The organism is Priestia sp. 3CA3 (genome assembly GCF_056836725.1).
This window is the reverse complement of sequence record NZ_JBXENJ010000001.1, coordinates 403,074-460,744: the sequence shown is the minus strand read 5'-3', so window position 1 is coordinate 460,744 and position 57,671 is coordinate 403,074. Positions and strand designations below refer to the sequence as shown.

At 39.4% G+C, this 57,671-nt stretch carries 57 protein-coding genes, 2 pseudogenes and 1 riboswitch (2 of these 60 cut by a window edge); of the genes and pseudogenes, 8 read left to right on the top strand and 51 right to left on the bottom strand.

All coding sequences use genetic code 11. The features are described from left to right. The 11 genes from meaB to AC1VNJ_RS02310 form a co-directional block, all read right to left on the bottom strand. A protein-coding gene (meaB, locus tag AC1VNJ_RS02360) for a methylmalonyl Co-A mutase-associated GTPase MeaB (RefSeq protein ID WP_033579718.1) crosses the window boundary here: on the bottom strand, positions 1–750 show its 5' portion. It extends 246 nt beyond the left edge of the window; the window shows 750 of its 996 coding nt (coding positions 1–750); it begins with the start codon at positions 748–750; its stop codon lies beyond the left edge, outside the window. Positions 751–766: 16 nt separating this feature from the next. After that, positions 767–2,917 carry a methylmalonyl-CoA mutase gene (gene scpA, locus AC1VNJ_RS02355; protein WP_028411577.1) on the bottom strand — a complete coding sequence of 717 codons (2,151 nt, stop codon included), beginning with the start codon at positions 2,915–2,917 and terminating at the stop codon, positions 767–769. After that, positions 2,910–4,946: a methylmalonyl-CoA mutase family protein gene (locus tag AC1VNJ_RS02350; RefSeq protein ID WP_033579717.1), complete on the bottom strand. Its 2,037-nt coding sequence runs from the start codon at positions 4,944–4,946 to the stop codon at positions 2,910–2,912. Before AC1VNJ_RS02350 ends, scpA begins: the two co-directional genes overlap by 8 nt. A 157-nt stretch (positions 4,947–5,103) precedes the next feature. Then, positions 5,104–6,363 carry a dihydrolipoamide acetyltransferase family protein gene (locus AC1VNJ_RS02345; protein WP_482640285.1) on the bottom strand — a complete coding sequence of 420 codons (1,260 nt, stop codon included), beginning with the start codon at positions 6,361–6,363 and terminating at the stop codon, positions 5,104–5,106. A 15-nt stretch (positions 6,364–6,378) separates the two neighbouring features. Beyond that, on the bottom strand, positions 6,379–7,362 hold the full coding sequence (locus AC1VNJ_RS02340; protein ID WP_013084975.1) for an alpha-ketoacid dehydrogenase subunit beta: 984 nt from the start codon (positions 7,360–7,362) through the stop codon (positions 6,379–6,381). Positions 7,363–7,374: 12 nt separating this feature from the next. Further along, complete coding sequence (locus AC1VNJ_RS02335; protein ID WP_013084976.1) at positions 7,375–8,367, bottom strand: thiamine pyrophosphate-dependent dehydrogenase E1 component subunit alpha; 993 nt, start codon at positions 8,365–8,367, stop codon at positions 7,375–7,377. A gap of 20 nt (positions 8,368–8,387) precedes the next feature. Then, positions 8,388–9,809 carry a dihydrolipoyl dehydrogenase gene (gene lpdA / locus AC1VNJ_RS02330; protein ID WP_028411580.1) on the bottom strand — a complete coding sequence of 474 codons (1,422 nt, stop codon included), beginning with the start codon at positions 9,807–9,809 and terminating at the stop codon, positions 8,388–8,390. 28 nt (positions 9,810–9,837) lie between these two features. Next, positions 9,838–10,917 carry a butyrate kinase gene (gene buk / locus AC1VNJ_RS02325; RefSeq protein ID WP_372492011.1) on the bottom strand — a complete coding sequence of 360 codons (1,080 nt, stop codon included), beginning with the start codon at positions 10,915–10,917 and terminating at the stop codon, positions 9,838–9,840. 96 nt (positions 10,918–11,013) lie between these two features. Further along, positions 11,014–12,117 carry a branched-chain amino acid dehydrogenase gene (gene bcd, locus AC1VNJ_RS02320; protein WP_013059125.1) on the bottom strand — a complete coding sequence of 368 codons (1,104 nt, stop codon included), beginning with the start codon at positions 12,115–12,117 and terminating at the stop codon, positions 11,014–11,016. 12 nt (positions 12,118–12,129) lie between these two features. Further along, positions 12,130–13,041: a phosphate butyryltransferase gene (gene yqiS / locus AC1VNJ_RS02315; protein ID WP_028411582.1), complete on the bottom strand. Its 912-nt coding sequence runs from the start codon at positions 13,039–13,041 to the stop codon at positions 12,130–12,132. A 238-nt stretch (positions 13,042–13,279) separates the two neighbouring features. Continuing rightward, on the bottom strand, positions 13,280–15,349 hold the full coding sequence (locus tag AC1VNJ_RS02310; protein WP_034271001.1) for a sigma-54 interaction domain-containing protein: 2,070 nt from the start codon (positions 15,347–15,349) through the stop codon (positions 13,280–13,282). 175 nt (positions 15,350–15,524) lie between these two features. Between AC1VNJ_RS02310 and AC1VNJ_RS02305 the strand changes: the two genes are divergently transcribed. Further along, the gene (locus AC1VNJ_RS02305; protein WP_028411584.1) at positions 15,525–15,776 is read left to right on the top strand and encodes a DUF2627 domain-containing protein; all 252 of its coding nucleotides are present in this window, start codon (positions 15,525–15,527) and stop codon (positions 15,774–15,776) included. 12 nt (positions 15,777–15,788) lie between these two features. On the opposite strand, the gene AC1VNJ_RS02300 is transcribed toward AC1VNJ_RS02305, so the two are convergent. After that, positions 15,789–16,517, bottom strand: coding sequence for a glycerophosphodiester phosphodiesterase (locus AC1VNJ_RS02300; protein ID WP_014458256.1), 729 nt, complete (start codon positions 16,515–16,517; stop codon positions 15,789–15,791). Between the two features lie 124 nt (positions 16,518–16,641). Here AC1VNJ_RS02300 and AC1VNJ_RS02295 point away from each other — a divergent pair, with 124 nt between their 5' ends. Continuing rightward, positions 16,642–16,794, top strand: a complete 153-nt coding sequence (locus tag AC1VNJ_RS02295; RefSeq protein ID WP_064504589.1) for a YycC family protein — start codon at positions 16,642–16,644, stop codon at positions 16,792–16,794. Between the two features lie 314 nt (positions 16,795–17,108). Continuing rightward, on the top strand, positions 17,109–18,440 hold the full coding sequence (locus AC1VNJ_RS02290) for a peptide MFS transporter (protein ID WP_033579713.1): 1,332 nt from the start codon (positions 17,109–17,111) through the stop codon (positions 18,438–18,440). A gap of 36 nt (positions 18,441–18,476) precedes the next feature. Here the strand turns inward: AC1VNJ_RS02290 and AC1VNJ_RS02285 are convergent, their stop codons facing one another. From AC1VNJ_RS02285 to AC1VNJ_RS02145, 29 genes are all read right to left on the bottom strand, one after another. Further along, positions 18,477–18,800, bottom strand: a complete 324-nt coding sequence (locus AC1VNJ_RS02285; RefSeq protein ID WP_482640284.1) for an Imm8 family immunity protein — start codon at positions 18,798–18,800, stop codon at positions 18,477–18,479. A gap of 44 nt (positions 18,801–18,844) precedes the next feature. Further along, a complete protein-coding gene (locus AC1VNJ_RS02280) occupies positions 18,845–19,219 on the bottom strand; it encodes a hypothetical protein (RefSeq protein WP_230933575.1) in 375 nt (124 codons plus the stop codon). A 24-nt stretch (positions 19,220–19,243) separates the two neighbouring features. Continuing rightward, the gene (locus tag AC1VNJ_RS02275; RefSeq protein WP_482640283.1) at positions 19,244–19,777 is read right to left on the bottom strand and encodes a DUF2247 family protein; all 534 of its coding nucleotides are present in this window, start codon (positions 19,775–19,777) and stop codon (positions 19,244–19,246) included. 359 nt (positions 19,778–20,136) lie between these two features. Next, positions 20,137–20,925 carry a sporulation transcription factor Spo0A gene (spo0A, locus tag AC1VNJ_RS02270; RefSeq protein WP_013084985.1) on the bottom strand — a complete coding sequence of 263 codons (789 nt, stop codon included), beginning with the start codon at positions 20,923–20,925 and terminating at the stop codon, positions 20,137–20,139. A gap of 227 nt (positions 20,926–21,152) precedes the next feature. After that, complete coding sequence (spoIVB, locus tag AC1VNJ_RS02265; RefSeq protein WP_028411587.1) at positions 21,153–22,433, bottom strand: SpoIVB peptidase; 1,281 nt, start codon at positions 22,431–22,433, stop codon at positions 21,153–21,155. Positions 22,434–22,615: 182 nt separating this feature from the next. Beyond that, positions 22,616–24,343, bottom strand: a complete 1,728-nt coding sequence (gene recN / locus AC1VNJ_RS02260) for a DNA repair protein RecN (RefSeq protein WP_028411588.1) — start codon at positions 24,341–24,343, stop codon at positions 22,616–22,618. 16 nt (positions 24,344–24,359) lie between these two features. Then, the gene (gene ahrC, locus AC1VNJ_RS02255; RefSeq protein WP_013059136.1) at positions 24,360–24,809 is read right to left on the bottom strand and encodes a transcriptional regulator AhrC/ArgR; all 450 of its coding nucleotides are present in this window, start codon (positions 24,807–24,809) and stop codon (positions 24,360–24,362) included. A 161-nt stretch (positions 24,810–24,970) separates the two neighbouring features. After that, the gene (locus tag AC1VNJ_RS02250) at positions 24,971–25,798 is read right to left on the bottom strand and encodes a TlyA family RNA methyltransferase (RefSeq protein WP_482640282.1); all 828 of its coding nucleotides are present in this window, start codon (positions 25,796–25,798) and stop codon (positions 24,971–24,973) included. After that, on the bottom strand, positions 25,795–27,696 hold the full coding sequence (dxs, locus tag AC1VNJ_RS02245) for a 1-deoxy-D-xylulose-5-phosphate synthase (protein WP_482640281.1): 1,902 nt from the start codon (positions 27,694–27,696) through the stop codon (positions 25,795–25,797). Before dxs ends, AC1VNJ_RS02250 begins: the two co-directional genes overlap by 4 nt. A 320-nt stretch (positions 27,697–28,016) precedes the next feature. After that, positions 28,017–28,913 (bottom strand): polyprenyl synthetase family protein, encoded by an 897-nt coding sequence (locus tag AC1VNJ_RS02240; RefSeq protein WP_033579711.1) that lies wholly within the window; start codon positions 28,911–28,913, stop codon positions 28,017–28,019. Continuing rightward, positions 28,913–29,146 (bottom strand): exodeoxyribonuclease VII small subunit, encoded by a 234-nt coding sequence (locus AC1VNJ_RS02235; protein WP_013059140.1) that lies wholly within the window; start codon positions 29,144–29,146, stop codon positions 28,913–28,915. The genes AC1VNJ_RS02240 and AC1VNJ_RS02235 overlap by 1 nt, the downstream gene beginning before the upstream one ends. Positions 29,147–29,149: 3 nt before the next feature. Further along, positions 29,150–30,490 carry an exodeoxyribonuclease VII large subunit gene (gene xseA / locus AC1VNJ_RS02230; protein WP_034271010.1) on the bottom strand — a complete coding sequence of 447 codons (1,341 nt, stop codon included), beginning with the start codon at positions 30,488–30,490 and terminating at the stop codon, positions 29,150–29,152. A gap of 84 nt (positions 30,491–30,574) precedes the next feature. Beyond that, positions 30,575–30,967 carry a transcription antitermination factor NusB gene (gene nusB, locus AC1VNJ_RS02225; protein WP_013059142.1) on the bottom strand — a complete coding sequence of 131 codons (393 nt, stop codon included), beginning with the start codon at positions 30,965–30,967 and terminating at the stop codon, positions 30,575–30,577. A gap of 221 nt (positions 30,968–31,188) precedes the next feature. After that, on the bottom strand, positions 31,189–31,590 hold the full coding sequence (locus tag AC1VNJ_RS02220) for an Asp23/Gls24 family envelope stress response protein (protein WP_013059143.1): 402 nt from the start codon (positions 31,588–31,590) through the stop codon (positions 31,189–31,191). Between the two features lie 29 nt (positions 31,591–31,619). Next, positions 31,620–32,972, bottom strand: coding sequence for an acetyl-CoA carboxylase biotin carboxylase subunit (gene accC, locus AC1VNJ_RS02215; RefSeq protein ID WP_028411593.1), 1,353 nt, complete (start codon positions 32,970–32,972; stop codon positions 31,620–31,622). Positions 32,973–32,984: 12 nt separating this feature from the next. Next, complete coding sequence (gene accB, locus AC1VNJ_RS02210) at positions 32,985–33,491, bottom strand: acetyl-CoA carboxylase biotin carboxyl carrier protein (protein WP_013059145.1); 507 nt, start codon at positions 33,489–33,491, stop codon at positions 32,985–32,987. A gap of 352 nt (positions 33,492–33,843) precedes the next feature. Continuing rightward, positions 33,844–34,494 (bottom strand): SpoIIIAH-like family protein, encoded by a 651-nt coding sequence (locus AC1VNJ_RS02205; RefSeq protein WP_482640280.1) that lies wholly within the window; start codon positions 34,492–34,494, stop codon positions 33,844–33,846. Between the two features lie 7 nt (positions 34,495–34,501). After that, positions 34,502–35,164 carry a stage III sporulation protein AG gene (gene spoIIIAG / locus AC1VNJ_RS02200; RefSeq protein ID WP_028411595.1) on the bottom strand — a complete coding sequence of 221 codons (663 nt, stop codon included), beginning with the start codon at positions 35,162–35,164 and terminating at the stop codon, positions 34,502–34,504. Further along, entirely contained in the window at positions 35,161–35,790 is a 630-nt protein-coding gene (gene spoIIIAF, locus AC1VNJ_RS02195) for a stage III sporulation protein AF (protein ID WP_224980536.1), read from the bottom strand. Before spoIIIAF ends, spoIIIAG begins: the two co-directional genes overlap by 4 nt. Further along, positions 35,787–36,971, bottom strand: coding sequence for a stage III sporulation protein AE (spoIIIAE, locus tag AC1VNJ_RS02190; RefSeq protein WP_013059149.1), 1,185 nt, complete (start codon positions 36,969–36,971; stop codon positions 35,787–35,789). Before spoIIIAE ends, spoIIIAF begins: the two co-directional genes overlap by 4 nt. Before the next feature lie 24 nt (positions 36,972–36,995). Then, positions 36,996–37,379: a stage III sporulation protein AD gene (gene spoIIIAD, locus AC1VNJ_RS02185; RefSeq protein ID WP_013059150.1), complete on the bottom strand. Its 384-nt coding sequence runs from the start codon at positions 37,377–37,379 to the stop codon at positions 36,996–36,998. Positions 37,380–37,399: 20 nt separating this feature from the next. Further along, complete coding sequence (spoIIIAC, locus tag AC1VNJ_RS02180; RefSeq protein ID WP_013059151.1) at positions 37,400–37,606, bottom strand: stage III sporulation protein AC; 207 nt, start codon at positions 37,604–37,606, stop codon at positions 37,400–37,402. Positions 37,607–37,625: 19 nt separating this feature from the next. Next, entirely contained in the window at positions 37,626–38,138 is a 513-nt protein-coding gene (spoIIIAB, locus tag AC1VNJ_RS02175; protein ID WP_028411597.1) for a stage III sporulation protein SpoIIIAB, read from the bottom strand. 6 nt (positions 38,139–38,144) lie between these two features. Then, positions 38,145–39,092 (bottom strand): stage III sporulation protein AA, encoded by a 948-nt coding sequence (gene spoIIIAA, locus AC1VNJ_RS02170; RefSeq protein ID WP_482640279.1) that lies wholly within the window; start codon positions 39,090–39,092, stop codon positions 38,145–38,147. Positions 39,093–39,157: 65 nt separating this feature from the next. Next, positions 39,158–39,439 carry a YqhV family protein gene (locus AC1VNJ_RS02165; RefSeq protein WP_028411599.1) on the bottom strand — a complete coding sequence of 94 codons (282 nt, stop codon included), beginning with the start codon at positions 39,437–39,439 and terminating at the stop codon, positions 39,158–39,160. Positions 39,440–39,577: 138 nt separating this feature from the next. After that, positions 39,578–40,135, bottom strand: a complete 558-nt coding sequence (gene efp / locus AC1VNJ_RS02160) for an elongation factor P (protein ID WP_013059155.1) — start codon at positions 40,133–40,135, stop codon at positions 39,578–39,580. Positions 40,136–40,154: 19 nt separating this feature from the next. Continuing rightward, entirely contained in the window at positions 40,155–41,213 is a 1,059-nt protein-coding gene (locus AC1VNJ_RS02155; RefSeq protein WP_063248523.1) for a M24 family metallopeptidase, read from the bottom strand. A 1-nt stretch (position 41,214) separates the two neighbouring features. Then, the gene (gene aroQ, locus AC1VNJ_RS02150; protein ID WP_013059157.1) at positions 41,215–41,652 is read right to left on the bottom strand and encodes a type II 3-dehydroquinate dehydratase; all 438 of its coding nucleotides are present in this window, start codon (positions 41,650–41,652) and stop codon (positions 41,215–41,217) included. Positions 41,653–41,773: 121 nt separating this feature from the next. Beyond that, positions 41,774–42,310 carry a YqhR family membrane protein gene (locus AC1VNJ_RS02145; RefSeq protein ID WP_028411601.1) on the bottom strand — a complete coding sequence of 179 codons (537 nt, stop codon included), beginning with the start codon at positions 42,308–42,310 and terminating at the stop codon, positions 41,774–41,776. 313 nt (positions 42,311–42,623) lie between these two features. Here AC1VNJ_RS02145 and AC1VNJ_RS02140 point away from each other — a divergent pair, with 313 nt between their 5' ends. Then, positions 42,624–43,580, top strand: coding sequence for a DUF1385 domain-containing protein (locus AC1VNJ_RS02140; protein WP_014458240.1), 957 nt, complete (start codon positions 42,624–42,626; stop codon positions 43,578–43,580). Positions 43,581–43,628: 48 nt separating this feature from the next. Then, on the top strand, positions 43,629–44,027 hold the full coding sequence (locus AC1VNJ_RS02135; protein ID WP_013059160.1) for an SA1362 family protein: 399 nt from the start codon (positions 43,629–43,631) through the stop codon (positions 44,025–44,027). A gap of 30 nt (positions 44,028–44,057) precedes the next feature. Here the strand turns inward: AC1VNJ_RS02135 and AC1VNJ_RS02130 are convergent, their stop codons facing one another. The 5 genes and pseudogenes from AC1VNJ_RS02130 to AC1VNJ_RS02110 all read right to left on the bottom strand — a co-directional run bounded on the left by AC1VNJ_RS02130 (position 44,058) and on the right by AC1VNJ_RS02110 (position 49,844). After that, positions 44,058–44,939, bottom strand: coding sequence for a patatin-like phospholipase family protein (locus tag AC1VNJ_RS02130; RefSeq protein ID WP_028411603.1), 882 nt, complete (start codon positions 44,937–44,939; stop codon positions 44,058–44,060). 102 nt (positions 44,940–45,041) lie between these two features. Further along, positions 45,042–45,473: a transcriptional regulator MntR gene (gene mntR / locus AC1VNJ_RS02125; protein ID WP_013085004.1), complete on the bottom strand. Its 432-nt coding sequence runs from the start codon at positions 45,471–45,473 to the stop codon at positions 45,042–45,044. Positions 45,474–45,758: 285 nt separating this feature from the next. Then, positions 45,759–47,537: pseudogene (locus tag AC1VNJ_RS02120) on the bottom strand (vitamin B12-dependent ribonucleotide reductase); the annotation flags it as partial. A gap of 372 nt (positions 47,538–47,909) precedes the next feature. Then, positions 47,910–48,698: pseudogene (locus tag AC1VNJ_RS02115) on the bottom strand (ribonucleotide reductase N-terminal alpha domain-containing protein); the annotation flags it as partial. 312 nt (positions 48,699–49,010) lie between these two features. After that, positions 49,011–49,844, bottom strand: coding sequence for a lipoate--protein ligase family protein (locus AC1VNJ_RS02110; protein WP_013085005.1), 834 nt, complete (start codon positions 49,842–49,844; stop codon positions 49,011–49,013). Positions 49,845–50,074: 230 nt separating this feature from the next. Here AC1VNJ_RS02110 and AC1VNJ_RS02105 point away from each other — a divergent pair, with 230 nt between their 5' ends. Next, entirely contained in the window at positions 50,075–50,458 is a 384-nt protein-coding gene (locus tag AC1VNJ_RS02105; RefSeq protein ID WP_049166196.1) for a rhodanese-like domain-containing protein, read from the top strand. A 44-nt stretch (positions 50,459–50,502) separates the two neighbouring features. On the opposite strand, the gene gcvPB is transcribed toward AC1VNJ_RS02105, so the two are convergent. The 3 genes from gcvPB to gcvT are packed head-to-tail and all read right to left on the bottom strand — an operon-like array spanning position 50,503 to position 54,441. Then, a complete protein-coding gene (gene gcvPB / locus AC1VNJ_RS02100) occupies positions 50,503–51,981 on the bottom strand; it encodes an aminomethyl-transferring glycine dehydrogenase subunit GcvPB (RefSeq protein ID WP_028411605.1) in 1,479 nt (492 codons plus the stop codon). Beyond that, the gene (gcvPA, locus tag AC1VNJ_RS02095; RefSeq protein ID WP_033579704.1) at positions 51,974–53,320 is read right to left on the bottom strand and encodes an aminomethyl-transferring glycine dehydrogenase subunit GcvPA; all 1,347 of its coding nucleotides are present in this window, start codon (positions 53,318–53,320) and stop codon (positions 51,974–51,976) included. Before gcvPA ends, gcvPB begins: the two co-directional genes overlap by 8 nt. A gap of 20 nt (positions 53,321–53,340) precedes the next feature. After that, a complete protein-coding gene (gene gcvT, locus AC1VNJ_RS02090) occupies positions 53,341–54,441 on the bottom strand; it encodes a glycine cleavage system aminomethyltransferase GcvT (protein WP_049166198.1) in 1,101 nt (366 codons plus the stop codon). A gap of 212 nt (positions 54,442–54,653) precedes the next feature. After that, a riboswitch (glycine riboswitch) is annotated at positions 54,654–54,746 on the bottom strand. Positions 54,747–54,926: 180 nt separating this feature from the next. Here gcvT and AC1VNJ_RS02085 point away from each other — a divergent pair. Both AC1VNJ_RS02085 and AC1VNJ_RS02080 read left to right on the top strand, forming a co-directional pair. Then, positions 54,927–56,600, top strand: coding sequence for a DEAD/DEAH box helicase (locus tag AC1VNJ_RS02085; protein WP_033579702.1), 1,674 nt, complete (start codon positions 54,927–54,929; stop codon positions 56,598–56,600). Further along, complete coding sequence (locus AC1VNJ_RS02080; protein WP_033579701.1) at positions 56,587–57,411, top strand: YqhG family protein; 825 nt, start codon at positions 56,587–56,589, stop codon at positions 57,409–57,411. Before AC1VNJ_RS02085 ends, AC1VNJ_RS02080 begins: the two co-directional genes overlap by 14 nt. A gap of 23 nt (positions 57,412–57,434) precedes the next feature. Here the strand turns inward: AC1VNJ_RS02080 and AC1VNJ_RS02075 are convergent, their stop codons facing one another. Both AC1VNJ_RS02075 and comGG read right to left on the bottom strand, forming a co-directional pair. After that, positions 57,435–57,620, bottom strand: a complete 186-nt coding sequence (locus AC1VNJ_RS02075) for a YqzE family protein (protein WP_013059170.1) — start codon at positions 57,618–57,620, stop codon at positions 57,435–57,437. A gap of 43 nt (positions 57,621–57,663) precedes the next feature. Beyond that, positions 57,664–57,671 carry the end of a competence type IV pilus minor pilin ComGG gene (comGG, locus tag AC1VNJ_RS02070; RefSeq protein WP_482640278.1) on the bottom strand. It continues 367 nt past the right edge of the window, so the window shows 8 of its 375 coding nt (coding positions 368–375); its start codon lies beyond the right edge, outside the window; it ends in the stop codon at positions 57,664–57,666.

The following is a 57,671-nucleotide window of genomic DNA, read 5'->3' as shown; positions in this document are numbered from 1 at the left end:
CTGCCATAAATGTTGAAACGACGCTTCTTCATAAGCAGAAGTTGTGATGACCTGTGGTTTCCACCCTCCGGAATGACCGTGAAGAAAACCGATGACACTTTTGTATTCTTTTGCAGTCACTTCTGCTTTTAGCCGGTTATCCCCGTCTGCTTTATTTACACAAATTAAATTAACCCATTCAAGCAGCCCTTTTTTAATTCCTTGCAAATCATCTCCTGCTCCGGTTAAAGCAAGCAAAACAAAGAAGTCTACCATCTCTTTTACAATCATTTCACCTTGGCCAACACCCATCGTTTCGACAAATATGATGTTATACCCAGCCGCTTCACAAAGAAAAATGGCTTCTCTCGTTTTAAGATGAACACCTCCAAGCGTTCCTTGAGAAGGTGAAGGACGGACAAAAGCGTTCTCTTGTTTGGCAAGCAGCTCCATTCTGGTTTTATCTCCTAAAATACTTCCTCCAGACAAGGTACTGCTTGGATCGACTGCTAAAACTGCAACGGAATGGCCATTTTTGCATAGATACGATCCAAATTTGTCAATCAGCGTACTTTTTCCTGCTCCTGGTACGCCAGTAAAACCAATGCGCACTGAATGCCCCGTATGGGGATAGATTTCTTTAATCAGCTGTTGTGCTATTGCTTTATGCTTCGGCGCTTTACTTTCAATTAAAGTAATGGCTTGAGCTAACGCTGTTCTTTTCCCTTCAAGCAGCCCTTGTTTATAATCTTGTACCGTTTTTAATTTCACCAATTGTCTTCACCAACTATTCTTCTAACCGTTTCTTTATTTCATGTAAGACGGAAACGGCCGCTTTTGGGATTACTGTTCCAGGTCCAAAGATTGCAGAAGCGCCGTGCTCTAAAAGAAATGAGTAGTCTTGTTTAGGAATAACGCCTCCGACAATAACAACGATATCGTCGCGCTCTAATTTCTTTAACTCATCAACAAGCTGCGGCAGTAACGTTTTATGCCCGGCTGCCAAAGAGCTTATCCCAATCACATGTACGTCGTTTTCTACAGCTTGCCTTGCTGTCTCTTCAGGCGTTTGAAATAAAGGGCCAATATCCACATCAAATCCAAGGTCAGCAAAGGCTGTTGAAATCACTTTTGATCCTCTGTCATGACCGTCTTGCCCCATTTTCGCCACTAAAATCCTTGGGCGTCTTCCTTCTTCCTCTAAAAATTCAGCCGTGAGCTTTCGAACTTCTTCGATTTGATCTCGATGCGCAAACTCCGCACTGTATACCCCGCTGACTGACTTAGAAGTAGCCTGATGTCTTCCAGCCACTTTCTCAATCGCTTCTGAAATTTCACCTAGTGTAGCTCTAGCTCTTGCAGCTTCAACCGCAAAAGCAAGGAGATTCCCTTCGCCTGTTTTGGCACAAGTGGTCAGTCGATTAAGCGCTTCAAGTACCGCTTGTTCGTTACGTTCACTGCGTATTTTCTTTAGCTTTTCCAGCTGCTTCATTCGAACTGCTGTGTTATCAATATCAAGAATATCAAGCGGTTCTTCTTGCTCCGGCTGAAACTGATTCACACCTACAATAATTTCTACCTGCGAGTCTATTCTTGCTTGTCTGCGCGCAGCAGCTTCTTCTATCTTCATTTTAGGTACGCCTGCTTCTATTGCTTTTGTCATTCCGCCGAGCTGTTCTATTTCTTCAAGGTGCTTCCACGCTTTTATCATTAATTCATTCGTTAATGATTCCACATAATAAGAGCCTCCCCAAGGGTCAATGACGGAACAAATCTCCGTTTCATTTTGCAAATAAAGCTGCGTATTTCGAGCAATTCTAGCTGAAAAATCAGTCGGAAGAGCAATCGCTTCATCCAGTGCGTTTGTATGAAGCGATTGCGTATGTCCTGACACTGCAGCCAGAGCTTCGACGCATGTTCTAATAACATTATTAAATGGATCCTGCTCGGTTAAGCTCCATCCGGACGTTTGAGAATGCGTTCTAAGAGCGAGTGATTTAGGGTTGTCCGGCTCAAACTGTTTCATGAGTTTTGCCCACAGCAGCCTCCCCGCTCTCATTTTCGCTACTTCCATAAAGTAGTTCATTCCAATTGCCCAGAAAAAGGATAGTCTCGGTGCAAACGCGTCAATTGAAATTCCTGCTTTCAAGCCGGTTCGTACATATTCAAGTCCATCTGCAAGCGTATAAGCAAGCTCTAAGTCTGCTGGAGCGCCTGCTTCTTGCATATGATAGCCTGATATACTAATACTGTTAAATTTCGGCATATGCTCCGCTGTATATTTAAAAATATCCGCAATGATTCGCATGGACATTTCAGGAGGATAAATATACGTATTGCGCACCATATATTCTTTTAAAATATCGTTTTGAATCGTTCCAGCCAGCTTTTCTTTTTTTACTCCTTGTTCTTCAGCTGTTACGATGTAGAAAGCTAAAATAGGAAGAACCGCCCCGTTCATCGTCATCGACACGGACATTTGATCAAGCGGAATCCCTTCAAACAGCTGCTTCATATCAATCATTGAATCAATTGCCACTCCTGCTTTCCCTACATCTCCAACAACTCTTGGATGATCAGAGTCATAGCCGCGGTGGGTAGCTAGGTCAAAAGCAACAGACAGCCCTTTCTGTCCAGCAGCTAGGTTTCGGCGGTAAAAGGCATTGCTTTCCTCCGCCGTTGAGTATCCTGCATACTGTCTAATCGTCCAAGGCCGATTCACATACATCGTTGCATACGGTCCTCTCACAAACGGTGGAATACCAGGTGCAAAGTGAATAAAGTCGAGGTCATCTCTGTCTTTTTTTGTATATAATGATTTTAATTCAATTTGTTCATTTGTTTGAAAAGCAGTGAATGAACTTTGAGTCACGTCATCTTCCCTTTGCTGCTTTGAAAATGATAATGGAATATTAGAAAAAGAAGGCTTTTTATACATGAACTTCTACCTCCAAAGCACATAATAACTTCTTAACGCATTGAATAACATTTGTCTTAGGATGTATGACGCTCATTACACCTTTTTGCTGCCACTGCGTTTTGCGTGATACGTGTTCTTCCCCTACTACGTACACATAAACGGAATCTTCCTCAAAATAAGTCATCGCTTTTGTTAAGAGCTTTTCCACGAGTTCATCACTTCCACAGATTACATATGCTTCGTGCTTTTGTTCATTCATCCAATCTGCTATCTCGACGTAGGAATCTATGTTTTTAATTGTTTCACACGCAAAGCCTGCGCTTTCAAATAAAGACCGGGCAATCTCAGCTTTTTTATGGCTGCTAGGATCGGCGAGCTCCATAATGCCAATGCTCATTCCCTTTGTATAAACCCGTATTTTTTCAAACTTCTCTGCTGCTCTCCACTTAGTGAGCGGCACAACACTGTCTGGCTGTGACTGCTTCGCCATTTGTTTTAGCATCCACCCTGCTGTTACCCCTTTAGATGCTAGCTTTGTATAGTCCTCTAGCGAAAGATTTGATAAAAATTCCGAAGTGTTCTGGTCACTGTATTTATTCATTTTTCTTTCTTCTTTTTTAGACAGAGTGCTTTTTATCTCTTCAGATGCAGCGTGTTGCTTAGGAGCATAGTGTGTGACTCCGATCAAGCGCTCAATTCGGCACTCTATATCTCCTTGTCTTTTTACTCTCATTTGTTCAACTTCATCTTGAATTCGCCCTTGTTTTAAAGCTTCTTCCATTCCGCCGTGGTCTTCAATGTTGCCAAATAACTCCCAAGCTTTTGTCATTAATTCATGTGTGTAAGCTTCAACGTACCAAGAGCCTCCAGCAGGATCCATTACTTTTGATATATGTGTTTCGTGCTGCAAAATTAAGTGAGTATTACGGGAAAGGCGATGAGCGAACTGAGAAGATGAGGATGTAACGGAATCATATGGTTCAATATGCAGACTATCCGCTCCTCCTACAATAGAAGCAAACGCTTGAACCGTGCTCCTTAATGCATTTGTATACATATCTTCTTTAGACTGTGTAAGACGTGACGTTTCCGTATGAATAAACGGCACTGAAACGGCCGTGTCATCAAAAGCACGAACCACATTTGCCCAAAGCATGCGAAAAGCACGAAGTTTTGATATTTCCATAAATAAATGTGAGCTAACTGAAAAAGAAAAGGTCATGTGAGGTAAAACTTGATGTAAGGACAGACCGCGTTTCATGCATTCATCAATATACTGCACTCCTGTAGCAAGCATATAAGCTAGTTCTTGAACAGCGTTTGCACCGCTGTTATGGTAAGGAATGCTTGATACAATGATCGTTTTGAGCTCTGGAACATTACTGTGAGCCAAACGCGTTGCGTAAGCTAAATGATCGTATAAATCTCGAGTAGAAAGTGGAACTCTCCCGTATTCAGCAAGAGTGCCGAGCGGATCCATTCCAACCGTACCTGTTAGCTGTCTCATATCAAAGTTATGATCAACACAGTATGCTTTTAGAAACGAAAGAAGTGGAACGGATGTACATCCCGTATTTAAAAATAAAGGCACAGCTTCAAGAGCTACATGCTGAAACAAATGAGCAACATCCTCTAAAGTAGAAATTGTAGCGCCTGAGGCTACTTCAGCTTCAGTTGCTTCATCAACGTCTTTTCCTTGCCTCATTGCTTCACTGCACGTAAAAGCGGCCGTATTTTGTCCATTTCTCAAACTGTGTAAAAGAAGTTTATTGCTTTCTTTAATAGAAGGTAAGTCGATTTTTTGGGTGATTTCCCATTCCCCTAGTATGTATGATTCTTTACCGGCTCCTCTTAAACAATCTATTCCCGCCGGACTCTGCTGCAAGTAGTCTAAATGTGCCGTATCACTTTCAAAATAAAGCGGTTTCAAAAAGATGTTTTCTAACGTTTCTTTTGAGCGGAGCGCGGTGTTTTTGCTAACTTCCTGTGCCCAATCTTCTTTAGGTGTACGTGTAAATTCATGAAATGATAATGTATTTGTTTTCATTTCCATGCCCCTTTACAGTTAATAGCTGCCTGCTAGACCTAGATGATTACACTTTGAAGTTTGATGATTCTTCTTTTATTTTAATACATCTTTTACAAATTGTTCAATCATTGCTTCAAAATAAAAAAGCAAATGGAGAAAGCTCCATTTGCTTTTTTTAATAGACGGACGTATTCTCTTTAGACGTAGATTCTAAAATCTCTTTAACTCTTGCCAAGAACCTGCCGCACACCAAGCCGTCCAACACGCGGTGATCAAGTGATAAACATAAGTTAACCATATCTCGAACAGCAATCATGTTATCAATAATAACCGGACGTTTTACAATAGATTCTACTTGTAAAATAGCCGCTTGCGGGTAATTAATAATCCCCATTGATTGCACGGAACCAAATGAGCCTGTGTTGTTAACAGTAAACGTTCCGCCCTGCATGTCTTCAGACTTCAATGAACCCGTACGAACTTTTTGCGCAAGCTCTGTAATTTCACGCGCAATGCCTTTGATTGTCTTTTCATCGGCTTGTTTAATAACCGGCACAAATAAAGCATCGTCTGTTGCAACAGCAATAGATACATTAATATCTTTTTTCTGAACAATACGGTCTCCTGCCCACATTGAATTCATTTGAGGGAATTCTTTTAAAGCCTGAGCCACTGCTTTTACGAAGAACGCAAAATAAGTTAAGTTAAAACCTTCTTTTTGTTTGAACTCCGTCTTTAATGCATCACGATAAGAAACTAAGTTCGTTACATCAACTTCAACCATTGTCCATGCATGCGGAATTTCGTGTTTACTGCGAAGCATATTTGCTGCAATAGCTTTACGCACGCCTGAAACAGGGATTTCTTGATCTCCGGCTGCAGACACAACCGGCGCGGGTTGCTTCGTTTTTGGAGCAGCTGCCGCTACGGGTGCTTCTCGCTGAACTGTTGATGCAGGTGTTTCTTTCACTTCAGCAGCTCCGCCTTTTTCGATAACAGCTAAAATATCTTTTCTCGTAATGCGGCCGCCCGCTCCTGTTCCTGTCACGGTATCTAAATTAATATTATGTTCTTGTGACAGACGCATAACAGCTGGAGAGTATCGGCTTTTATTGGATTGACTGTCCGCTGTTTTTGGCGCTGATTCTTCTACAGTCTTATCAGACGTTTTCTGTTCTTTTTGAGGTACAGTTCCTTCTACTTCAATTAAACAAATCACTTCTCCCACGGGTAAAGTATCATCTTCACCTGCAATTAACTCTTTAATTGTTCCACTAAAAGAAGAAGGCACTTCAGCATTTACTTTATCCGTCATGACTTCAGCTAACGGGTCGTACTTATTTACGTGATCTCCAACAGAAACGAGCCATTTGCTAATTGTACCTTCTGTTACACTTTCACCGAGCTGCGGCATCGTAATTTTTTCAATAGCCAATTGATACAACTCCTTTTAAAATTGAGCTAATTCTCTCATTGCTTTTTCTACTTTATCTGGATTCACCATAAAATATTTTTCCATTGTTGGTGCATACGGCATAGCTGGAACATCGGGGCCAGCAAGGCGCTGAATTGGCGCATCTAAATCAAATAAGCAGTGTTCAGCAATAATAGCTGCTACTTCGCTCATAATGCTGCCTTCTTTGTTGTCTTCCGTTAAAAGCAGGACCTTACCTGTTTTAGATGCTGCTTCTATAATAGCTTCTTTATCAAGTGGATAGACCGTTCTTAAATCTAAGATGTGTGCTGAAATACCGTCTGCTTCTAGCTTTTCAGCAGCTTGAAGAGCAAAGTGTACACAAAGACCATATGTAATAACCGTGATGTCGTCTCCTTCTCTCTTTACATCTGCTTTGCCAATCGGAAGTACATAATCATCTTCAGGGACTTCTCCTTTAATCAAACGGTACGCACGCTTATGCTCAAAGAAAAGAACTGGATCATCATCACGAATAGCTGCTTTTAATAATCCTTTTACGTCATAAGGCGTAGAAGGCATCACAATCTTTAACCCTGGCGTATTGGCAAACAGTGCTTCAACAGATTGAGAATGATAAAGAGCACCGTGAACTCCACCGCCGTACGGAGCTCGAATTGTAATTGGACAACTCCAATCATTATTAGAACGATAGCGAATTTTCGCTGCTTCTGACACGATTTGATTGACTGCAGGCATAATAAAATCAGCAAATTGCATTTCCGCAATCGGACGCATGCCGTACATTGCCGCTCCGATTCCTACGCCTGCAATAGCAGATTCTGCAAGAGGTGTGTCAATAACCCTTTCTTCCCCGAACTGTTCGTACAGTCCGTTGGTTGCTTTAAATACGCCGCCTTTTTTTCCTACGTCTTCTCCTAATACAAACACGCGGGAATCTCTTTCCATTTCTTCACGAATGGCCATTGTTACTGCATCAATATATGAAATAACCGGCATATGTTCTCCTCCTTACTCACCGTACACGTATTTTAAAGCCGATTCCGCTTCTGCATAAGGAGCGTTTTCAGCATAATCTGTTGCATCATTAACGATGTTCATAATATCATCAAGCATTTGTTTTTCTCGTTCATCGGTTAACACGTTAACCTCTTTTAAATAAGTCGCAAAGTACGCAAGCGGATCACTCTTTTTAGCTTCAGACAATTCTTCTGCGCCGCGATATGCACGATCATCATCATCACTTGAATGGGCAGTCAAACGCTCTGAAACAGTTTCAATAAGAGTAGGCCCTTCTCCTCTGGATGCACGATCTCTTGCTTCTTTTACCACTCGATATACTTCAAGGACATCGTTTCCATCAATTGTGTAGCCTGGCATACCATATCCAATCGCACGATCAGATACTTTTGCGCACCCTAGCTGCTTTTCAACCGGAACAGAAATCGCATACTTGTTATTTTCACACATAAAGATAACAGGAAGCTTATGAACACCTGCAAAGTTCGCGCCTTCGTGGAAGTCTCCTTGGTTAGAAGATCCTTCTCCAAACGTAACAAACGTGACTAAGTCTTTTTTCTCCAATCGTCCTGCTAAAGCGATTCCTACTGCATGAGGCACCTGTGTTGTAACTGGAGAAGATCCTGTTACAATTCGCTTTTCCTTATGGCCAAAGTGACCTGGCATTTGACGACCTCCTGAGTTTGGATCTTCTGCTTTAGCAAACCCAGAAAGCATTAAATCGCGCGCAGTCATTCCAAATGCCAGCACAACACCCAGATCGCGGTAATAAGGTAATATGTAATCATTCTCTCTGTTTAAGGCAAAAGCTGCGCCAACTTGAGCGGCTTCTTGACCTTGACATGAAATAACAAAAGGCACCTTCCCTGCACGGTTTAATAGCCACATACGCTCATCAATTTTTCGTGCAAGCAGCATAGTGCGGTACATTTCAAGTACTTGTTCATCAGTTAATCCTAATGATTCATGACGGTTTTTTGTCATGTTTAAACCTCCTTTAATCATCAAAAATGAATCGCTTTTCCATCTACAGCTAATGAAGCTTCTCCCATCGCTTCTGAAAGGCTAGGATGAGGATGAATGGTATGAGCAATTTCCCATGGTGTAGCATCCAATACCTTTGCAAGACCCGCTTCAGAAATCATATCCGTCACGTGAGGTCCAATCATATGCACACCAAGAACATCATTTGTGTCGGCATCGGCAATAATTTTAACAAATCCCTCTGCCTCTCCATATACAAGAGCTTTTCCAACGGCCTTAAACGGAAACTTTCCAACCTTCAGCTGAAATCCTTGCTGTTTTGCTTCTTGTTCTGTTAATCCTACACTTGCTGCCTCCGGGCTGCTGTATACGCATTTAGAAATTGTTGTGTAATCAATCTTCAAAGGCTTGTCACCGTGTAAATGCTCAACAGCTACGATTCCTTCGTGAGAAGCTACATGTGCAAGCTGCAGTCCGCCAATCACATCTCCAATTGCGTAGATATGAGATTCTTTCGTTTGATAAAAATCATTTGTGGCAATCACACCGTTTTCTACTACAATATCGGTATTCTCGAGACCAATTCCTTCGACATTCGCTTGACGCCCTACAGATACAAGCAGCTTTTCTGCTTCATATTCTTGCATATCGTCTCCTACTTGAGCAGAAATTTTCACCTGACCACCAACAGACAGTGTATCAGCCATTACTTTAGCAGAAGTAATAATGGTAACTCCTTTTGCTTTTAAAAGCTTCGTCATTTCACGGGAGATATCTTGATCTTCTGTTGGTAAAATTCGATCGCTGTATTCAACAACCGTTACATCAACATCAAAATCTGTGAGCATTGACGCCCATTCAATTCCAATGACGCCGCCTCCCACAATAATAATAGAAGCAGGAAGTGTTTCCATCTTTAATGCTTCATCTGAAGTGATTACTTTCTCTCCATCGATTGTTAAACCAGGTAATGTTCTAGGGCGAGACCCTGTTGCGACAATTACATTCTTTGGAATAAGCATTTCGTTTTCTTCACCGCTTTTTAATTCAACGGAGATGGTTCCTGGCATAGGAGAAAAAATAGAAGGTCCTAAAATACGTCCAATTCCTTCATATACGTCAATTTTACCTTTTTTCATTAGCTGTTTGACACCATTATGTAACTGTGAAACAATTTCTGACTTTCGTTCTTGTACACGAGCATAGTTCAATAGTACATTGGACGTTTCTACGCCAAATTCACTGCTTTTCTTAGCCGTTTGATAGACTTCTGCACTTCTTAGTAAAGCTTTGCTTGGGATACACCCTGCGTGCAGGCATGTGCCGCCTAACTTATTTTTTTCCACAACCGCTACCGATAGACCTAACTGAGAGGCACGAATAGCTGCTACGTACCCTCCGGTTCCACCGCCGAGAATGACCAAATCATATTCTTTTGCCACACTGCTTCACACCTTTCTGCAAACGCTATTAAGCGCCTTTATATTCCTTTACTTCTTCTTCACCTGTAAGCACTCGGAGAGCCCCTTCAGCTAGCGCTTGAAGCTCATTTTCTCCAGGATAAACAATGACATCTGCAATCCACTTTACATGATTAATAATCAGCTCAACAAACGCTTTTGAATAAGCAATGCCTCCCGTTAGAATAATGGCATCTACTTTTCCATGCAATACCGTACTGGCAGCTCCAATTTCCTTCGAAATTTGATAAGCCATTGCTTCGTAGATAAGCTTAGCTTTTTCGTTTCCATTTTTCACTAGCGCTTCGACTTTCTGCACGTCAGATGTGCCCAAATAACCGACAAGTCCGCCTTTTCCTACAAGCATTTTCATAATCTCCTCGCGGTAATACTGACCTGAAAAGCAAAGACGAACTAATTCACCAACCGGTACACCGCCAGCGCGCTCTGGACTAAAAGGACCGTCGCCGTGCAGGCCATTGTTCACATCAATTACTTTTCCGCACTTGTGAACTCCAACCGTAATGCCCCCGCCCATATGGGTAACAATAACGTTCATTTGTTCGTATGTGCTATTCATTTCTTTGGCCACTTTTCGAGCCACCGATTTTTGATTCAGCGCGTGAAAGATGCTTTTCCTTTCCATAAAAGGAGTTCCTGAGATACGAGCGATGTCACTTAGCTCATCTACCACCACTGGATCAACAATGTATGCTGGAATATTTAATCCAGATGCAATCTCAAACGCTAAAATCCCGCCTAAATTTGAAGCATGATGGCCGGCATAACCGTCTTTTAAATCTTTGAGCATGGCTTGATTTACTTCGTATGTGCCGCCTTCAATCGGGCGTAAAAGCCCTCCTCTTCCACATACTGCACTTAATTTAGATAAATTAATCCCTTCTTCATCAAGTGCCTCTAAAATCGAGTTTTTACGGAACTCATACTGTGCATATATCGTCTCAAACTGATTCATTTGTTGTGAATCGTAGCGGATTGTTCGATCAAAAATTGGTTTATCGTTGTGAAACACGCCAATTTTTGTGGACGTTGAACCCGGATTTATTATCAGCATTCGATATTCGTGCATATCCAACACATGTCCTCCTACCTTATCATTCTCATAAACGAAGGCTAGGTCGAAAGGATTTCATTTATTCCTTTTGCCTAGCCTTCAGCTCAAACATTAGCGCGTATGACGTCTACTTAAAATATGCTGTCCATTTTGTAAAAATTGACTGCGTGAACGACGCAGCTTTTCAATTCTTTCTTCAGCTAAGCGATCTGCTGCTAGATAGGTTGGAATGCCATCTCGCTTTGAGATTTCAACTACCTTTTCAATATTATCATAAATACCTTCAACTTTTTTCAGCGCACGCTCACGGTTATATCCAACTAGCTCATCAGCTACGTTAATAACGCCTCCTGCATTAATAACATAGTCCGGTGCATATACAATGCCTAATTCATGAATTAAATCACCATGACGCGTTTCTTTCAATTGATTATTAGCTGCCCCTGCAATAACTTTTGCTTTTATTTGAGGGATCGTTTCATCGTTAATCGTTGCTCCGAGTGCACAAGGAGCATAGATATCACATTCTACACCATAAATATCATTTGGGTCTACTGCTTGCGCACCAAATTCTTCTACCGCACGCTGAACAGCTTCTTTATTAATATCCGTTACAATAAGTTTTGCCCCTTCTTCGTGAAGGTGGCGGCATAAATTATATGCTACGTTTCCTACACCTTGGACAGCTACTACTTTTCCTTCAAGCATATCTGTTCCAAATGCTTCTTTTGCTGCTGCTTTAATTCCTCGGTATACGCCGTAGGCTGTGACTGGTGATGGATTGCCTGATGAACCGAAGGCAGGAGATACACCCGTTACATAATCCGTTTCCTCATATACAATATCCATATCCTCTACCGTTGTGCCCACATCTTCTGCTGTAATATATCGACCATTTAACCCTTGAATAAAGCGGCCAAATGCACGGAACATCGCTTCATTTTTGTCTTTGCGAGGATCTCCGATAATAACCGTTTTTCCTCCTCCTAAATTCAAGCCTGCTGCTGCATTTTTATAAGTCATTCCGCGTGATAAACGAAGCGCATCTTCAATTGCAGCCTCTTCTGATTCATATGTCCACATTCTCGTACCGCCTAGAGCTGGTCCAATTGTTGTATCATGAATCGCAATAATGGCTTTTAAGCCTGAATCTTTATCTTGGCAAAATAATAACTGCTCATAATCGTATGTTTCCATATAGTCAAAAATTTTCATTGTTAGTGCCTCCTAAGAATTCTGTTGAGCGACGCTGATAGCAAGCGCCAGTGAGTATAATTTACTTTCTGATGAATCTGCTCTGGATGTTAAGACGACCGGAGCTTTTGCCCCCGCTAGAATAGCTCCAACTTTTGCTTTAGCAAAATAAATAAGGGATTTATATAAGACGTTCCCTGTTTCAATTGCTGGAACGAGTAATATATCTGCTTGACCGGCAACTTCACTTTGAATGCCTTTTTGCTTGGCTGCTTCTATGTTAATGGCATTGTCCAGTGCTAAAGGTCCATCAATAACGCAGCCTTTAATTTGTCCTCTGCGGTTCATCTGTGTAAGAAGTGCAGCCTCTACTGTGGCAGGCATCAAAGGGTTCACAACTTCAACCGCTGCAACAGGAGCTACCTTTGGCACCTCTATCCCAATCGAGTGAGCAACGTTCACCGCGTTTTGAATGATTTGAACTTTCTCTTCCAGAGATGGCGTAATATTCATAGCTGCATCTGTTACAAGAATAGGGCGGTCATAGTGAGGAACATCAAACACAGCTACGTGTGATAAAACATTTCCCGTACGCAAACCATGCTCTTTATTTAACACAGCTTTTAAAATAAGCGATGTGGATAAATTCCCTTTCATTACGATATGAGCTTGACCTTGCTGAACTGAACGCACAGCCAATTGAGCCGCTTCTAAAACGGACTCCGTATGTACGACCGTCACAGCCTTATGAGTGAGTAAGGATGGGCGGTACTGCCTGAATAATTCATTAATTGTTGTTTCGTTGCCAAACAAAATAAATTCAGAAACTTCCCTTGACACAGCTTCATACACTGCCTCAATTGTTTCTAAGTCTTCAGCTGCAGCAACAGCAACAGTCAAAGAAGACTGCTTAGCAACCCGAGATAAGATGGTAGCAAGAGTCATGGAATGTTCGACCTCTCCTTTTTCATTCTTTCTTTTGCCCCTTTTTAAAGAGCATACTGCGCGTTTATGCAGTCACTTAAAATATATGCAAGATTTGTGCCACACTCTGCATATATTACATAATATAGCTGCTTATATCCGTTTCTACGCACAAAAAAATTTTTTTATTGATTCTAACGACAAACAGAAAAAAAGAATACCTCTCTATTTATATGCAATAACTTGCACACCATGCATTTTATTGCATGCTGTTATTTGCAAGATTGTATTTTTCCAACTTATAATACAGAGAACGCAGGGAAATATTGAGCTGTTTTGCTGTTTTCGTTCGGTTATACTTGTTTGCAATCAGCACTTTTTGAATAAGTTCAGCTTCATAATTTTCCATCATGTGCGCTAAAGTCTTCCCTTCGAATACTACCTCTTCATTCGCCTGATTTTTTTCTTTTTTGCCCTTGCCTTCAAGTGAAGGGAGATGAACAGAATCAATCATTGTTTCCGTATAGTGCATATAAATAATAGCTCTTCCTAATATGTTTTCAAGCTCTCTGACGTTTCCTGGCCAGTCGTATGATCTCAATGATTGTAAGGCCCGATCTGTTACCCCTTCAACATGTCGGCCGTAATCTTGATTAATTTTTGTAATTAAGTGTGTAACAAGCGCTCCAATATCCTCTTTTCTCTTCCGAAGAGGAGGTATGTGAATCGGAATTTTGTTTAGCCGATAATACAAGTCCTGTCTAATGCTTCCATCAGCCATTCCTTTTTCTAAATTCACATTCGTAGCTGCAATCACGCGAACATTCACCGGAATGGGGGTCGTGCCTCCAACGCGAATAAGCTCTTTTTCTTGAAGCACTCGAAGCAGCTTAGCCTGCATATGAGCTGAAAGCTCCCCGATTTCATCCAAAAAGATGCTACCGTTATTGGCTTCTTCAAAAACACCTCGTTTTCCGCCTCGTTTTGCCCCCGAAAAAGCTCCTTCTTCATACCCAAAAAGTTCACTTTCAAGCAAAGACTCAGAAAGTGCAGCACAGTTGATCCGAACAAATTTATTAAACTTTCGGCTGCTCGCATTATGAATCGCATGTGCAAACAGCTCCTTACCCGTCCCAGATTCACCTCTAAGCAAAACAGTAGCTGGTGTTTTAGCAGCAAGTCTAGCCTGCTCAATTGCTAACTGAAATTCTTCAGACTGACCAATGATATCAGCAAATGAATATTTCGCTTCAAGCGTTCGGATAATTTGACGCGCTCTTTTGAGTTCATTTGTAAGCTCTTGAATTTCAGACATATCATGAATAACGCCAACGCTGCCTTTTAATTTTCCATCGACAATAACGGGGGCAACATTCACAACTACGTCTCTTTTACTCGGACCAAGCCTCATTCTTACACCTCGAACAGGACGTCTTGTTTGCAGCACCTTCATGTGCATACTGTCTCCTTCAGAGATATCGGCAGTCGCGGGCTGACCAATAATATCCGTCTTTTTTAAACCCGTAATTCTCGTATAAGCAGGATTAATTAAAATCCCTCTTCCTTCTTCATCGACAACCGAAATAGCTTCTTCAGAAGATTGAATAATAGCTTGAAGCATAGTTTGTACTTCTTTTAAGTTCGTAACTTCTTCTGCCAATCCGACAACGTCCGTAATATCTTTAAAAATCGAAAAGGCACCAAACAGCTCTCTATTCTCGTCGAGTATTGGTATTCTAGTCGTAATGACCTTCCGTCCGCTATCTAACACAAATTCACTATTTTGATCAATCGTTTTTGTATGAAGAACATCAACAAGTTTACTATTTGGAATAACTTCATGAAGATGCTTACCAATTACATCTCTGTGTGAAAAGTTCGTCAAACGCTCGGCACTTTGATTAAATAGCGTAATATATCCATTCCTATCAATCACGACCATCGCATCATGAGCCGCGTTAAAAATAAGATCATATTTATACGATTCTTGCTTTAACCGCTGAATTAACTCTTCTTTTTCCTCCATCAGATTGGCCATAATTTCAGCAACCAATCCCGGAACTACCAGTGCATCAGCAGGTTTGCTTCTCTGCAATTGTTGAAAAACACCTTGTTTACCTGTTGTTTCAACAATGACATCGAGCTGCTTTGTCATATAAGGCTCCCAATTCATTCCGGTTGAAATATCTTGTTCTTTCGCATGCAAAACAGCCGGCGCGTCAGCTCGTACGTCTACTACACCAATCACTTTCATAAATTCGGTTTCCAACAAGATTTTCAGAATAGCTAATCCGCCTTTTCCTCCTCCAACGATCAACACATTTTGCATATTTTTTCACCTTTTCTAATTAATATGTACATGTTCCGTGCAAAATATTGCATATACCTATCATATAAAAAAAGAAACGCTCTTGACAATTTATTTAGTTCTTTTATGATTCAAGTATAACGGTTTCATAATGTAAACGCATTCATTTTAAAAAAGAGAAGCGAAAGGAGAAGCTATGGTTCGAATTATTGCCCTGCTAATCTTACTTATTCCTGGTATACTCGCTGGATATGGCATTAAACTTATGAGAGATATGATTTTTGGCATCCTGCAATCCCCGTTCCCTTCTTTATTTTTGCAATTTTCAGTCGGCCTTCTGTTATTTGTAATCGGCCTTGGATTTGTTGCTGGCTTTATTCTGCACAGAGACCGCAAGCGAAACAAAGTTCAAAACAGATTTCAAAAAGATAAAAAAACATCGCATTAATGCGATGTTTTTTTACGAAAAGCGTCCCCCAAATTGCTTCACCATTTTTTCAGGATAATCAGTAATAATGGATTCACATCCATATTTCCGAAGCTGCTCAGCTACTTTTACATCATTTACTGTGTAAGGTCGCACTGGAATTTGACAATCTTTTGAAGCAGCTACATTTACTTCATTCACGGTACGCTGATTAGGGTGAAGAGCTTTTGCGCCAAGATGCTGCGCATATACCCAAGGCTCATACATCGGATAAGAATACAAAATAGCTGTTTCAATCGTAGAATCCAAAGAACCAATTCGGGCTAAGCTGTTATGATTAAAAGATGAAATCATCGTTCGATCCTTCATCTTGTATAAATAAATTAAATCCAAGACTTTCATTTCTAAGTATGGATAGTCAAATATATTGTTTTTCAACTCAATATTTACACTAATTCCTTCACTTGAAGCCCACTCCATTACTTCATTTAACATGGGAATTTTACATACCCCGTACTTTTTTTTGAACTTATAGCTCGCATCTAATTTTTGTAAATCTTGATACGTAAAATCTTTTACATACCCTTTTCCATTCGTCGTTCGATCTACTTTTTCATCATGAATTACAGCAAGTTCTCCATCCTTTGTCATATGCACATCAAGTTCAATTCCGTGTGCTCCGACTCTCGCTGCTTCTTTGAAGGAAATCATCGTATTTTCAGGAAACGTTCCAGCTGCGCCGCGATGACCTATTACAAACATACTTGCTCAACTCCTCTATTATCACTTATTATTAACTTTAGCATTACTTAATAGTGAAAGCACGAATTTACTGTTTATACTTCTTCACTTTCATTACTTTATATGCAAAAGGAGGTCGTTGTGTATGAGACCACTGCAAATTTCTCCGGATACAGCCGTAAAATTAGCAGAACAATTAAATATCCCCCTCGAGCAATTGATGCATATGCCTCAGCATATTTTGCTGCAGAAGCTTGCTGAATTAAATGCGGGCGAAGATAAAAAAGGATCTGAATAACAGATCCTTTTTTCTTTCGAATTTTCGTTTCCAAAAATAGTATTACTTTCTTACTTCATTTTCCATAACATATATTAGAATATTTAATAATATAAATGTATTTTTAAAAATGCTTTTAAATAAGTAATTTAATACTTTTTTGTGTATATTTAATTATTTTTTTGATTTTTCCATATAATTTCATTGACGAAATTATTGTTTTTCTACTAAAATAAAAATACATTATATTTATTCCAGTACTTATATTCTGATTTTTTGATCAATTCAAATAAAAGAATTAAATAGTATGAGAGAAATTTTAGGGGGACTTCATTATGCAAGCAGCTGTACAACACGAAAATCAGCAGCCAAATGAGTCTAGGAAAAAACACCCTCCTGGACTGTACTTATTATTCGCGACTGAGGCATGGGAAAGATTTAGTTATTATGGAATGAGAGCCATTCTTGTTCTTTATTTAACTGCTACCGCTGCTCAAGGTGGACTCGGGGTAGATAAAGCAACTGCACTGAGCTTATATGGAACATTCACTAGTGCTGTTTACATTACGCCGATGATTGGCGGATATTTAACAGACCGCTTCCTCGGAAGAAGGCTAGCCATCACAATTGGTGGTGTGATTATGGCACTCGGGAATTTTTCCATCTTCATTCATCAAAGCGTAGCCGCTTTGTATATCGGACTTGCTTTATTAATTATCGGAAACGGATTTTTCAAACCAAATATCTCCACATTGGTCGGAGATCTTTATGCAGAAAATGATCCTCGCCGTGACGGTGCTTTTACCATTTTTTATATGGGTATTAACTTTGGTGCATTTTTTGCCCCATTAGTTGTTGGATTAATGAGTTATAAATACGGATTTTTAACAGCAGCTATCGGAATGGTTGTTGGACAAATTTTATTTAACCTACTGGCTAATCGCTATTTAGGTGATATTGGGAAAGAGCCTACAGGAAAAGTTCATGCAGCAGCATCTCAAACATCAACTGCTCCGCTGACAGCACGAGAAAAGAAAAGAACGGTTGCTATCGTTATTCTAGCTTTCGTTGTTATTGCTTTCTGGACAGCTTTTGAACAGGCTGGAAGTTCTTTAACGCTATATGCTCAAGATCAAATTGATCGTCAAATCGGTAGTTTTACGGTTCCAACAGAGTGGTTCCAATCATTGAATCCACTGTTTATCATGATTTTAGCACCAATTATGTCACTTGTTTGGTACAAGCTAGGAAATTCAAAACGCGGTGATTTTAAAACACCAACAAAAATGGGTATGGGACTTGTAACAGTCGGATTAGGATTCTTAATTTTAATTCCAGCCGTTATGTATACTGGTAATGACCCAGCTTTAAAAGTAAATATCCTGTTCATGATTTTCACTTACTTCCTGCACACGCTGGCTGAGCTTATGATTTCGCCAGTAGGGTTGTCTATGGTAAGTAGACTGGCTCCATTAAAGCTTGCTTCTCTTTTAATGGGCGTATGGATGGCAAGCTCTGCTGTTGCTAATAAGCTAGCGGGTGTTCTTGCATCTTATACACAGTCGTTAGGTTATTTCGACATCTTCAGCTTAATCGGAGCTGTAACAATTGTACTTGGAATTATTGTTTTGTTCCTTTCAAAACCGATTGCTAAATTAATGGATTAAGAAAAAGCTGCCTGTAAAGGCAGCTTTTTTTATATTTTACTTATCCATATCCCATCTAAAATATGTAGATAATTTTTTTAATGCATCTTCAAAATCTTCCTCTCTGTTCATTTCTACAAGTCTTTTCACCCTTTGTTCTACTTTATTTTGGTCATAGTCTTTCATGATCAGATATCCACGACCAATTTCAATATCTTCAATTGTACTGTAAAGCCTTGGAGGACTTATAACTTCAAATGAAAACATATCTGAAGCGCCTTCAACACCTTTTAAGCCAACATCTAAGTGATAATAAATACAAAAATCTTCGAAGGTTTCTCCCCAATCTTCATGAATGATAGTAAGGGCTTTGACAATCATTATGTTATTCAACTCCTAAGTCGCACATAATACACGGCTGTTCGTTATAAAAACTCCACGCTAAGTCGATCTACTATAATTTCTGCATATTTACCCATGACCTCTGGATAATCATCTAAATAACCGTCTTCATCTATCACATGTAAACCCGCATCAATAAAACCGTCCCAAACAATTCCTCGAACCACATACGCATATGCTTCCCCAATTCTCTCTAGCTCTTTGAGTCTTTTTTCAATCAAGCAGACAAGTAAATCATTGATCATTGTAAAACTTATACGCACTGGATAACGCTGCCCTTCCTTAATTTCATACGAACAAATATCAATAAACGCTGTAAATACTATACCATTTATATCTAACGTAACTTCTCTTTCCAACTTTTTATTTAGGTTCGTTACTTTAGCAAAATAGTTCATTTAATCACCTCATGAGCTCAAAACTTAAGAGTTTTTAAAATACTCCTTTTCATTATCCAAAAAGTGTTTTAAATCAGATACTAATCTGTTACTATTTTCTTCTGCAGAGTGCTCTTCTGGACGATATTTATCATCACTTGAAGGAAGATAGTAGATAAAACTTTCCAGCTCACGAGGGTATTGAAAATCAGCATATACTTCAGCAACAGCTTCAAGGAATGCCGACCCATCATCTCTATAGGCTTTTTTCAATGACTCTAATATCCCATATCTCCATTTTCTTGTTTCGTATTCAAATTTGTCTCCTTCTTCTAAAAACTCTTCCATATTAAATTCTTCTAGTATTTCGATTAATACTCTTTTATAATTTATTTCTTCAGATCCCCATGCAAGCTCAAGAATGTTAGCATCTTCTACATCGGGAAACATCTCTACGTATTCAATTGCATAATGAGTTAGATGGCTATGATCTATTACCCCTAGTTCCAAACCTACATACAAAGTACCCCAACTATAAGCTATGTTTTGTTGTTTTAATACATCAATATTATATTTCATGTAATCACCTTCAGGAGCTTTATCAGTTAATTGATTTGGTTAATGTGTATGAAACGCTATAAATTTTTATCTTATTGCAAACCTTAGACCATCATACCATTTATATAAATTATTTTAACGTCCTACAGTGAATATGAAGGGAAACAAGAAGGAGGATCCACTCCCCTCAATATTTCCCCCTCTTAAAACAAAATAAAAGGACCAATGAATTCTTAAAATTCATCGGCCCTGCCGTAAAAAGTTTATTGGTTTTCAGTTTACTATCTAGTGTAAATTCCAAAAGTTTATCGGCATGTACTCTGTATTACAAAAGGTATCAGCTCACTCAAAACCCCGTAATTCCAGCAGTCCTATCCCTTTCAACTCGCTTTATGTTCAAGGCGTAGTTTATCCGCAACCATGGCGATAAATTCACTGTTTGTCGGCTTCGCTTTTGACATGCTGACAGTATATCCGAATAATGAAGAAATGGAATCAATATTTCCTCGGCTCCATGCTACTTCAATGGCATGGCGAATGGCGCGCTCAACGCGGCTTGCTGTTGTATTATATTTTTTTGCAATGTCAGGATACAGTACTTTTGTAATCGAACCAAGCAGCTCAATATCCTTATATACCATTGAAATGGCTTCTCTCAAATATAAATAGCCTTTGATATGAGCAGGCACGCCAATTTCGTGAATGATGCTCGTAATGCTTGCATCTAAATTTGCTGGTTTGCTGTCGCGATGTGAACGCATGGAAGAAGATGAACGTTGCATAAATGAAGATGTTTGTCCGCTAACTTGACGAATATGATTCACTAAGTTTTCCATATCAAACGGCTTTAGAATAAAATAAGCAGCTCCTAAATCGACCGCTTTTTTCGTTACGTCTTCTTGTCCAAATGCCGTTAGCATAATGACATTCGGATAATTTTCTTTTTTCATTTCTTTTAACTGACCTAAAACTGCTAATCCATCTAGATGCGGCATAATAATGTCTAATACAAGAACATCCGGATCTTTATCTTTTAAAATGGATAAACACTCTTGTCCATTGTAAGCTACTCCGATTACTTCCATGTCTTCTTGCTCTGAAATATAATCTTCAAGCAAACCAATTAGTTCCCGATTATCATCAACCAAGCATACTTTAATTTTTTTCAATGCAGCTTCCTCCTCAGTCCTTTATGTTATACGTCGTTTCCTACGTGTCTCTATTCTTTATTCTAAAGGACAAATTCGACAATGCAACATTATTTCCTTTATTTTTTTAGAAAAAAGTCTTTTAAATGGAATTTATTCGATTTTCTCTTATTTTCTTTGTTTTTCGACGTTTTTCTCGTACATTTACGACAATAATTTTTATCAAAAAAAGCGAACTAATGACAACATTAGCTCGCTTTTTTTCGATTATTTTTATAAATATCGATTCCTGCTTCGTTAAGCATCCATTCAATATGGACACCGTAACCGGAGGTAGGATCATTTACAAAAACATGGGTAACCGCTCCAACGACTTTACCGTTTTGAATAATCGGACTCCCGCTCATTCCTTGAACAATTCCACCTGTTTTCTTTAACAATTTAGGATCTGTAATTTTAATAACCATTCCTTTAGTAGCCGGAAACTTTTGAGGTATAGTACTCATAATTTCGATATCAAATTCTTCCACTTGATCATCATCTACTACCGTTAGAATTTTAGCAGGTCCTTCTTTTACTTGATGAGATAGAGCAATTGGCATTGCTTTATCCATTATTCCGTTTTCCATCGTTGAAGACAATTTTCCAAAAATACCGAAAGGACTATTTCGTGTAATATTTCCAATGATTTGTCTATCTTCAGAAAACCTCGCTAGCTTTTCGCCGGGAACGCCGTTCGAACCTTTCTCAATTGATGTAACGGTCGAACGGACAATTTGTCCATCTTCTACTACGATTGGCTTTTTTGTATCCATATCCGAAATAACATGGCCTAAAGCGCCGTATTTTTTAGATTTTGGATCATAAAAAGTCATTGTGCCAATTCCTGCAGCTGAATCACGGATGTATAAACCGATTCTGTACGCATAATCTTGCTTATCTTTTAACGGATACAGCTTCGTGTCAAACTGCTTTTTTTCTCTTAAAATATGCAGATTTAATGGTTCACCCGTTTTCCCTGCCTGCTGAATAAACGGTGTAATATCACTCATTTTTTCAATGGTTTTACCATTAATCTTCGTAATCATATCTCCAACTTGAATACCCGCAATTTCGCCAGGAGATTTTTTACCTTTTGCTGTATCTACCTGATGATAGCCTACAACAAGAACACCTTTTGAATTTAATTTCACACCGATTGATTGTCCACCAGGAATGACTTTAAAATCAGATAATACCTGCACGTCTACACGCTTTACAGGAATACCGGCCAAATGAAGCATCAACTCTTCTTTGCCTACCTGTTTGCCTGCTACGGTCAGCTTCGCCTTGTTACTTGTTACATCGTAAACAGGTGATGAAGCTTCTACGCTAAGCGGTAATGTCGTATTAATTTTTTCTTTTTGCTGTTCAAATAAGACGATTTGTTTTGGAATGTGTATATATTGTTGCACAACTGGAATAAATCCTACAAAAATGAACGAAACAAGGAGAATCGCACCAATTATATGTCTGTATCGATTTTGCATGTTTTCACTCTCCTCGCTTCCTCGCCTAAATGGCTACACATTTAATTTAGCCTTCTTAGAGCGCATTTATAACAGAAGTTCAGAGAAAAATGAAAAGAAGTGCAAGGAAACATTTTCAGTTCCTCCATTTTGTATAAAAAAACACCTTTAACACATACTGTTACGTGTTAAAAGGTGTTTTGTTAAATGGTCTGCTTCATCTTATCCGCTAAATCTAAAAGCTCTTTGGCATGCTCCTTCGTTAAGCTTGTAATTTCAGCTCCTGCAATCATTCGACCAATTTCTTTTACTTTTTCATCAAGAGTTAATGGAAGAACAGATGTCGTTGTACGATCACCTTTTATCTCTTTAGCAATAAAGAGATGAGTATCTGCCATAGCTGCTACCTGCGGCAAATGAGATATGCAAAGAACCTGCGAATCAACGGAAATGGCATGTATTTTTTCACCGATCGATTGAGCTACTCTTCCACTTACGCCTGTATCAACTTCATCAAAGATAATGGACGTCACGCCTTGATGCTTAGAGAAGATGCTCTTTAACGCCAGCATGATCCTTGACAGTTCTCCGCCTGATGCTACTTTCGCAAGAGGCTTTAACGGTTCACCAGGGTTGGTAGAAATATAAAACTCTACGTTGTCAATGCCGTCTTTGGTGAATTTTATTCTTTCGCCATTTACTTCAACGTCATTTTTACCTGCATTTACGACAGAGAATTTAATTTGAAATACGGTTTTAGCCATATAGAGTTCTTGAAGCTCATGATGGATGCTGTCCGTTAACTCCTGAGCAAGTTTTTTTCGAATAGCTGAAACGTTGTTAGCTTCTACTAATAAATCCTGTGCTACGCTGTTTAACTGTTCTTTGATCTTGCTCACGTGCGTATCTCGATTTTCAATACGATCAATTTCATCTTCAATTTGCGCTGCATATTCTAGAATTTCATCTACACTTTGACCGTATTTACGCTTTAAATGATTAATTTCATTTAAACGCGCTTCAATAAAGTCTAATCGTTTCGGATCAAATTCTAATAAATCCAGCTGCTGACGAATTTTATAAGATGCGTCTTCTAACTGATAGAAGCTCGATGAAATAATCTCCGAAATTTCGGCATAGTTTTTTTCCAGTGACGAAATATCCTCCGTATGATTCATTGCTACGCCTACCCAATCCAGACCTTGATGTTCACCGTGCAGCGCATTGTACGCATCGTTTAGCGACGTATAGATCTTTTCAAAGTTGGAAATCTTCAAACGCTCTTCATTTAGTTCCTCGTCTTCATTGAGCTGCAAATTTGCGGCTTTGATTTCATCTAATTGAAATTGAATAAGATCGAGGCGATGTGCCATCTGCTGCTCATTTTCAGTTAATTGATCCAACTGCTTTTTTAGCGACGTATACCTCGAAAATACCTCTCGATACTCCGTCAAAGCCTCTTCTACTTTTTCTCCTCCATATTGATCAAGAAGAGTTAAGTGACGATCTTGATTCATTAAATCTTGGTGCTCGTGCTGTCCATGTATATCAATTAACGTCTGTCCGACTTCACGTAGGATAGCTAACGTTACGAGCTTCCCATTGATACGGCAAATACTTTTCCCATTTGTAGTGATATCTCGGCGAAGCACAATCATTCCATCTTCCACTTCCAAACCGACTTGTTTGGCTTTTTCGTGACTCGGATGCTGTTCTTCATCAAATAAGAAAAGCCCTTCAATTTCGGCTCTGTCTGTTCCATGGCGGACAAACTCCGAAGAGCCTCTTCCACCTACTAACAATGAAATGGCATCAATAATAATCGACTTTCCCGCTCCTGTTTCGCCTGTTAATACCGTTAAGCCTTTTTCAAATGAAACAGAAAGTTCATCAATAATCGCAAAGTTTTTAATGGATAATTCAGCTAACAACCTGCTTCACTCACCTTTATAACATTTCTAAGAATCGGTCTGATATAATTTGCGTATCTTCAGGGGTACGGCAAATAATCAAACATGTATCGTCTCCACAAATTGTTCCTAATATTTCATCCCAGTCCAAATGATCAATTAATGCGCCAATCGCATTTGCGTTTCCCGGCAATGTTTTCATCACCAGCATATGCCCGGCTGAATCAATTTTTACAAATGCGTCCATAAGAGAGCGCTTTAACTTTTGTAAGGGATTAAAACGCTGATCTGCAGGCAAGCTGTATTTGTATCGTCCGTCCATCAAAGGCACTTTGACTAAGTGCAGTTCTTTAATATCACGAGAGATTGTTGCCTGTGTTACATTAAAACCTTGGTTTTTTAAAATATCTACCAATTCATCCTGTGTTTCAATATCATTATTCGTGATAATGTCACGAATTTTAATATGTCTTTGCCCTTTATTCATGTTGGCACCTCACATTAATATGTAATCTTCTTTTTGTTTTGTTGTTTATAAGTCTTTCACTAATTAAGTATCATAATGTGTTCAACTTGATTATGCACCTTTTGTATAAAGAGTCATAATCAAATCGCCAATGCTAAGTTTTTGCTTAACATTGGCCATTATTACTTTTTCTCTTTTAACGTCTTATGTGCTTCTTCGACCACTTCACGCACAGTAAGCGGAGCTTGATCTTCACCAAGTTCACGCTCGCCTTTCCAGCTCAGATGAAGAAGAAATTCGATATTTCCATCTCCTCCTGTTATCGGTGAATACGACATGTTATATACATCGTATCCTTGACGAAGGGAGAAATCCACCATTCCTTGAAGGACTTCTTCATGCACTTTTGAGTCACGCACGATTCCTTTTTTCCCAACTTGCTCTCTTCCAGCCTCAAACTGTGGCTTAACAAGTGCAACAACATCGCTGTATGGAACAAGAAGTGTTTTTAACACAGGGAGAATGAGTCTTAAGGAAATAAACGATACATCAATAGAAGCGAATTCAGGCAAGCCTCTTGATAAATCAGCTGGTGTCACATAACGGAAATTTGTTCGTTCCATTACTTCTACTCGCTCATCTTGACGAAGCTTCCAAGCTAGCTGATTATAGCCTACGTCTAGCGCATAGGACATCTTCGCTCCATTTTGAAGCGCACAATCGGTAAAGCCTCCAGTAGAAGAACCAATATCAATCATGATTTTATCCGCTACATGGACATTAAATTCTTTAATCGCTTTTTCAAGCTTAAAGCCGCCTCTGCTGACGTAAGGCATCACTGCACCTTTAATTGTCAGCGGCGTATCGCGTTCAATTTTCTCTCCCGGCTTATCCAAACGGACTTCATTCGCATAAACAAGTCCTGCCATCACTGTACGCTTTGCTTTTTCTCTTGTTTCAATCAAACCTCGTTCTACTAATAATACATCTACTCGTTCTTTTTTTGTCACTTAACTTCAAGCCTCTTTTGTGTTGGTGTTACGAGTTTTTTAACTCGATTTATAATCTCTTCTTTGGTTAAGCCAATTTCTTCTAAAAGTTTTGTTACGCTGCCGTGCTCGATAAAGCGATCAGGAATACCCATACGTTCAACGCGAGTATCATAATAGCCGTGCTCTGATGCAAACTCTAACACCGCACTTCCAAAACCGCCTTGAAGTACCGCTTCTTCCACCGTAATCACAGGCTTATTCGTTTGGAAAATCTCGTGAAGCATTTTTTCATCCAGCGGTTTAATAAAACGAGCATTGACCACTTTGACGCTGATTCCTTGCTTCTCAAGTTCTGATGCTGCATCCATCGCCATTGAAATCGTTGTACCAAACGTTAAAATGGTTGTATCCGAACCTTCTTTTAATACGTCCCATGTACCGATCGGAATGTTTTTCAGTTCTGAATCTAGTTCAACACCTAATCCGTTTCCTCTCGCATAGCGCATCGCAATCGGACCTTCTTCATAAGTCAAAGCAGTGTGAACCATGTGCTGACCTTCATTCTCGTCTTTTGGCATCATAATAACAAGGTTAGGCAAATGACGTAAAAACGCAATGTCAAATACACCTTGGTGCGTTTCACCATCAGCACCTACTAGTCCAGCTCGATCAATCCCAATAAATACATTTAGCTTCTGACGGCAAATATCATGAACCACTTGATCGTATGCACGCTGTAAAAACGTCGAATAAATAGCTAAAAAGGGCTTCATATTTTGAGTTGCAAGACCAGCGGCCATTGTTGTTGCATGCTGCTCTGCAATCCCAACATCAAACATGCGATGCGGAAACTCTTTTTGAAACGCTTCAAGTTTTGAACCTACAGGCATTGCTGGCGTTACTGCTACGATACGCTCATCTTCTCTAGCCATTTTCAATACCGTATCACTTACTAATTTACTCCAAGCAATCGGAACATTTTTGTCTTTAATAAAGTCACCGGACTCAATTTTGTAAGGGCCTGTACCATGCCACGCTCCGCTTTTATCGCTTTCCGCTGGCAAGTACCCTTTCCCTTTTTTCGTAATCACATGAATAAGTACCGGTCCTTTTGTTTTCTTTGCATATTGTAACGTTTCCAATAAATCGTCATAGCTATGGCCGTCAACCGGTCCTAAATACGTAAAGCCAAGATCTTCAAAGAACATGCCTGACACAACCATGTACTTTAGGCCATCTTTTACACGTTCTGCCGTTGCCGCGAGCTTACCGCCTACCGCAGGCACTTTTTTCAGTAGAACTTCAAGCTCATCTTTTACCCAGTTGTATTTGCCCGCCGTGCGCAAACGCCCCAAAATGCTGTGTACAGCTCCGACGTTAGGAGCGATAGACATTTCATTGTCATTTAAAATAACGGTCATATCCGTTTGCTCGTGCCCGATGTGGTTAAGCGCTTCAAGAGCCATACCACCTGTTAAAGCTCCGTCACCAATGATAGGAACAATGTGAGCTTTTGTTTTTTGCAAATCTCTTGCAGCAGCCATTCCCATTGCGGCTGAAAGAGATGTAGAACTATGTCCCGTTTCCCATACATCATGCTCACTTTCATCTCGCTTTGGAAAACCGCATAATCCTTTATATTGACGGATTGTATCAAACTCTCCCGCTCGTCCTGTTAAAATTTTATGGACATACGACTGATGCCCGACGTCCCATAAAAATTTATCTTTTGGACTGTCGAACACTTTATGGAGTGCAAGCGTTAACTCAACAACCCCTAAATTTGGCCCTATATGACCACCAGTTGCAGAAAGCTTTGTAATTAAAAAACGACGAATCTCTTCACTTAGTTCTTCTAATTGTGTTACTGACATTTTCTTTAAAAACTCAGGGTTTTTTATCGTTGTAAGATCCAAGGTGGATCACTCACTTTCGTACTTGTTATAAAGTTACCTTAATACATTGTCTATTGTTTTATACGTATAGTCAATTTTTAGTATTTCCTTATTACTTACAATACCTTTGATATTCTATCAGTAAACCAGTGATATTCAAAGGAAAATAGTGAAAAAATAGCCGCTAACACAAATGTGATAACGGCCACCAAGATATTGTATATGTCTTTCAAACCTATGCACTACGCTTTTATACAGTAGTAAAATCATTATAGCATAGCCCCTATTGGGACTCAATCTTATTTTACTGTATCACTCAAAAAACCTGACAGAAATCGTCATTAACTATCACGTTTTGCTATATATAAACAAATTTCTTCTAGTAATCCGTGCTTAATTTGAGCTTGACGTAACGAGAGAAGTGCTTGTTCAACATGATACTGTAACTTTTCTTTGGCCGCTTCCATACCTAATAAAGAAGGATATGTCGTTTTTTCATTTTCTGTATCACTGCCAATTGGCTTTCCTAACTTTTCTTCAGACCCTTCCACATCCAAGATATCATCTTGAATTTGAAACGCTAACCCTACATGCTTACTGAATTCTTCTAATAATTCTTGCTGTAGAGGCGTAGCTTTTGCAAGAATTGCTCCTGCTTTTACACAGAATCCTAGCAGCTTCCCCGTTTTATGAAGATGAATATATTCAAGCTCATCTAGCGTGAGCTGCTTTTTTTCACCTTCCATATCTGCAACCTGTCCGCTGATCATACCTTCTGTTCCGCTTGCTTTTACCAGTTCTGTAATGAGCTGAAGTTTCATATGTGATGTAATTTCAGGATGTACCGCTTCAGAAATGAGCTGAAAGCTATTTGTTAAAAGAGCATCTCCAGCTAATATAGCCGTTGCTTCGCCGTACACCTTGTGATTTGTCGGTTTACCTCTTCTTAAGTCGTCATCATCCATACTAGGTAAATCATCATGAATGAGCGAATATGTATGAATCATTTCCACTGCACAGGCTGTTTCTAATCCCATGCTCTCGTCTTTTCCAAATGCATGTAGCGTTGCAAACAACAGCACTGGGCGAAGTCGCTTTCCTCCTGCCGTAAGCGAGTAAAGCATGGATTCCTTTAAGTTAACCGGAGCATGTAATGCCTTTACCACTTCAGGCAAGCGTGTTTCTACTCGATCTTTTGTAAAAGAAATATACTCTTTTAAATTCATTTCATTCACCATCACTCTTCCTCCTGTACCGAGAATGGCTCAAGCGTTCCGTCTTCACGTAAAATAGTTTCCATTTGCTTTTCAATATGCTGAAGACGATCGTGACAGAATTTTGAAAGAGTCATTCCTTCTTGGAATTGTTGAATTGCTTCTTCTAAAGGCACGTCGCCTTCTTCTAGCTTGTTTACGATGGTTTCTAACTGCTCCATCGCCTCTTCAAACGTATACTCTTTATTTGTCGCCATTTTTCATCGCTCCTCTATTTTCGAAACTTCACACTGCAACTGTCCATCGGTCAAACGAACGTTTACCACATCACCTTTGGATACTTGTTTGGTTGATTTAATTAACTCTTTTTCTTTATCGTATACTAAGCTGTAGCCTCTTTCCATTGTTTTTAATGGACTAAGCGTATGTAATTTTGACGTTGCCGTGGCAAATAAAAGCTGTTTTTGCTTTAGCAGCTGCTGCATCTCTTTTGTCAGCATTTTCGTCAGCTGCTGTTGACGGTCTGCCGCTTTCGTTAACTGATGCTCGGGGTGATTGCGCAACAAAGCGGCTGTTAGCTGCTCGTAGTTCGTCCGTTTATGCTCAATGTACCTTCTACCTTCACGATAAAAACGCTCCATCAGCTGATCTAACTGCTGCTCTTTTTGCTCGACCAACTTTTGAGGATAACGAAAAGCATATGATTTCTGAGATCGTTCAAGCCTGCGGCTACTAGACTGAAGCATCTCTTTCATCGAACGAAGAAGACGGATATTTCGCTGAGTCAATCTTTCTGTAATTTCACTGATATGAGGTACGGCCAGCTCCGCAGCACCCGTTGGAGTAGGGGCTCGCAAATCTGCTACAAAGTCTGCAATTGTAAAATCGGTTTCATGTCCAACCGCTGAAATAACGGGAATAGTAGAAGTGAAAATTGCACGAGCTACGCTTTCTTCGTTAAACGCCCAAAGCTCTTCAATTGACCCGCCGCCGCGGCCGACAATTAATACGTCTGCTTCTTTACGACGGTTTGCTTCTTCAATTGCCTTGATGATAGACGGTGCCGCATTCACTCCTTGAACAAGAGCGGGCATAACAATAATGTTCGCGTTATATCTGCGCTTTAATGTCGTAATAATATCACGTACGGCGGCTCCAGTAGGAGATGTAATCACACCTATTGTTGTTGGATACTTCGGAAGTTTTCGTTTTCTAGCATGATCAAACAAGCCTTCTTTTTCCAGCTTTTTTTTCAGCTGTTCGTAGGCCAAGTATAAGTTTCCAACGCCGTCAGGCTGCATTTCTTTTACGTACATTTGATAATTTCCGCTTGGTTCATAAACCGAAATTTCAGCTCGAATCAGTACATTCATTCCTTCTTCAGGCTGAAAATTAAGCTGACGGTTATGTCCAGCAAACATAACGGCTGCGATACGAGCATTTTGATCTTTTAAGGTGAAATACATATGTCCTCGACTATGACGTTTAAAGTTAGAAATTTCTCCTTTAATCCATACATCTTGCATGTGAGGGTCTACGTCAAACTTGCGCTTGATGTATCGTGTAAGAGCCGTAACGGTTAGATAACGCACTTCACTCATCATTTTGCCTCCTTTGCAGTCACCCTCTCCCCTTTATATAAAGGAGAGAAGCATTTTAGTCACTTGATTTGGCAAGATGAACGTTTATTTAGATAAAGTTGTTAACACTTTAGACAATACGCCGTTGATAAACTTGCTTGATTGATCATCGCCAAATGTTTTTGCTAATTCAATCGCTTCATTTAACGTAACGCTCGTAGGAATTTCTTCTTCATACTTCATTTCGTATACGGCAATACGCAGGATTACGCGGTCTACAGTAGCTACGCGGTCTAACGTCCATTTTTCTAAATGATTGCGTAAAAGTTCATCAATTTCTTGCTGATGCTCAACTACACCTAGCACAAGACTTTCTAAAAATTGATCAGACTTTTCGTTTTGTACAACATTTCCGATTGCCTCCATTGGCTCGGTTTGCCCTAAATCATGCTGAAATAGTGCTTGTAATGCTTTTTGGCGTGCTGTATGTCTTTTCATTATTTTTGCTCCTTTATTTATCTTCTTCAACTAGTATACCTAGATAATAGCATAGTTTATGAAACGATACTTGATTGTTCTTATACGAAGTTTGTAGAACACGAAAAAGACCGTCTTTATGACGAGACAGTCTTTTTCACTTTACCATAGCTTGTGTTGAAAAGGAACAAGTAATCATACGTTATTCCATTTTAGCAACAGCCGTTAGGTAAACGTTTATTTTATTCAACTTCTTCAATATCAGTTTTTTGCGTATCAAACTGAATCCCTACGATATGAATGTTTACTTCATCGAGATCAATAGCTGTCATATTTTTAAGGGCTTGACGAATGTTATCTTGTACTTGCTGCGCTACGTTTGGAATAGACACACCAAACTTCATCATACAAAACACGTCTACTTTTATCCCGTTTTCTGTTAAGTCCACTTTTACACCTTTACCGTGGTTTTTCTTTCCTAGTTTCTCCACAACGCCAGCTGCAAAATTTCCTCTCATTGCAGAAACGCCTTCTACTTCAGAAGCAGCAATACCCGCAATGACTTCAATAACCTCAGGAGCAATTTCTACTTTGCCAAGAGAATTTGGGTGTTCTTCCATTTCTAATACATGATTTTCATTCATGTACAGCACCTCCTATAGTTTATATTATACTAAGAATTCATTACGTCATATAGCTCAAGAAACTTCGTGTTGAATTCACCGCTAACAAATTTTTCATGATTTAATAGCTTTTGGTGAAAAGGAATAGTGGTCGCAACGCCATCGATAACAAATTCATCTAACGCGCGCTTCATTCGTTCAATAGCTTCCTCACGAGTTGGCGCATGAACAATCAATTTAGCCACCATTGAATCATAGTAAGGTGGGATTGCATAGCCCGGGTATGCAGCAGAGTCTACGCGCACTCCGTAGCCACCTGGCGGCAAGTACATTTGAATCGTACCTGGTGATGGCATAAAGTTTTTCTCTGGGTTTTCTGCGTTGATTCGGCACTCAATTGCCCATCCGTTAAACGTCACTTCTTCTTGCGTAAACGGTAAAGTTTCACCATTTGCCACGTTGATTTGTTCTTTAATTAAGTCAACTCCTGTCACCATCTCTGTAACAGGATGTTCTACTTGGATACGCGTATTCATTTCCATGAAGTAAAATTTGTTTTCACGATAATCATAAATGAATTCCACGGTTCCGGCTCCTGTGTAATTAACGGCTTGAGCGGCTTTAACAGCAGCGTCGCCCATTAATTCACGCGTTTTTTCGTCCAACGCTGGAGAAGGCGTTTCTTCAATTAATTTTTGAAGACGGCGTTGAATCGAGCAATCACGCTCTCCTAAATGTACAGTATTTCCATGAGAATCAGCCAACACTTGGATCTCAACGTGACGGAAATCCTCAATGAACTTTTCAATGTACACACCAGGGTTACCGAAAGCTGTAGCAGCTTCTTGCTGCGTAATTGTAATACCTTTAATAAGCTCTTGTTCATTTTTCGCAACGCGGATTCCTTTTCCTCCGCCTCCTGCCGTTGCTTTAATAATAACAGGATAGCCAATATCATTAGCGATTGACATACCGTCTTCCACTGACTCTACAATTCCAGTGGAACCAGGAACAATTGGGACACCGGCTTCACGCATCGTTTCCCTCGCTACGTCTTTTGTTCCCATTTTGTTAATGGCTTCCGGACTTGGTCCTACAAATGTAACGTTACACTCTCTGCATAGCTCTGCAAAATCAGCGTTTTCAGCTAAAAAGCCATATCCAGGGTGAATGGCGTCACAGCCCGTTAGCATCGCAACGCTCATAATATTTGTAAAGTTTAAATAGCTGTCTTTAGATGACGTTGGTCCAATACAATACGCTTCGTCTGCTAATTGTACATGCAAAGAGTCGCGATCAGCTTGAGAATGAACAGCTACTGATTCTACACCTAACTCTTTACACGCTCGAATAATTCGAACCGCAATTTCTCCTCGATTCGCAATTAATAGCTTTTTAATCATATTTACCGCTCCTTATTCAGGCTTTACTAAGAAAAGAGGTTGACCGTATTCTACAAGTTGTCCATTTTCAACTAATACGTCAACGATTTCACCTTTAACTTCTGCTTCGATTTCATTAAATAATTTCATTGCTTCTACGATACATACAACCGAATCTTTTTGTACTTTATCTCCAGGCGTTACGTATACATCTGATTCTGGCGATGATGACGCATAGAATGTGCCTACCATCGGAGATGTAATTTTATGTAAGCTTTCATCAACCGCTGGGGCCGCTTGTTCTTCTTTTGGTTGAGCAGACTGTGCTGCTGGGGCTGGCGCTGGAGCCGCTGCTGCCTGCGGTGCAGGTGCTGCTGCTTGTTCAGGTGCCGAAACCACTACTTGCTGCGCTTGTTTGGAAACAATTGCGTCTTTTTTCTTCATCTTGATTTTGGAGCCTTCGTGCTCATAGGTGAACTCCTCGATTGATGATTGATCAACTAGTTTAATGATCTCACGGATCTCTTGAATTTTTAACATATTGAACACTCCTACCTCATGAAAATAGAATTCTCTACAATGTTAATAATACGATAAATGGCTACAGCCATTCAATTCGTTTGGCAAACATTAAAAAGAAGTTCCACTTACTCTATAATAACTTTTTAGCGTTATTGTTTTATAAATGGAAACATAGCTTTACAGATGACAATACTTATGAAAACATTTGTCACCTAGTACTAATATAAGATTATGAAACCTATTATAACCGAAGTAAAAAAAGAAAGCCATGTTAAAATTTTTCCCGTCTCGCTTAGATTTTAGTCATTTCATAAAAAAAGAAGTGTAAACAACCTCAATTTGCGGCTGTTTTACACTTCTTTTATTCCCTTTATTTAGTTGGCTGAAACTCTACCGCTACTTCTTTTGGACCCATTTCTTTTTTGACTAGCTGAATGATTTGATTGGCTTTTGTTTTTGAGTGTTTTTCTGTCTTAACGGTAATTTGCACTTGTTTTCCATCTGCTCTTACTAGCGCGTCGCTGTATCCTTTTGCTTTAATTAATGTTTCCAGCGTTGCTTCTTTTTCCCCGAGCTTTGATAATTCATCGATTTTATCCATCGCTTTGCTTACTTCTGCAGGCGTTACATTTTTTGATGCCGCTACTTCCTGATACTCTTCTTTCATCTGACTTCTTTCATCATTTAATTCCAAGCGGAGCGCCGTAAATAGCTCGTCGCTATCTGTGCTTGATACAACCGCTGATTCTTTTGCATTTTTAGCCGTTTCCTTTTTTACATCTTCTGCTGAGCCTTCGGTTTTTGAATCTTCTTTTGTTCCTGATTTCTCATCTGCCTGTTGTTTTGTATCTTCTGCAGGAGCCTTGTCATCAGCCTGTTTTTCGCTTTGTTTTTCATTGTCTACTAGCGCAACATTACTCTGAGGATTTTCTGGCGTTGTCATATAGTACACCGATAACACAACAACTAAACTTAACATTGTTAATAACCAAACCGTTTGCTTTTTTAATAACATATTCATTTCCCCCTCATCCTTTTTTCGCTAATACTGCTACTCTATGACTTGGTATATCGAGCGCTCTTGTCACGGCTTCAATAATAGATTTCTTTACCTCGATATTATCAGCTCCTTTAGCGACAACTAACACACCTCTGACTTTTGGCTTTTCGGTTTTGACTACAACAGGCTTTTCTTGTTCTCCACTTCTTACAATGACCAGCTGTTCATCTGTTGAGGAATCTTCAACTTTACGAGTCCCTCCTTCACGGTCCGTCTCGTTGGTCGTTTGCGATTTTGTCACGCTGTTTTTTTCATATATTTTGGATTCTGTTGCATCTAGGTTCACAATTACTTTTACCTTACTTACGCCTCTAACTTGATCTAAAATATCTTTCAATTCTTCCTCATACCGCTCTTCATAACCTGTCATCGTTGTTGTCTTTTTGGAGCTAAAAGCAGGAATATCTTGTGATACGGGTGGTGCGCTGGTTTCTTTGCTTGCACTCTTTAATAATCCGCCTGAATTCATAGATGTTGTGAGTGAGTTGCTAAATACCATAAAGATAACGCCTGCAGCTAGTAAAATACCTATATACATTAACTTTGAAGGTTTCTTCGTAGTTGATGACTGTTTAAGTGAAAAGAACCGCTGAAAAAATGATGGGTCACCTTTTTCTGGCTTTTGACTCATTTCGTGTCTCCCTCCTCCATATTCACAACAACTTGGCCTTGTTTTACATCCCATTTTGCTGCTAAATAGTTGGATAATTTCTTGGATTCTGTTGGTTTGTTTGTTTCGATCGGTGTGGAGGTATCAATAGAAATAACTTTCACAGCTGAAACAACCTCGGAATCACCCGATGCTTTTTTACTTACGGCAACTGAAATGGATTTAATATTATCAGCGGTAGGTTCGTCGTTCGGCTTTTTTGTTTCAATGTGAATTCGATCAATTGCTACACCATACTGATCCATCAACTCCTCTTTTACATCTGCCTCCATTTGGACAGCCATTTGTTCTAAAATATATGCACGTTGTGAAGCTTGTATTTCTTTTTTCTGATTTTCTATTGAATTTTCTACCTGTTGATCGGATCGAATAGATGATAAGCTAAGTGATTTCAGCATTTGATTAACATCCACTTTAAAAATTTGAAAAACGGGTGTAATAATAATCAGCATCAAAAGAAGTCCAACCACCAGCTTCGTATACTTTTGAAAACTAGAATTGGGCAACAGTAAATTAATAATGGTAGCTAATAAGATAAAAAGAACGATATTCGTAATCCACGTCGTTAAGGCCTGCAATTTCTTCACCTCACCATCATTGTGACGTTGCTCGCTGTAATGATGACCGTTAAACATAAGAAAAACATAAGCGAGACAACAGCAAGCGCCGCAAAAATATAGATGACGCTTTTGCTGATAATGCTCAAGCAGGAAATAACCGGTCCTCCTCCAATGGGTTGAAGAAGAGCTGCTGCTAGCTTATAGATAAAAGCGAGCGTTAACACTTTAATAGCCGGAAATGCGACGATTAACAGTAAGACTGCTACTCCAGCAATCCCTACTGAATTCTTTAATAGAAGCGAGGCACTGATGACTGTATCAGCCGCATCTGTGAACACACGTCCTACAACAGGTATAAAGTTCCCTGTGACGAACTTTGCCGTTCGAATCGTAATACCGTCAGCAACAGCTGATGTGGCACCTTGGACGGATAGCACACCTAAAAAAACAGTTAGGAATATTCCAAGCACGCCAATGCTTATATTTCTCAACAGCTGAGCAAGCTGTGTAACCTTATGCTCATCTGAAATCGTACTCACAATGCTAAGCAGTGCTGAAAGAAAAAGCAGCGGCATCACTACGTATTGAATAAGCAAACCGCTGGTGTTCATTAAAAACAAAATCATCGGATGAAAAAAGGCTGCCGATACAACTCCTCCTGATGATGCCATTAAGGCAAGCAGCAGCGGCACCAGAGCTAAAATGAATTTGGTCATGGTCTCGATCGCTCCTGTTGCATAAGAAATAGCAATTTGAAAACTATTAAGAGCAATGATGATCAAAACCATATATACAAGCGCATACGCTACTTTACTTACGGTTTGCTGATTAAACGCACTTTGGAGCGTTTGCAAAAACACGCTAAAAACCGTTAGCATAATGAGTGTACCGAGGAGCTTTCCATTCGCTAATACTTCGTGAAATAAAAACTTTACAAGACCTCCTAGCCATTCTTTAAGAGAGAACTCTTTTTCTCCTTTTAAAAAATCGACTAAACTTCCCTTCTGACTCTCGGGTAAAAAGCCGCCGTATTGGGTAATAATATCGTCCCAAAACTGTTTGACTTCATCGATACCGAGCTTATCAATTTGTTCATTGACAAGTTCTTGCTGCTTCGGGGGTTCGGAAGCTTGTACATTTTCTGGAAAGAAAAAAAAGAGGAACAAAAGAAGAGCGAGTATATTCACTTTAAACGTCCACCGCTTCATTTCGTCACCTCATATTAAGTAAAATTAATTGGGCAGCATTGAAATAATCGTTTCAATAATGACCGTCAAAATAGGAATTGCCATGGAGAGAATCAGCACTTTTCCACCTAATTCAATTTTAGAAGCAATGGCACCTTGTCCTGCATCTTTCGTAATTTGAGCACCAAATTCGGCGATATAGGCAATACCAATGATTTTCAAAATGGTTTCCACATAAATCATGTTAACGTGAGCATTGATCGACAGCCGCTCGACCATCTTAATAATCTCGTAGATTTGATCAATTAAAAAAAGAAAGATCACGGATCCCACGAATACGACAAGTAAAAAAGCAATAGGTGATTTATGTTCTTTTAAAATGAGTGCCAAAAATGTCGCTACTAATCCTAAGCCCACAATTTGAAGCATTTCAATGGCAAATCACCCCTCTACCCTTGAAATAAAAAAACCGATTTGATTTTTTGAAATAAGTCCTCCACAATCGAAGCAACCATAAATAAAATATAAATAAAACCGATGAGGGTAACCCAATTCGCGTAATCTTTTTTTCCCATCTGTTCGAGTACGGTGACTAAAAAAGCTACGACGATACCAATCCCAGCAATCTGAAAAATGGTGTTCATATCAATTCCCACATTCAATCCTCCTCCATCGCTACATCAATAGGATGACCAGTAGCAATCCAGATAGAAAGCCTAAACTTTTAACCATTTTTTCATAGCGATTCTGCTTATCAACTGCATCTTGTTCTTCGCGTTCGAGATGGTTCAGCGTCAGCAAAATATGCTTTTGCTGCGAATAACGATCATGCTGACCAAGCGTTTCACCAAATTGTTTTAAGATTTCCAGTTCTCCTGTTTTAAGTGCGGTTTGTTTCCAAAATTGGTCCAACGTCTTTTCCCAAGCTTCCTTGACACTTTCAGTACCTTCTTTTAATTTCATTGAAAACTCACTAAATAAAGAAGCTAAAGGGTTAGGAAGCTGTAGAGATAACAAATGAGCAACTTCTTGAAGAGGCCGGTTGCTATACATAATTTCCGCTTCTAAGGACCGAAGAGCCGTTTTTAATTGCCTGAGCTGCCTAGGTCTTTCGCTAAGCTGCTTTGCAAACTCAAATCCAGTGTAAGTGGAAGCAAATAAGATAAAGATGGCACCAAACAGTTTCATACACCATCACCCTTTACTATTTTCAATAAGCGACTTTTCAGCGGTCAATTTCATGGAGTTATAATGCTCATCATAGATAGCCTGAAGTGTTCCAGGACCTCGGCTGTTCGATAGCACAACATACTTTTTAAATACGTGAAGTTTCATTAAAGCTTGCAAAGTGGGACGCTTCATTAAATCGTCAATGTCATACCCATGAACAGTCATAATGACACGAACACCAGCATTAACGGCTTCAAGTACGGCCTTACAATCTTCTTCACTTCCAACTTCATCCACGACCAGTACATCGGGACTCATGGAGCGAATCATCATCATCATGCCTTCAGCTTTCGGACAGCTATCTAATAAATCCATTCTAGATCCGAATGTATGCTGAGGAACCCCTTTAACAGCCCCAGCAATTTCTGATCGTTCATCTACAATCCCTACTTTAAACGGAGGAATCTTAGAGCGCTCTATGCCAGTGCTTATTACTCTGGCTAAATCACGAATCATGGTTGTTTTTCCTGTTTGAGGAGGTCCTATAATGACCGTACTTTGCCAATAGCGATTGTATAAAAAAGGAATAAGCTGATTCGAAATGCCAATCTTTTGTTTAGCAATCCGGATATTAAAGGATGATACATCACGAATCACACGAACCTGTCCATTTTCCGTTACAACTTTTCCCGCTAGTCCAACCCGGTGTCCGCCTTCAATGGTGACATATCCTTTTTTTAATTCTTCTTCAATCATATAAATCGAAAACTGGCTTAGTTTATTTAAGATAAATAAAGCATCTTCTGCACTTGGAAGATACGATTCGAAATAAGGCTGATTGTTGATTGTAAATTCGACAGGTCTTCCTATGCGCACTCGAATTTCTTCTAGCACATGAGAATGGTTTGTGACATAAAATTCAACAGTCTTTTTTAAATTAGGCGGAAAAATTGCAAGTATTTCGTTTAACATATTCATCCCCTCATATTTGAACTCACTTCAATGTATTATGAGCTTGACCATTTTATGCCTACCTTTTATTTAAAAACACCGATTAAAATGAAGAGCACTCCTATTACAATCATGATTAATTTTCCAAAAGATAATTGATCTGCTACGGACACTAAACCAATGGTGAAAGAACTCACCATTACAATCGGACCAACAAGCGCTAGCATTCCATTAATCATTAACGCTTTTTTCACATCATTGTTTGTGACAATTAAAATAGCGGCAATAAACTCAATAAATGAAGAAATAAATCGAAGGCACGCCATCGTTAATACCGTACCGTTTAAATGATCCAACCACTGCTTCATAAGCCCCTCCTATATCTCTGCGTTGTTTAGTACAACCTATGCAAAATAAGGAAGGGTTAGCACAAAAAAACACACAAAAAAGGCAGAGAATCATTCTCTGCCTTTTTCGTGTGTTTGCAGCTTGCTTACACGACCGAATTACGCGCGTGATACGTAGCTGCTGTCTGTTGTGTTAATAATTAATACGTCGCCTTCATTTACGAAGAAAGGAACGTTTACTGTTAAACCAGTTTCAACAGTTGCTGGTTTTGTACCGCCAGAAGCTGTGTCACCTTTAATACCAGGTTCAGTTTCTGTTACTTTAAGCTCAACTGTGTTTGGAAGTTCAACACCTAATGTCTCACCTTGATACATCATAATTGCGACTTCCATATTTTCTTTTAAGAATTTTAGCTCATATTCAATTGCACTCGCCGGAAGCTCTAATTGCTCATAAGACTGGTTGTCCATGAATACGTGCTGATCGCCGCTTGCATATAGATATTGCATTTTACGATTATCAATTTGAGCTTTTCCTACCTTTTCACCTGCACGGAACGTTTTTTCTTGCACAGCTCCTGTACGAAGGTTACGTAGTTTTGAGCGAACGAATGCAGCGCCTTTACCAGGCTTTACGTGTTGGAAATCCATTACACGCCAAATACCCCCGTCTACTTCTACTGTCAAACCTGTACGAAAATCATTTACTGAAATCATGAAGAAATCCTCCTACATTTTATAAAATAATGAACTCTTTTGATGAGTGCGATAATGCCTCATTACCTTCTGCTGTGACGACCGTATCATCTTCAATACGAACGCCCCCTAAGTCTGGTATGTAAATACCTGGTTCAACGGTTACAATCATACCTGGCTGCAGTACATCTGTAGATTTCACAGAAAGCGATGGGCCTTCGTGTACTTCTAACCCTACGCCGTGACCGGTCGAATGTCCAAAATACTGGCCGTATCCGTGTTCTGTAATATAATCACGCGTTAGCGCATCTGCTTCTTTACCCGTCATACCTGCTTTGATACCGTTCATTCCGTTAAGCTCTGCTTGCAGTACGACATTATAAATTTCTTTTAGCTTATCACTTACTTCACCGACGGCAAATGTTCGTGTGATATCTGAACAGTAACCATTATAGTATGCGCCAAAATCAAGCGTTACAAGTTCGCCTTTTTCAATTACTTTGTCAGAAGCAACACCATGCGGTAAAGCCCCGCGATGCCCTGAAGCAACAATTGTATCAAAAGATGAAGATGTTGCGCCTTGTTTTCTCATAAAGAACTCCAGTTCATTCGATACTTGAAGCTCTGTTAAACCAGGACGAACAAAGGTTAAAATATGTTCATATGCTGCATCTGCTATTTTTGCAGCTTCCTTTAATATCTTAATCTCTGAGTCACTCTTTATCAAGCGTAAGTTTTCGATTGCGCGCGAGATTGGAACAAGTTCCGCTCCGATATGCTTATCAAATAATTGATGCTGTCCATATGTAACATAATTCTGTTCAAAACCAAGCTTTTTAATTCCAAATTGTTTCACTACATTCGCTACTTCTTCTACAATAGGACCCTTGTGCTGAACGATATCAAAACCTTCTGTTTGACTAGTTGCTTGTTCAACATAACGAAAATCTGTTACAAATGCCGCTTTGTCTTCAGAAATGATAACGACACCAGCAGATCCTGTAAAATTGGTCATATAGCGTCTGTTATATTCACTTGTAACGACAACACCGTCTACATTCAACTTTGAAAACTGTTCGCGTAGTTTTTCGATTTTCATTTTATTTCCCCCTTAATTGTAAAAGTGCCTGCAGAGCAAGCTCGTATCCGTATAAACCTAACCCGACAATTTGACCATGCGTAACAGGTGCCGTCACCGAATGGTGGCGAAACTCTTCACGCTTATGTACGTTCGAAATATGCACTTCAATAACAGGAACAGATATACTGGCAATCGCATCTCGAATGGCATAACTGTAGTGAGTAAAAGCACCAGGATTGATCATAATCCCATCAAACTTCTCATCCGCTTCGTGAATCCAGTCGATAATTACACCTTCGTGATTAGACTGTACGCACTCAACTTCTACCCCATGGTCTCTGCCTGCTCGCTGAAGCTTCTCTTCAAGATTTTGAAGATTATCTGTCCCATATACCGCTGGTTCGCGTACGCCTAAACGGTTTAAATTAGGACCGTTTATTACTAAAATCTTATTCATCTTATTTCAACACTCTCCCCTACTACGCACCCTTTATGCAGCTCACTTGTGTGAATTTACACTTTATTTTTCTTTTTAAATCATTATATAGAATATATTAGCATACGTTGGAACATTCACACTACTTATTCGCCGTTTGAAAATCTGTAGATTCATCTTTTGTTTGAAGCTCTGCCGCTTCAAAAGAAATGGAATATCCGATGAATACACCATATAAAATATAAATACAGAGGGATGAAATAATTGTGTTAGCTGGAAGCTCTCCAATTGTTTTCAAGTTAGGAAAGAGCGGATTCAAAACAACGAATACGATTGCCCACCATAATAAGCCGTAAGCAAAACCTATCCAAATTGTTTTAAACTTCTTTAATAGGACGTAGTATAACAACCCGACAACAATAGATAATACCCCTATGAGAAAAATACTGACGATAACACCTATTCCTTTATCCTTCCAATCACCTAATGCCCACGGATCTAAAAGCATATTTGGATTGATAACACTAAAGCTAAACAGATAATTTAAATAGCCAATAAAGCTCCAGAAAACCCCTCCAAAAAAGGAAATAAAGATGGCTTTAAATAAAAAAGATATTTCCTGTTTATGCGTAGGTTGGTTATCCTGTTTTTTTTCATGCTGTTCTTTAGGTTCTGACATATTAATCACCTCTTGATGTAGTATGAACTTTTTTCTCATTTCCTACCGACTCATTTCTAAGTTTTTACGTTTATTACTCTTCCTATACGCAAGAAGGGCGCCTGATATCGCAGAGACATTTTAAAACTACTTCGCACAGAGTTTCATAAACAAATTTTATAAATGAAAGGAAAAAAATTCATATGAAGGGTGTGGAGATGAAAAATATTGGCTAAACTAGATAACATGCATCCGCCTAGAGGTTTATTTGATTTTGCTGTAGAATATAAAATACTAAGAAGTCTAGTCTAGTTAAGTTAGGTTGGTGCCTGAAATGTCTAAATTACAAAAACCTGCGTATGGTGGTCAAGCCGTTATAGAAGGTGTCATGTTCGGTGGCAAACGTATGATGGTGACGGCTATTCGCCGCAAAGATCAATCTATTGATTATTTTCATTCAAAAAGAAAATCAAATTCCGTACTCACTGCTTTAAAAAAAATTCCTTTTTTACGAGGAATTGCTGCTATTGTTGAAGCCAGTGCAAACGGTACGCAGCACTTGAACTTTTCCTCTGAACGCTATGACGTGAATCCAGAAGATGATGCTCAAGTAGCAGCAGAACAACAAAAAGAGAAAAAAGAATCAAAACTATCTTTAATATTTGGCGTTGCAACTATTGGTGTAATATCCTTTCTTTTCGGGAAAGTACTATTTACATTGATTCCTGTGTTTTTAGCACAATTGACACGTCCTGTTTTCACTTCAAGTGTAGCTCAAGTTTTTATTGAAGGAGTATTTAAACTATTATTGCTCCTTGGCTATATTTATGTGATTTCACAAACGCCACTTATTAAACGGGTGTTTCAATATCATGGAGCAGAACACAAGGTCATTAATGCATATGAAAACAATGCTGAACTTACGGTAGAAGCCGTTCAAGCACAATCTCGACTTCATTATCGCTGCGGAAGTAGCTTTATCCTCTTTACCGTAGTTGTAGGAATGTTTGTCTACCTACTAGTTCCAACGGATCCTCTTTGGTTACGAATTGTGGATCGCCTTGCATTAATTCCAGTTGTCCTTGGTTTATCATTTGAAGTGTTACAGTTAACCAATAAAGTTCGTCATGTCCCTCTTCTTCGCTTTTTAGGTTATCCCGGTTTATGGCTTCAGCTTTTAACAACCAAAGAACCAAAAGATGATCAAGTTGAAGTTGCGATTGCTTCATTTAAAGAACTTTTACGCGTTGAAAATGAACTTTCTTCTACCACTGACGAACAAGTTGTCTAATCCACACCGTTTTGCTTTCTTTTTTTACTATTTTAGGAGGTGAACAAAATGAGACGTCCATTCGTGAAACCACTTGTATATGGTCTAATCGGGTTAGGAGTCATTGGCTTTGCATTTACGTTGATTACAGATCCAGCTGTTTTATTACGTCAAGCAGGTTATATTTTTCTGTTTATCATTTTGTTTTACTTAGTTTATCGGTTTATTCTCCGCCCTTCTCAGACAAAAGGTCAAGATAGAGGCTATGTGCGCGCAGTAAAGCAATCGAAACTGCGTCAAAAAGAAAAAGAGCGAGGAAGCAACAAAGTTGATATGCATACGTACCGAAGCTCAAATAAGCGCCCGGTATCCAAATCAACGAAACCGCTAAAGAAAAAGAAAAACAACTCACACTTGACCGTCATCGAAGGTAAAAAAGGAAAAAAGAAAAATAGAGCATTCTTTTAAAAAAACAAGGAGAAAAGCCTCCTTGTTTTTTTAATAGCACCATTTTTTCAAAAATGCCCTTGTACGCTTTTTGCCAAACGCAATCAGCTCTTCCTTCCGTTCTTCTGTGAGGGTAAATTCTGTCGCAAAAACTTGATTAACAGGTAAAAAGATAATATTTTTTTCGTGACGTTTTGAAATATGTCTTGCATCGTGCGCATCTTTCATCGTCTCAAAAAGCGCACTGAATAAACCAACGGCATTTTTAATTTTATTCCGTTCTCTCTCTTCGTCCTTCGGACTCAGCTTCACACCAATTACCGGTCGTTTCTTCAAACTTTTATCATCATCAAATAAAAAAATTGGAAAGTTGCTTAACACTCCCCCGTCGACTATTAAACTGCTTGGAGTAGATTTTAATTTAACCGGCTCAAAAAAATATGGAATGCTGCAGCTCATCCGAACGGCTCTTGCTACAGAAAAACGATTCGGATCAATGTGATATTTAGGCAAATCATCTGGAAGAACAAGCATCGTACTGTTGGTCAAATCTGACGCAATAATACGCAGCGACTGATCAGGCAAATCAGCAAATGTACGAATTCCTCTGCTCCGCAACTTCTCAGCAATCCACTTTTCAAGCCTTTCTCCTTTATATAATCCCATTTTCCAATATAAAAACAGCCATTTTGTCAAGCTCGATGGTAAAAAGGACATTCTTTGATCTAGGAAAGAAGATAACTCAATTTCATTCATCATTTCAACGATTTCTTCACTTGTATAACCAGCTGCTACAAATGCACAAATAATGGAACCCGCACTCGTTCCCGCTAACCGCCGAAAAATAAAGCCTTTTTCTTCTAGAGCTTGTAACGCACCAATCAGTGCAAGCCCTTTAATACCGCCACCTGAAAATACTCCGTCGACGTACACAGCCTCTCCTCCAAACTACCTACTCTACATTTGTAGTCGACTCAGCAACAAGTTATGATAAAAAGAAAAAAAGCAGTGACGCTATTGGCCGCTGCTTTTTCCTTATAATTTTTGCTCTTCTTCATTTCGTTTTTGTACATTGCGAAGATCTTGAATACGGTTATGATTTTCTTCAAAGTATTGAACTAAGTCCCCAATTCGATCAATGGAATTCCAGCTTAAATGATGTTCAATTCCTTCTACGTCATCATAAATATTCTTCTCATCCACGCCAATGATTCGCAATAGCTGCTCTAAGAGCTCGTGGCGATAAACAAGACGTTTTCCAATCTTCTGTCCCTTAGCTGTTAAAACAAGGCCTCGATATTTTTCATAAATTAAGTACTCATCTTTGTCTAGTTTTTGAACCATCTTTGTTACAGATGAGGGGTGAACCGCCAATGCATCAGCAATATCAGACACTCGAGCGTATCCTTTATCTTCAATTAGCATATATATTTGTTCAATATAATCTTCCATACTCGGTGTAGGCATGAAATCTCCCCCAATTAATATTATGTATTACTAATAATAAATCATAAATGTCTGTTTCTTATAGTGATATCGTGTTCATGTTTGATAATCTATGTGAAAAAAACGTGTAAATAAAGCGATGTCATAAGATAAAACTGGATAAAAGACATTCAATCAAAATCATACTACAATGCTTATTCAAATACAAGAACCGTTCGTTCCCGCTTCTTATTTATGCCCCATTTTCATACATAATAAAAGCCGACTCACTTGAGTCAGCTTTTACTAGTCAATCATGATTAAAAATTAAAGGCCGCATTTCAGCTGTGCACCACAGTTTGTACATGTGTTGCATCCGCCCATTTCCTCTACCGTTCCTTGACGGCAAACCGGACAAGTATTGCCTACTTCAGAACCGATTGTTACATCAGTTGAACGAATTTCGTTAATTGTATCAACTAACACCACGTGCGGTTTTGTTTCTTCTTTTGGCGCTTCAATTTCTTCATCAAATGTATTTTCTTCTGCTTTTAGCGTTAAGACTTGTGCATCACGGCTTCCGTCTACGTACACTGTACCGCCTTTTGCTCCGCCTTTATACAGACGCTCGTACACTTTTTGAACTTGCTCTACCGTGTAACCACGAGGAGCGTTTACTGTTTTACTAATTGAACTGTCAATCCAGCGCTGAATCACACATTGCACGTCCGCGTGAGCTTGTGGTGCAAGTTCCATAGCTGAAATGAACCATTCAGGAAGGTTGTTTGGATCTGCTTCTGGATGCTGATCTAAATACTCTTGAACGATATCAGCTTTTACTTCAATAAATTTACCTAAACGGCCGCTTCGGAAGTATGAGAATGAGAAATAAGGTTCAAGACCCGTTGATACTCCAACCATTGTTCCAGTACTGCCTGTTGGCGCTACTGTTAATAAATGAGAGTTTCGGATACCGTGCTCTTTAATGTTTTCACGAATATCTTCAGGCATTTTTTTCATGAAGCCTGTATTTGTAAATGCTTCACGTAAAGAAGCCGTTTCAGCATCTGTTTCGCCCACTAAGAACGGGAAGCTTCCTTTTTCTTTTCCAAGCTCTACAGACGCGCGGTAAGCCGTCGTGGCAATTGTTTCAAACACTTTATCTACTAACTCATTGCCTTTGTCAGAGCCGTATTCTGTTTCACAATAAATAAGAAGATCGTGAAGACCCATTACACCAAGACCAACGCGGCGTTCGCCAAGCGCTTGCTTTTGGTTCTCTTCTAAGAAATAAGGAGTTGCATCAATAACGTTATCTTGCATTCTAACGCCAGTTTCAACCGTTTGACGTAGCTTTTCAAAGTTAACTGTTTTTGTTTCTTTATCTGCCATTTGCGCTAAGTTAACAGCAGCTAAGTTACAAACAGAGAATGGTGCAAGTGGTTGTTCACCACATGGATTCGTTGCAACAACGTGCTGACCATATGCTTGAGCATTTGTCATGTCATTGGCATTGTCAAAGAAGAAAATGCCTGGTTCAGCTGAGTACGTTGCACAAATATTAATTAGGTTCCATAGCTCTTTTGCACGGATAGTACGGTACGTACGAACTTTGTTTCCTTGTTTTGCCCACTCGCGCACGTCGCCTACTTCGTGCCAGTTTTCATTGTAGTTAGCCATTTCTTCTTTTGAATAGCTTTCTACGTCTGGGAAGCGAAGTTCGTATTCACCGTCGTTTTCAACAGCATCCATAAAATCTTTTGTTAAGCATACAGAAATGTTTGCTCCTGTTAAAAACTCTGAGTTATGAACGCTGTACGTTCCGCCAGTTTGCAGCTTTTCTTCTGCATCTTTAATGATTTTTTCACTGAACCCACCAAGACCAGGAATTTGTTTATAGTTAATGATTCCTTGGTACATTGCTTCTTCAGACTCTGTTAGCGGCGTGAACTTCAATTTATCTTGCGCGTGCTTTTTAATCATTTCGTCATTTGTGTTTTCAATTAAGAAACGTAAAATGCGAGGGTTTTGCATTTTAGAAATAATAAACTCTACAATGTCAGGATGCCAGTCGGCAAGCATGATCATTTGTGCCCCCAATTTGTTACTCTTCGTTAAGAAGGGTACGGTCATTTCTGCCGTACTCTTACACTTTCATGTAAGATCAGACTATATCATCAAAGAAGAAAATCCCTTTGTCTCGTGCCCCATAGCGACGTTGCCGTTTGCTATGGTTTACTCCTTCCTTTGCTTCCATCATAACACCTACTTTATTCACTAAAGTTTTATTGCATTAGAACTTTTAGGAAGTTTCAATAGTCGTTGAACCTTTATCTTCGTTTCCAAAGACACTTGGCTGCTGATTGCCCAATCTTTCCTCTTTTCTAACCATCACGCTCATCGTTGCCGATCACGTTGTGGTGAAGAAAGCTCTAAGGGTGTTCCAGCAATTCACGAGATTACGTCGCCGGTTTGTTAACGACGCGACCCACCTTGCTCAACAAGATGCGTCAGTTTAGCAATATCATCCAACCATGAAACCGAACCAGATGATTTGCCGTTTACACCGCGAGCCAGCGTGTTGCGCGGGCGAAGAGTTGAACCATTCGTTCCAACACCGCCTCCGCGGCTCATGATTTCCATTACTTGTTTGCGGTGTTCTGAAATACCTTCACGTGAATCTTTTACATAAGGCATTACGTAACAGTTAAAGTACGTTACGTCCGTGTCAGCACCTGCACCGTAAAGAACGCGGCCAGCTGGTACAAAGTTTAGCTGAACAAGCTCTTGATAGAACTTTTCAAACCACTCTTTGCGCTTTTCTTCTGTTTTTTCCACAGAAGCTAAGCCTGTTGCATTACGTTTTGCAATTTGCTCATAGAAGACCTCTAGAGGTTTTTCAATGACATCTAAAGAACGAATAATTAACCCATTTTCTGCTTCTTCAGGTGATAAAGCTCCTCTAAACTCATCTTCTACCTTGACAACAGCGGTTTTTTGCTCAAAATTAATGCTTTCCACATAGCCAAGTCCTCGTGCTGGAAATTTTGGGTCTTCCTTTACAGTTAGAACAACAAAATCTCCTTCTGATAACGTTAATTTTTCCGTATCTTTAAACGCATAGCGGTCTAACATTACCAATCTTGAAACACCTTTATGAGTTAACTTCATATCCGGTGTAATCGGATGTACTTGCGGAAAGCGTTCAATATCTGAATTGAGCTTTTCAACATTCATATTCACTTTTTGATTTAACAAAACAGTCATTCTCACAACTCCTTACCTATCGAACATCTATAAATTTATTAACTCTATTTCCTTTTAAAGGAAATAGAGTTTTTCAATCAACTATCAATAACTTACCACACGGCTTGGACGAATTCAATATATAGTATTTGACACTTCTCCAAACATCTACATATAGAAGGGTGTCAAGTGAAATATTTTTTTTTTCGTAAAAAAAGTGTTTGACTTTTCTTCCGTATGTATTCTATTAGCCAAGCATTGTTTCTAAAAATTCCAATAAAAAGTGCAACTTATAAGAAGTTGCACTTTTATCTATTTACCATCCGCATTCGTTTAGCGCTTAAAGTTCCATTCATCCGATCCGTACTTTGTGCGCGCTAGTTCTTCTACATATGCTTCCTCTTCTTCAGATAGTGTATACGGTTCTAAATCGATATCAAGAGCAGAAGCAAATCCTTTATAAAACGCTTCTTTTGCTTCTTCGATAGAAATTTTGCGGCCCGCAATTGCATTGATGGCTACCGCTTTAGAACGAAATGCGCGCTGCATTCTTTCTTTCACGCGGTCATTTGGATAATTAAACACGCTGAATAATTTATCTTCATCAATCTCTAACAGAATAGAGCCGTGCTGTAGAATAACTCCTTTTTGTCTAGTTTGGGCACTTCCAGCAATTTTGCGGCCCTCTACAACAAGTTCATACCAAGAAGGAGCATCAAAGCACACGGACGAACGAGGGTTTTTTAAGCTATTTTTTTCTTCTTCTGAACGAGGAATAGCAAAATAAGCCTCGAGCCCTAACGAACGAAATCCTTCCAGTAAACCTTCAGAGATGACGCGATATGCCTCTGTAACTGTCTTAGGCATATTAGGATACTCTTCAGATACAATGACGCTGTAAGTAAGCTCTTCATCATGAAGCACGCCCCTGCCGCCCGTTGGACGTCTCACAAAGCCTAATCCTAATTCTTTTACTTTATCAAAGTTAATTTCTTTTTCAGCTTTTTGAAAATAACCGATCGACAGCGTTGGAGGGTTCCATCCGTAAAAACGAATCGTAGGTGGAATTTCTCCTTTACTATGCCATTCTAATAACGCTTCATCTAACGCCATATTGTAATAAGGCGAACGGTTGTTGGAATCAATAAATCTCCACTTTGCTTTCATCTACCTCATCCTCAGCTATATGTAATATAAAAAATAAATCCGTTTTTTAGTCTACCAAAAGATTGAGCTAAGGAAAAGCAAAGAGCAACATAAAACTGCGAATTCAAATGTGGTAGTTTTTTCATTTTCGGGAAGAAATCCGCTAGATTCAAGGCAAAATCGCTTTACTTCTAATTTCATTCACTTATATAATAAGAGTATGGATTTTGTCGAAGAAAGGAAGAATCAGCATGTCACCAATTACAGCAGTACTCATTTTACTTGGAGTAATCATCATATACTCTGTCGTTATGTTCTTTATCCAACGTCGCATTATGAAAACGTTAACTGAAGAAGAATTCCGCAGCGGCTACCGCAAGGCACAGCTAGTTGATATTCGCGAACCGAATGAATTCGAAAACGGACATATTTTAGGCGCACGAAATATTCCTCTTTCACAGTTCCGTATGCGCATTAAAGAATTTCGTCCGGATCAGCCTGTGTACATCTATTGTCAAAGCGGAATGCGCACAGGACGTGCAGCACAAATGCTTCGTCGCCACGGTGTTAAAGAAATCTATGATTTAAAAGGCGGCTTCAAAATGTGGAACGGTAAAGTAAAAAAGAAAAAATAATGGTATGTATATAGAAAAACCTCGCCTTTGGGCGAGGTTTTTTGTTAGACGTTTTGAACAGCCTGTTCTTTCTGATAGCGAAGAACTGGTTTTCTCGCTGCCAGCGTTTCATCAAGGCGCTTCACAACCGTTGTATGCGGAGCTTCCTGTACGAGTTCAGGCGTCTCTTCTGCTTCTTTTGCAATTTGAATCATCGCATCGATAAACGCATCTAGCGTTTCTTTCGACTCCGTTTCCGTTGGTTCGATCATCATGCACTCTTCTACGATAAGAGGAAAGTAGATAGTCGGCGGATGATAGCCAAAATCAAGCAGTCGTTTCGCGATATCCAATGTGCGCACGCCAAGCTTTTTCTGACGTTTTCCTGATAAAACAAATTCGTGCTTACAGTGACGGTCAAACGGCAGCTCATAGTGTTCTGCTAAACGACGCATCATATAGTTGGCATTTAGCACAGCGTTTTCCGTTACGGCTTTTAAGCCGTCTGGACCCATTGAACGAATATACGTATAAGCGCGAACGTTGATACCGAAGTTGCCGTAAAACGGCTTTACGCGTCCAATTGACTGAGGACGGTTATAGTCAAAGTGATAGCCTTGTTCTGTTTTCACAAGCACTGGTTTAGGCAGATACGGAATTAAATCTGCTTTTACCCCTACCGGACCGGAACCAGGACCGCCGCCTCCATGAGGACCTGTAAAGGTTTTATGAAGATTTAAATGAACAACGTCAAATCCCATATCTCCAGGACGAGCTTTGCTTAATACTGCGTTTAAATTTGCACCATCATAATAAAGCTTTCCACCTGCTGCGTGAACAATTTCAGCCATTTCTAAAATATCTTCTTCAAATAACCCTAGCGTATTTGGGTTTGTTAACATTAAAGCGGCTGTATCTTCTCCCACTACGCGGCGTAAATCCTCTAAGTCCACTAAACCATGTTCGTTTGATTTTACCGTTACCGTTTCAAATCCCGCAACTGTTGCCGAAGCAGGGTTCGTTCCGTGAGCTGAGTCTGGAACAATGACTTTTGTTCGCTGCGTCTCACCATTTGCTTCATGATAGGCACGAATCATCATAAGCCCGGTCCACTCGCCATGAGCACCCGCTGCTGGCTGAAGTGTTACTTCATCCATTCCCGTAATTTCTGTTAAATGCTCTTGTAAATCATATAAAAGTTCGAGAGCACCTTGAACCGTTTGCTCATCTTGAAGCGGATGAATATGCGCTAACCCAGCAATCCGTGCTGCTTGTTCATTCACTTTTGGATTATATTTCATCGTGCATGAACCAAGCGGATAAAACCCTGAGTCCACTCCGTGATTTCGTTTTGAAAGCGCGGTGTAATGACGCATAATATCGAGTTCTGATACTTCAGGAAGCTCAGGAGCTTCGGTACGGACATACGCTTTTCCAAGCAGCTCTTCAGCATTTACTTGCGGAACATCTAACTCCGGCAATGAATAGCCGATTCGCCCTTCTTTACTGCTTTCAAAAATAAGTGATTGATTTTGATTAAGCATGAAGATCCCCCAATTCATTTACAAGTTGGTCAATTTCCTCTTTTGTACGGAGTTCTGTAAAAGCAAGCAGCATGTGATTTTCAAGCGCTTGGTTATCACGGCTAAGATCATAACCGCCAATTATTTTTGATGCTAATAAATGATTGTTTGCTTCTGTTACCGAAACAGGAAGCTTCACGACTAATTCGTTAAAAAACGGTCCTTCAAATGCTACATTTACCCCTTTTGCCTTTAACGCTTCATATGCATAATGCGTTTTTGATAAGTTTTGCAGCGCCATTTCTTTTACACCTTGCTTGCCTAAAGCTGTCATGGCAACTGATGCCGCTAAAGCATTTAACGCTTGATTTGAACAAATGTTAGACGTCGCTTTATCACGGCGTATATGCTGCTCACGAGCTTGAAGGGTTAAAACAAACCCTCGCTTACCGTTTTCATCCACCGTTTGCCCTACTAATCGTCCTGGAATTTTCCGCATAAGCTTAGACGTAGTTGCAAAGTATCCGCAGTGCGGGCCTCCAAATTGACTTGGAATACCAAATGGCTGTGCATCTCCAATGACAATATCAGCTCCAAATTCTCCAGGAGGCGTAAGTAAACCTAATGATAAAGGATTGCTTGAAACCACAAACATACATTTTTCTTGATGAGTAATTTCTTCAATTTCTTTTAACGGCTCGATTTGTCCGTAGAAATTTGGATACTGGACAATAACAGCTGCCACGTCACTTCCCATCTCTTTTTCTAATGCAATCATATCTGTTACGCCGTCTGCTGCAGGGATTTCTACCACTTCAATGTATTGACCCTTCGCATACGTTTTTAACACATCTTTTGACTCAGGGTGAACGGCCGCAGAGACAAGTACTTTTTTCTTTTTCGTTTGACCCGCACTGAGCATAGCGGCTTCTGCTAAAGCAGTTCCTCCGTCATACATAGAAGAATTGGCCACGTCCATCCCCGTTAACTCACAAATCATTGTTTGAAATTCAAAGATGGCCTGAAGTTCTCCTTGAGAAATTTCCGGTTGATACGGAGTATAGGCCGTATAAAATTCCGAACGAGAAATAACATGATCAACAATAACCGGCATGTAATGATCATAAACTCCCGCTCCTAAAAAAGAAGAATATTCTTTCAAATGAGCATTTTTTGCAGCCATATTATTTAATTCTTTTAACAGCTGAGGCTCTGAAGCCGCTTTTTTAATATTGTATTCTCCTTGAAAACGAACGCGCTGCGGAATATCTGAAAATAAATCATCAACGGATGAAACACCAATTGCTGCTAACATTTGCTGCTGATCTTGTTCTGTCATTGGTAAATAGCGATGTAACATGTTAAATTCCTCCCCAAAGCTTACTTTGAACGTTTATAAAAAGGTGTTGAAACCACTTTTGCTTTTAAGCGTTTTTTCCGAACCTGCACTTCCACTTCTTGACCAAGCTCTGTATACTCTGCTGATAATAGCGCTAGACCGATGTTTTTCTTTAATGTCGGTGACTGTGTACCTGTTGTCACAAATCCAATTTGTTCTTCATCTGCAAATACTTCGTAACCGTGTCTTGGTATACCTTTATCAATCATTTCAATTCCTACCAGCTTACGAGGTGCCCCGCTTTCACGCTGTTCTTTTAACACTTCTTTTCCAATAAAGCTATCTTTGTTCGTTTTTACTGCAAATCCAATTCGAGCTTCAATGGGCGTAATATCTTTTGAAAGCTCTTGGCCATATAAAGCCAAAGTAGCTTCAAAACGAAGCGTATCGCGAGCGCCTAGTCCGCAAGGCAACACACCGTCCTCACTTCCTGCTTCTAAAATAGCCGTCCACAAGTGAGAGGCGTCAGCTGAAGAACAATAAATTTCAAAACCATCTTCTCCGGTATATCCAGTACGTGAAACGAGAGCTTTTACATTCGCTACTTCTACATCATCAGCAAATGTAAATGGCTTTAATGAAGCTAAATTTTTATTCGTTAACGTTTGTAAAACTTTTTCTGCTAAAGGACCTTGTAATGCTAGCTGCGCAGTTTCATCAGATTGATTAACGAGCGTTACATCTCCTTGTTTGTGAGACACAAGCCACTCATAGTCTTTTTGAATATTAGCAGCGTTTACGACCAGCAAATACTCTTGATCTGCTTTTTTGTAAATCAGCAAATCATCTACCGTGCCTCCGTCTTCATAACACATAGCCGTATACTGCGCTTTTCCATCTACAAGGGTAGAAACGTCATTTGTCATCGTATGCTGAAGAAAAGCTAAGCTATCAGCTCCTGTCACAAGAATTTCTCCCATATGAGAGACATCAAAAAGACCTGCCTTTGTACGTACAGCTTCATGCTCTTCTTTAATAGAAGAAAATTGAACGGGAAGAGCCCATCCTCCAAAATCAATTGTTTTGGCACCATATTTTTGATAGGTATCATAAAGCGGCGTTTTGTGTAATTCTGTTGTCATATTTATGTCCTCCTCTTTTTCACGTGAAACTTTTCATAACGGGGAGTTTTCAAATAGTGTGGGGATCACTATGTATCCAAACAAAAAAGGACAGAAAACCCCCTACTGTATTTAGTAGGAAGTCTCTGTCCTTTTCACCTGAAAGTTTACCTATAAACGAATAGGTTTGCCTCGTGGGTGGTCTATAAACGCATAGACACTCTCCAGAGCTGCGTCAAACAAGAGTCTTTTTGCCTGAGAGATTCACAATTTTATTGCTTGCTCCTTCGGCGCTACATTCAAGTAGTCTCTCCCCGTGTCGTCATTCGCTTCTATAAAGTTGGTAAAGTTGGGCATACTACTGAAAGATGTATCTTTCTTTATTCACACAATCATTTGTAAAGTGCTAATCTATTTTCTTTTTCAAATTTTCTAAATATATTTTTATCCTACCTGATTCTTATCATTTGTTCAATAAAAATTTTTTACAAAGGAGCATTTTTATCATGAAAGTGAAATTAAACATCGATGAAACATGGGAAGCAGCCTTCTCAACTAAATTGGAGCAAGACGGCCCTTGGTCTGCATGGGATTTGTATAAACTTGCCTATGAAATAGAAGACCAAACGCTTATCTCAGAATTTGAAGGGCTACAAAGCCCAAAACATTTAGCCGATTTAACGCCGCTTCCTCATCAGCTCGAAGTAGCCAAACAAGTAGTCGAAACAATGAATGGGAAAGCCATTTTAGCAGATGAAGTAGGACTAGGGAAAACGATTGAAGCAGGGTTAATTTTGAAGGAATATATGATTCGCGGGCTTGTTAAAAAAGTTCTCATTTTAGTTCCAGCTTCGCTTGTTTCACAGTGGGCTATGGAATTGAATCAAAAATTTTATATTCCCGCGGTCCCTCAAAGAAAATCATATGTGTGGGATCAGTGTGACATCGTTGTATCTTCAATTGATACAGCAAAACGTTCCCCTCATCGAGAAATTGTGCTAGAACAAGACTACGACCTCATCATCATTGATGAAGCTCATAAACTTAAAAACAACAAAACAAAAAACTATGAATTTGTTCAAAGCCTGAAAAAGAAATTTTGTCTGTTGCTAACCGCAACACCGATTCAAAATCGAATTGAAGAAATTTTCAACTTAGTCTCTCTTTTAAAGCCTGGCCATCTCGGCAATAAAGACTATTTCGAAGAATTATTTTCTGCTAAAAAACGCTCTTTGCAAAACGATGAGCACTTAAAAGAGCTTGTTAACAAAGTTATGATTCGAAATCGCCGCCATGATACTGGTATCGAATGGACGAAGCGAATTGTTCAAACCATTCCTGTTGAATTTTCACCGAAAGAACGCGAGCTATACGATGCGATTACGTCTTTTAAAGGAAACGGACTGCACCCTTCAAGTGCTTTTTCAATTTTAACCCTGCAGCGAGAGGCCTGCAGCAGCCGTGAAGCGGTGTATATGACATTAAAAAACATGCTGGAACGTCAGGAAGATCAAAACAGCGCATTAACGGAACATATGATTACTCCATTAATGCAACTACTTCAGCAAGTGCCGCAAAATGCAAAAGCAGAAAAAGTTCTGGAGCTCGTTCAAAAAATTGATGACAAAGTTATTATTTTCACTGAGTACAGAGCAACTCAACTGTACTTACAGTGGTATTTAAAACAGCATGGAATTACCTCTGTACCGTTTAGAGGAGGATTTAAGCGAGGTAAAAAAGACTGGATGAAGCAGCTTTTTGAAAGCCACGCGCAAGTATTTATTGCCACTGAAGCGGGCGGAGAAGGAATCAACCTTCAGTTTTGTCATCATATTATTAACTATGATCTACCGTGGAATCCAATGCGTCTAGAACAGCGAATTGGAAGGGTACATCGTTTAGGTCAAAAGCATGATGTTCACATTTACAATTTAGCGATTCAACATACGGTCGAAGAACATATTTTAAAATTGTTATACGAAAAAATAAACCTTTTTGAACGAGTTGTTGGAGAGTTAGATGATATTTTAACAAAGCTTGATTTAAAAAATATCGAAGAGCATATTCAAGATATTTTATTTCATTCACGGAGTGAAGGAGAAATAAAAATCAAAATGGAGAACTTGACGTCTATTATTCAATACGAAGACAGCGAGGAGGATCAGCATGCAGCAAACTGATATTCATCAATTTTTAAAGCGTTACTTTCTAGCTAATAATTGTTCTATTGTCACAGAAACACCATCTTATCTAAAGGTTCAATTAACAATCGAACTTGACAAAGAGTTGATGAATCGTCCATTTTATTGGCATTATGTTGAAAAGACAGGCGGAGAAGCAAATCCTGCTTCACTCACTTTCATTACAGATCCCGCGTTTGAAGACGATTCTGTTCAAGGAGAACGAATTCATTTTGGCTCACCTAGGCTGCATCAAATTTTCGCTTCTACTCAAAAGCTAGGCGGGTTTATTCATCTGTATGAACAAGTTTCATCAGCTCAGCCAACAAATCAGCCTTTACACCCTTGGCTTGCGTTAAATATTAAAGTCTCATACAAATGCGACCGTAAAAAGGATGAGCTCTTGTCGCTTGGCATTAATTTAATTAACGGACAAATCGTTGAATCATTTCATGAATCAATCATTAATCAAAATTTATCATCTAAAATCTCGGACTATTGCTTTACTCTTTCACCTTTTATTAAGCCGAAAAGTGCGATTGCACGACTCACATCATACGTGACTGACTACGTTAAAACTCAACCGACTGAATGGGCAGAAAAAGCGCAGGAAAGATGGTACGAAGACTTAGCGCTTCTTGATCATTTTTACGAAACAGCAGAAGAGCTGCCAGAAATATATATGACCGAAAAAACAGCGCTTCAAGAGCTATACGAGCCGACGATCTTATTTAAGTTTATAAACGGTGGCTTATTTTACATATCGCCAGAAACGATGTCACGTCAATTTAATAAAACACAAGCCGGTTAAAAAAAGATGAGCATATGATATGCTCATCTTTCTTTTTTCTTTCGGTACCACAGCATAAACGACAGCGGAATCATTCCAAACCATCTGTTCGCAAAAGGTGCTCGCTCTTCTTTTTTTTGAATCTTTTTCGTTTTCCTCTCTTCTTTTGGCTGATCCATATATTGTACAAATTGCTGAGTCATATATTTTACATAATCATTCGTTTTCATATAATCATCTCCTCAGCACTATTATATCCGGAGAGAAAGAGACTTAATCCG

Bases quoted from the DNA above. Each gene is read 5' to 3' on its own strand.
- AC1VNJ_RS02340 (WP_013084975.1), bottom strand. From the start codon at position 7,362: ATGCCGGTTATTTCATATATTGATGCAGTAACAATGGCCATTCGTGAA.
- AC1VNJ_RS02155 (WP_063248523.1), bottom strand. From the start codon at position 41,213: ATGAAAATCGAAAAACTACGCGAACAGTTTTCAAAGTTGAATGTAGAC.
- AC1VNJ_RS02075 (WP_013059170.1), bottom strand. From the start codon at position 57,620: ATGAAAACGAATGATTATGTAAAATATATGACTCAGCAATTTGTACAA.
- yqiS (WP_028411582.1), bottom strand. From the start codon at position 13,041: ATGACTCTTGCTACCATCTTATCTCGGGTTGCTAAGCAGTCTTCTTTG.
- AC1VNJ_RS02300 (WP_014458256.1), bottom strand. From the start codon at position 16,517: ATGTTTGTAATAGGTCATCGCGGCGCAGCTGGAACGTTTCCTGAAAAT.
- spoIIIAG (WP_028411595.1), bottom strand. From the start codon at position 35,164: ATGAGTCAAAAGCCAGAAAAAGGTGACCCATCATTTTTTCAGCGGTTC.
- aroQ (WP_013059157.1), bottom strand. From the start codon at position 41,652: ATGAATAAGATTTTAGTAATAAACGGTCCTAATTTAAACCGTTTAGGC.
- ahrC (WP_013059136.1), bottom strand. From the start codon at position 24,809: ATGAATAAAGGGCAAAGACATATTAAAATTCGTGACATTATCACGAAT.
- AC1VNJ_RS02205 (WP_482640280.1), bottom strand. From the start codon at position 34,494: ATGAATATGTTATTAAAAAAGCAAACGGTTTGGTTATTAACAATGTTA.
- spoIIIAB (WP_028411597.1), bottom strand. From the start codon at position 38,138: ATGAAACTGTTTGGTGCCATCTTTATCTTATTTGCTTCCACTTACACT.
- AC1VNJ_RS02305 (WP_028411584.1), top strand. From the start codon at position 15,525: ATGGTTCGAATTATTGCCCTGCTAATCTTACTTATTCCTGGTATACTC.
- xseA (WP_034271010.1), bottom strand. From the start codon at position 30,490: ATGAGTGAAGTGCGTTATCTAACCGTTACGGCTCTTACACGATACATC.
- AC1VNJ_RS02085 (WP_033579702.1), top strand. From the start codon at position 54,927: ATGAAAGTGAAATTAAACATCGATGAAACATGGGAAGCAGCCTTCTCA.
- bcd (WP_013059125.1), bottom strand. From the start codon at position 12,117: ATGAAAATTTTTGACTATATGGAAACATACGATTATGAGCAGTTATTA.
- gcvT (WP_049166198.1), bottom strand. From the start codon at position 54,441: ATGACAACAGAATTACACAAAACGCCGCTTTATGATACCTATCAAAAA.
- AC1VNJ_RS02275 (WP_482640283.1), bottom strand. From the start codon at position 19,777: ATGAAATATAATATTGATGTATTAAAACAACAAAACATAGCTTATAGT.
- AC1VNJ_RS02240 (WP_033579711.1), bottom strand. From the start codon at position 28,913: ATGGTGAATGAAATGAATTTAAAAGAGTATATTTCTTTTACAAAAGAT.
- AC1VNJ_RS02105 (WP_049166196.1), top strand. From the start codon at position 50,075: ATGTCACCAATTACAGCAGTACTCATTTTACTTGGAGTAATCATCATA.
- AC1VNJ_RS02310 (WP_034271001.1), bottom strand. From the start codon at position 15,349: ATGCAAAATGTGTTGATCGTTGGAGGAGGAAAAGGCGGATTAGCTATT.
- mntR (WP_013085004.1), bottom strand. From the start codon at position 45,473: ATGCCTACACCGAGTATGGAAGATTATATTGAACAAATATATATGCTA.
- AC1VNJ_RS02135 (WP_013059160.1), top strand. From the start codon at position 43,629: ATGAGACGTCCATTCGTGAAACCACTTGTATATGGTCTAATCGGGTTA.
- AC1VNJ_RS02285 (WP_482640284.1), bottom strand. From the start codon at position 18,800: ATGATTGTCAAAGCCCTTACTATCATTCATGAAGATTGGGGAGAAACC.
- AC1VNJ_RS02290 (WP_033579713.1), top strand. From the start codon at position 17,109: ATGCAAGCAGCTGTACAACACGAAAATCAGCAGCCAAATGAGTCTAGG.
- efp (WP_013059155.1), bottom strand. From the start codon at position 40,135: ATGATTTCAGTAAATGATTTTCGTACAGGTTTGACAGTAGAAGTAGAC.
- AC1VNJ_RS02295 (WP_064504589.1), top strand. From the start codon at position 16,642: ATGAGACCACTGCAAATTTCTCCGGATACAGCCGTAAAATTAGCAGAA.
- spoIVB (WP_028411587.1), bottom strand. From the start codon at position 22,433: ATGCAAAATCGATACAGACATATAATTGGTGCGATTCTCCTTGTTTCG.
- AC1VNJ_RS02165 (WP_028411599.1), bottom strand. From the start codon at position 39,439: ATGAAGCAGTGGTTGGATCATTTAAACGGTACGGTATTAACGATGGCG.
- AC1VNJ_RS02220 (WP_013059143.1), bottom strand. From the start codon at position 31,590: ATGAATGAAAATCATGTATTAGAAATGGAAGAACACCCAAATTCTCTT.
- AC1VNJ_RS02350 (WP_033579717.1), bottom strand. From the start codon at position 4,946: ATGAAAACAAATACATTATCATTTCATGAATTTACACGTACACCTAAA.
- AC1VNJ_RS02110 (WP_013085005.1), bottom strand. From the start codon at position 49,844: ATGAAAGCAAAGTGGAGATTTATTGATTCCAACAACCGTTCGCCTTAT.
- AC1VNJ_RS02335 (WP_013084976.1), bottom strand. From the start codon at position 8,367: ATGACAAAAAACCGTCATGAATCATTAGGATTAACTGATGAACAAGTA.
- AC1VNJ_RS02235 (WP_013059140.1), bottom strand. From the start codon at position 29,146: ATGGCGACAAATAAAGAGTATACGTTTGAAGAGGCGATGGAGCAGTTA.
- accC (WP_028411593.1), bottom strand. From the start codon at position 32,972: ATGATTAAAAAGCTATTAATTGCGAATCGAGGAGAAATTGCGGTTCGA.
- spoIIIAE (WP_013059149.1), bottom strand. From the start codon at position 36,971: ATGAAGCGGTGGACGTTTAAAGTGAATATACTCGCTCTTCTTTTGTTC.
- AC1VNJ_RS02145 (WP_028411601.1), bottom strand. From the start codon at position 42,310: ATGTCAGAACCTAAAGAACAGCATGAAAAAAAACAGGATAACCAACCT.
- AC1VNJ_RS02280 (WP_230933575.1), bottom strand. From the start codon at position 19,219: ATGAACTATTTTGCTAAAGTAACGAACCTAAATAAAAAGTTGGAAAGA.
- buk (WP_372492011.1), bottom strand. From the start codon at position 10,917: ATGCACGAATATCGAATGCTGATAATAAATCCGGGTTCAACGTCCACA.
- spoIIIAA (WP_482640279.1), bottom strand. From the start codon at position 39,092: ATGTTAAACGAAATACTTGCAATTTTTCCGCCTAATTTAAAAAAGACT.
- spoIIIAD (WP_013059150.1), bottom strand. From the start codon at position 37,379: ATGCTTCAAATTGTGGGCTTAGGATTAGTAGCGACATTTTTGGCACTC.
- AC1VNJ_RS02080 (WP_033579701.1), top strand. From the start codon at position 56,587: ATGCAGCAAACTGATATTCATCAATTTTTAAAGCGTTACTTTCTAGCT.
- nusB (WP_013059142.1), bottom strand. From the start codon at position 30,967: ATGAAAAGACATACAGCACGCCAAAAAGCATTACAAGCACTATTTCAG.
- gcvPB (WP_028411605.1), bottom strand. From the start codon at position 51,981: ATGCTTAATCAAAATCAATCACTTATTTTTGAAAGCAGTAAAGAAGGG.
- accB (WP_013059145.1), bottom strand. From the start codon at position 33,491: ATGTTAAAAATTCAAGAGATCCGTGAGATCATTAAACTAGTTGATCAA.
- AC1VNJ_RS02140 (WP_014458240.1), top strand. From the start codon at position 42,624: ATGTCTAAATTACAAAAACCTGCGTATGGTGGTCAAGCCGTTATAGAA.
- scpA (WP_028411577.1), bottom strand. From the start codon at position 2,917: ATGTATAAAAAGCCTTCTTTTTCTAATATTCCATTATCATTTTCAAAG.
- gcvPA (WP_033579704.1), bottom strand. From the start codon at position 53,320: ATGTTACATCGCTATTTACCAATGACAGAACAAGATCAGCAGCAAATG.